We start from the raw sequence: 57,671 nt of genomic DNA on the forward strand, positions 1-57,671 counted from the left end.
TCCAACTGTTGTCCCCCACAACAAGGCAAATTCCCAAGCATTACTCACCCGTCCGCCACTCGTCAGCAAGATAGCAAGCTACCCTCTGTTACCGTTCGACTTGCATGTGTTAAGCCTGCCGCCAGCGTTCAATCTGAGCCATGATCAAACTCTTCAATTTAAAGTTTAATTTGCACCTAAGTGCGGCTCAATATTACTGACTAAAACTAATCACCGAAATGATTGGTTATTCTGAATTAATGAATTAATTCGTGTGTCACTAAGTATTGATGTTGCCTTACAAGTAAGGTCTTTGATTTTTTTGAAATCACATCAACAATAAGTGTCCACACAGATTGTTTGATTAAATTGTTAAAGAGCAAATCCTTTATCAGGATTTTATTACAAACATGTGACTGACGTCCCGTGTCTGTGGGGTCGCATTATAGGGACTGCACGAACATTGGCAAGTGTTTTATTGCATAAAAATGAGTTATTTTTACAATTAATTTTTATACCTCCCTTGCAAACAGCTTACCCACAAAAAAGGATTAGTTATCCACAAAGTTGCTCTTTTTTATAATTGTTCAACAACTGCAGCTAAGTCATCAAATACTGCTGTGGCAAGTTCCCGGCCTTCTGCCGTTATCTCTTTGCCTGTTTTTACTAAATAATTAGTTTTTACCCCGGCTGCAATCCCTGCCTGGATATCTGAAACTTTATCGCCGACTAATAAGGAATTGCTTACATCTATATTAAGCTCTTTAACCGCACTAAGCAGCATGCCTGGTTTAGGTTTACGACAGTCACAATCTACTTTAAATTCACCGATACCTTTTTCAGCATGATGAGGACAGTAATAGATGCCGTCTAAATCAACACCTCTATCCGCTAATGACCAGTCCATCCATTCAGTCAATGTATGAAACTGCTCTTCAGAGAAATAACCTCGAGCAATGCCGGACTGATTAGTAATAACAACTAACAGGTAACCTTTTTCTTTGAGCTTTTGACATGCTTCGATAACGCCTTCAATGAATTCAAAATCATCAACTTCTGCAACATAACCGTTATCGATATTTATTACGCCGTCCCGATCAAGAAAAACTGCACGTTTTCCATTAGTTACTATCATATTATTTCCTTCTTTGTTTCAGGTCTTTTAAAAAATGCTATTATGCCACTCATCTCTATCTCCTACTATTTATAAAGAGTCTCTTATGAAACGTTCTCTTATTGTTCTCTGCACTCCTTTATTATTAAGCGCCTGCAGTAATTTTGAATTTTCTTCTAATTTAGACAAAGAAAATTTCGACGAATATTTTAAACCCTCACAAGTAACAGTTTATGAAAAGTCACAATTAGACAATCTGGATTATGTCTATATAGCAGGAGTTGAAGGGAGCAGCTGTCAGGAAGAAGAGATAGATCGCCCGGCTGATATTAAACAAGCGAGGACCAATGCACGTATAAAAGCCGCGGAGTTAAATGCTAATGGTATTGTGTTTCAATCCTGTATCACTTTTGAGCAGGACGCGGCCTGTGTATCAAACATTATATGTTACGCCAGAGCCCTTGATGTTACTTTACCTGCAGATGAATAATCATGACATTTGAATCTATTGCAGTGCTTCATTCTCCTTATAAGGAAAAATTTGCTGTACCGCGCCAGCCTGGGTTAGTGCCGAGTGCTAAAGCACTGCTTGAGATCCTGCCCCCCTATGATGATATAAATGCTTTCAACGGATTAGAAGAATTCAGCCATCTATGGCTGATGTTTATTTTTCATAAAAATGTACAAACAAATGACTGGAATCCCACTGTCCGCCCGCCTCGCCTTGGCGGCAATAAACGTATGGGAGTATTTGCCACTCGTTCACCCAGCAGGCCGAATCCAATTGGTTTATCCTTAGTCGAATTTCATGGTATCAAGCAGGAAAACGGCAAAATCTATCTGCAGCTGAGTAATATTGATCTGGTCGACGGCACACCTATTGTGGATATCAAGCCTTATATTCCCTATGCAGATGCAAAACCACATGCGTCAGCGGGTTTTGCTCAGCAGACACCTGAATCATTAATGGATGTGCAGTTCTCAGCAGAAGCCCAGCAAAGCATAAAATGCCATAGAGACACCCAGCCAGAATTAAAACAGCTGATTGTCGAAGTGCTGCAGCAGGATCCTCGTCCGGCGTACAAAAAAAATAAACCAGACACTAAAACCTACGCAGTGCACCTGCTCGATTTTAATATCTCCTGGATTAATGAAGGCCTGGTGACAAATGTACTGTCTATCGAGCCTCGGATTTAGCAAAGTAATAACCACTCAGCGCTCCGGCGAGCGCTCCCAGCAGATGACTTTCAAAAGAGACTCCCGGCGTTGTTGGTAATACGCCAAATACCAGCCCGCCGTAAAAAAACAGAGTGACTAATGAAATAAGAATGTGCATAAATTTTCTACGCACTAGGCCGTAGACAATAAGGTATCCCCAGAAAACATAAATAACCCCGCTGATACCGATATGTACACTGTTACTGCGTGCAAATAACCAGACTAACAGACCGGTACTGATGATATGCACTATAAACAGGAGCCAAAATCGTTTTACATTATGTAAACCAATCAGTCCCCCGAATACTACAAATGGGAAAAAATTGCTCAATAGATGCTGCCAGCTGCCGTGCAGAAAAGGAGCAAATACAATACCGGCTAAATGCCCGGTTGAACGCGGTACAATTCCCCACTGATTGAGATTAAAAGGTAAAAAGATATTCAGCACAAAAACTGCGGAGCACAGCAGCATGATGTAAAAGCTGTATTTAGCGGCCAGTAGATTTCGTTTCATTTTTAGTCCTTAAATTCTTTATATAGAGGCACAAAATAACCGATAGCATCAGTAAAATTAAATTATATTTTATAAATAACGTAAGAAACCTTTAGAAGTAACAACTCCGCTGTTAAAATCAGCCCTTATTTTATACTGATGTGATCAATTAAGGATTTCTATGCGTACCACCAACTATTTACTTTCAACTCAAAAAGAAGCACCAAGTGATGCGGTAATTGTCAGCCACCAGCTGATGTTACGTGCAGGTATGATCCGCAAACTCGCATCAGGTTTATATACTTGGCTGCCCACTGGTTTACGTGTTTTACGTAAAGTTGAAAATATCGTTCGTGAAGAGATGGAACGCGCAGGTGTTATTGAAATCTTAATGCCGGTTGTTCAGCCGGCGGATCTTTGGGTTGAAACCGGACGCTGGGATAAATACGGCGGTGAGTTGTTACGTGTAAAAGATCGCCATACCCGTGATTTCGTTTTAGGACCAACCCATGAAGAAGTTGTAACAGAGCTGGTTCGCAAAGAAGTAAACAGCTATAAACAGCTGCCGTTAAACCTTTTCCAGATTCAGACAAAATTCCGTGATGAAACACGCCCGCGTTTTGGTGTTATGCGCGCCCGTGAATTTACTATGAAAGATGCATACTCTTTCCACCTGGAGCAGGAATGTTTAGAAAAAACCTACCAGGGAATGTTTAATGCCTACTGCCGTATTTTTGAACGCCTGGGTCTTGAGTACCGTCCGGTAATTGCCGATACCGGCAGCATAGGCGGCAGCGCTTCACATGAGTTCCACGTGCTTGCACAAAGCGGTGAAGATGCAATCGTATTCTCAAATGAAAGTGACTACGCGGCTAATGTTGAAAAAGCAGAAGCACTGGCTCCGGCATTTGACCGTCCGGCACCAGCTGCAGAGCTGTCTGTTGTTGACACTCCTGATGTACATACCATTGAAGAAGTTTGCGCCTGTTTAAATGTTGAAGCATCTCAGGTAGTTAAAACACTGCTTGTTGAAGGCTGTTGTGAAGAAGGTCAGCAGGCGCCGGTTGTTGCACTTGTATTACGCGGCGATCATAACCTTAACGAAATCAAAGTGGAACATATTGAAGGTATTGCCAGCCCGCTAACTTTTGCTAACGCACAGCAGATTGAAGCAGCCGCTAATTGTGACGCAGGTTCAATCGGCCCTAAGGGTCTGACTATCCGCACTATCGTGGACCGTTCAGCTGAAAAACTAGCTGATTTTGTCTGTGGTGCAAATGAAACCGGCAAACATCTAAGCGGTGTTAACTGGGATCGTGATATCAGCGCTTATGAAGTTGCTGATTTACGTGATGTTGTTGAGGGTGATCCTAGCCCTTGTGGTAAAGGTACGCTTGCTATCGCTCGTGGTATCGAAGTGGGTCATATCTTCCAGCTTGGTGATACATACAGCCAGGCAATGAATGCAGCGGTACTTAACCAGCAGGGTAAAAACCAGACACTGACCATGGGTTGTTACGGTATCGGTATTTCCCGTATTGTTGCGGCGGCGATTGAACAGAATAATGATAAAAACGGCATCATCTGGAATGATACACTTGCACCGTTCTCTGTAGTTATCGTACCGATGAATATGAAGAAATCACACCGCGTTGCTGAACTTGCTGAAAAATACTACGCAGAACTACAACAGGCAGGTATTGAAGTCTTATTTGATGATCGTAAAGAGCGCCCGGGTATTATGTTTGCAGATGCAGAGTTAATCGGTATTCCGCATACTCTGGTTATCGGTGACCGCAGCCTGGATAACGGTGTAATCGAATATAAAGATCGTTTATCCGGCGAGAAACAGGAAGTTAATATTGAAGAAGTTATCGACTTTATCAAAGCTAAACTTGCTTAATTTCAGGTAAACAAACTGACAAAAAAGATAAAGTCGCTGTTTAACAGCGGCTTTTTTTATTGAATATGCACAATCTGCTCGGTATCGGCATTATTAATCTGTCTCTCAAGCTTTTCGATATAGTTTTTTTGAGAATCGAGATTAAAGCTGTTCTCTACACCTTTCCACTGCAGTTTCTGATTCTCTACTGTCAGATCATTAATCTGCGACTGCTGAAAAATCGTTAAACTGATCAAGCCGCAGAATAAGATAACTATCACTAAAACAGCATCAAGATGAATACTAAATTTTTTCTTCACTAATTAGTCCTTTAATTTTATAAACCATGAGATACTTTCATTTCACTAGAATCTCATTAAAATGGCAATCTTTAAATCTAAAAGTAAGAGAACTGGGATTTCATAAATGAGAATACAAAAAATCTCGATACTACTGTTTTTTTCCTGCCTAACCCTCAGCACAGTTACTTTTGCGGCCGCCGATATGCTTAACAACACTTTCCAGCTCAGCAGCGAAAATCAGCTCGACGAAAACTTTAATCCAAACATAAATGATTTTTGGAAAAAAAGTGCCCAGTCAGGCAGCTTTACAGGGACTGATAATAAACAAATTTATACGATCAGCATCAAAACAGGTAATAACCAGGCGATTGTCATTAGTCAGGGACGTAATGAAAGCACCTTAAAATATAAAGAACTTGCTTACGACCTGAACCGACAGGGTTATGATCTATATTTAATTGATCATCGCGGCCAGGGTTTTTCTGAACGTTTAGGCGGCGACAAATATCGCGGTCATGTGAATCAGTTTCAGGATTATGTTGATGATTTTAATGCCTATGTATTATCACTTGATTTACAAAAAAACTACCAGCACAATTATCTGTTGTCGCATTCAATGGGCGGTACAATCAGTGCGTTATATCTAGAACAATACCAGCATCCATTTCAGGCATCCCTGTTTTTCAGCCCGATGTTTTCTATAAATTTAGGCGGCATCCCGGAGAGTATTGCAAAAATAATTGCCTACAGCAGCGATGAAATATGCAGCTGGTTTAGTGATTCGCCCTGTTATATTTTCGGCAGCAGCGGTTATAAAAAGAAATCATTTTATGATAATAACTTAACCTCAAGTAAGTCACGTTTTAACTCTGCATTTAATACCTTTGAGCAGTATCCTGAAACTCAGCTTGGTTCACCGACTATGCGCTGGGTTACAGAAAGCATTAGTGCGGCTCAGCAGGCAAGAGAAAATGCCTCAAATATTACTATCCCGGTATTAGTGATACAGGCCGGTGAAGATTCAGTTGTTACAGCCGAAGGGCAGAAGGAATTTTATCAGAACATAACAGAATGCAGCTCGGCACAGTTTATAAATATCCCCGGTGCGAATCACGAAATATTATTAGAAGCAGACCAGTACCGGGCGCCAACTTTAAACCAGGCTCTACAATTTTTAAACAAATCACAACAAGGTAAACTGACATGTACAAAATAGCAGTCTCAGATCTTGATGGAACATTACTAGGCGCAGATCATCGGATCTCCGCCAATACTAGGGACAGTATTCAGCGTTGGGTTGATAAAGGGCGTAAATTTGTTATCGCCACAGGCCGGCATTACATCGAAGCTAAAAGCCTGCAGCAGTCTATCGACATCCCGATTTATCTAATTACTTCAAACGGTGCTCGAGTACATAACCGCGAAGGTCAGATAATTCATCAACAGAACCTGGACAGTGATATCGCCCAGGGAATTTGCGATACAAAATTTGATGACGCAGTGCAGATAAACCTGTTTACTGATCATAACTGGTATGCAAATTACTGCATACCAGAACTAGACGCAATGGGCCTGGATGCAGGATTTGACTGTGCAGCCGCAGATTTAAGCGCACTGGATAAAAGCAATACGATTAAAATATTCTTCTGGGCTGAGCCGGAACTCCTGCAGCCTATTTATGAACAGTTAAACTCCCGTTACGGGGACCGCATTAACCTTACTTTCTCATTAGAGAAATGTTTAGAGGTGATGCATGCCAGTACCAATAAAGGGGAAGCCGTCAAAGCAGTGTTAAAAGACAAAGGTCTGCAGCTTGCAGAAGCCGTTGCCTTCGGAGACGGCATGAATGACGTGGAGATGCTCAGCGTAGTTGCTAAACCGGTATTGATGGCAAACTCTCAAAAAGCTTTACGCCGGGCATTACCTGATGCAGAGCTGACTCTATCTTCAAAAGAACACGGCGTAGCAGTAATGATGAATCAAATTTTATCAGAGCAGGATACAACTGAATAACCTGCATATTTTTTCATCTATGCGGCGCGCCTGAAATGTGCGCCGCATATTTAACATAGAGACATCATCAAAAAACTCTGACATTCATTTATCTGCAGTATTACCAGATCAACAGCAAGCCCGATTAACTGCCGTCAAAACAAATTAACAACAGCCGCGATTTATCAGGAAAATTCTAAGTAAATCATCAATTACAACTTTATTCCCATAAATAATTCACGGTTAACCGTTCTGATAGTGAAATATAAAAAACCGCTGTTATACTTCAGCTTATCAGCATTATTTGTCAACAGCTTACTGTATTTGAAATAAGGTTTTTTATGCGTATCTCGAACTTATTATTATTAAGTGTCCCGCTTTTTCTTACTGCAGCCTGCAGTACAGCACCGCAAGAGCCTCCTAAGCAGGACCCCGAACCGGATCCGGTTATTAGAGAAGAGTTCGCCAAAATTCTGGAAGGCAACTTTAGAGGGCAGCTGAGTTTAGGTGACGGTAAAGGTTACTTTAAACCCTGTGATACCAATAAAGAATTTCCCGTGGATGCCAGTTTCGCACTTCGAAATATATATGAGCAGATCTCAGCCTCAAAATATACTCCTGTTTATGTCGAGTTTACCGGCGAAATAATCTTTCCAGACAAAAAAGATAAAAAAGCGGATGCGGCAATGCGTATTGACCGCGTACATCATATGGCATTAGCAAAAGCTTCACTGCAGTGTGCCAAACCCGTTGATACATTTCTATTCAAAGCTAACGGCGATAAACCTTACTGGCGCCTGAATATTAATGATCAGCAGCTGTTTTTTGCCACAAAAGCAAGAAATCAGGCTTACAGCGTTAAAAACTCAAACTTTCGCACAACACAGATTAATAATATCAACACAACCAATAAACAGGGCGAGAGGCTTAAACTGATCATCAAACCAGGACATTGTTATGATTTAAAAAACAAAGAGTACTGGGGATATACCACCAACGTAGAGACCGTCTGGGGGGATTTCAACGGCTGCGGAGAACCCGGCTGGCCGAACAGTGATCTGGTATTTACCGGCTTTTATTTAAATAAAACAGCATCAAAAACAACTGACTTAACCTTAAACAGCAATTTTACCGTTGAGTATAAAGAGACAGTCGGCAAGCAGAGCACCATTAAAACAGGCTTCTGGAAAAGCAACTCTCCAGATCGTCTGGTCATCATGCTTACCAGAAAAGGCGATAAACAGATACGTGAAGAGATAAACTTCAGTCGTTCAGGTTTAACTCTGAGCAGTTCTAGAATAAACACCAATAATATCATTACAGAGTTTGCACCACCCGGCCTCATATTCAATAAAATGAATGCACCGGAAGGTGACGAAGAGATTATAGATAAGCGCATAAAACGCACCTTTACTTCACAACGAATCGGCCCGCTGCCGGAGGTTGATCTAGAAATGCAGAAAGCAGTTAATCAATACTTCAAGATTCATCGTACCGATCCTAAGAACACCAAATTCAGTTCAGTAAAATTCGATCTTAACGGAGACGGTATTAAAGATGCAGTTGTACTGCTTGACTGGTGCTCTAAAAACGGTTGTGAAATGCTGATATTTGAAGGCACGGAAAAAGGTTACCGTTTCTCAAGCCGCGTATCGCGCATCCAGGCGCCTATCATAGTTGCACAGAGTCAGCATTATTTATGGCAGAGTCTGCTCACTGAAAAGAACGGCGAATGGTTAAAGCTAGATTTTGACGGTATCAGCTACCCGATTCATACAGGTGAATTAAAAAGTGTCGATAAAGAAACCTACTCCACCGGAGTGGTTCTATTTAACCAGGGCACACCAACAAACTGGTTCCCGATAAAAATGTAAAAGCAGGCAGAAAAAATAACAGCTGATTAATGCCGTTCAAGATAATGAACGGCATTTTTTTAAGGGTTCAGGTTTAGATAATACAGCTGTTACTTTTCGTCCCGGTAAAACACCAGCTCAGTTGCAGTGGACTCACTTTCAACAAAATAATAACCATCTACATCAAATGCCTGTAACTGAGTTAGTTCAGTTAACTGCTGTTCAATAATATAACGCGCCATTAATCCCCGCGCTTTTTTGGCATAAAAACTAATAATTTTATACTGACCGTTTTTTTGATCTTTAAACACAGGTGTAATGATCTGCCCGGCGAACTCTTTTTTCTTTACCGATTTAAAGTACTCATTAGAAGCCAGATTAATCAGTAGATTATCACCTTGTTCCTGCAAAGCGGCATTTAGTGCATCAGTAATAATTGAACCCCAGAACTGATAGAGATCAGCACCACGTTTATTGTCTAATTTAGTGCCCATTTCCAGGCGGTATGCCTGCATTAGATCCAGCGGTTTTAACAGGCCGTATAAACCAGATAATATACGCAGATGATCCTGCGCATAATCTAACGACTGTTCAGTTAAACTCTGTGCCTGCAAGCCGCTGTAAACATCACCTTGAAATGCAAATACCGCCTGTTTAGCATTATCTAAAGAAAACGGGGTATGCCACTGTGCAAAACGCGCAGCATTTAATCCGGCAATTTTATCACTGACTTTCATCAGCGAAGCAATATCCTGCATCGCCAGCTGCACACAACGGCTTACCAGTAACTGACTTTCAGTTAATAACTCAGGTTGAGAAAATGTACAGAAAGGTGCAGGAGTTTCATAATCAAGTGTTTTAGCCGGAGAAAGTACAACTAACATAGTGAGTCCTATCAGAATTAAATAACGGATAATAAAAAAGCGGCTTCTGCCGCTTTTTACTGAAAACTAAACTGCCTGAAAATAACTGAGCAGAAATTAATAATCTAAGGTGACATCATCCAGCATGCCGGAGTTTAATGAGCTCTTGCCTTGAGTTGAATTAAGTTTAATCATCAGGCGAACATCATTTGACGAGTCAGCATGTGCCAGTGCTTCAGTGTAACCGATAATATTTCTTTCATACAAGCTAAACAGTGCCTGGTCAAATGTCTGCATGCCGTGTTCCGTTGAACTTTTTATAATATCTTTAAGGTGATGAAGCTCACCGGTACGAATCGCTTCCGCCATTGTCGGAGTATTATATAAAATTTCAAATGCGGCCCTTCTGCTTTTCCCGTCAACGGTTGGAATTAACTGCTGAGCAACAATCGCCCGTAAATTCACCGACAGGTCAAATAAAAACTGACGATGGCGTTCCTTTGGTACTAGATGCAGAATACGCTCCAGTGCCTGATTGGCATTATTCGCATGCAGTGTTGCCATACACAGATGCCCGGTTTCGGCAAAGGTTAAAGCAAACTCCATTGTTTCCTGCGTTCGAATTTCCCCAAGCAGAATCACATCCGGGGCCTGACGCAGTGAGTTTTTTAAAGCCAGATCAAATGAATCTGTATCAATCCCCACTTCACGCTGGGTGATCACCGAGCGGTCATGCTCATGAACAAACTCGATCGGATCCTCAATGGTTATAATATGACCAGAAGCATTCTGGTTACGGTAACCAATCATAGCGGCTTGTGTGGTTGACTTACCAGTGCCCGTCGCACCAACAAATAAGATCAAACCACGCTGTGCCATGCAGGTTTCTTTTAACTGCTCCGGCAGATATAACTCCTCAAAACTGGGAATCTGACTTTCAATACGGCGCACAACCATACCCGGCTCTTCTTTCTGCATAAATGCGCTGATCCGGAAACGTCCAGCATTAGAAGAGTGCAGCGCATAATTAGCCTCTTTGCTCTCACTAAACTCAGCAAAACGCTTGTCGCCCATTGCATCCTTTAATAACGCGTAAACCTCCGTTGAGGTCAAAGGGACTTTAGTTAACGACTCTAAACGCCCGTTTACTTTCAGCGTAGGAGGCAGACCAACTGAAATATACAAATCAGAAGCTTTTACTTCAACAGCCTTGGCTAACAGCTTATTTAACATTTGCGTTCCCCTTAAAATGTTTTCGGATCAGAGGCTTTTTGAGCCGCATCAGCATGAGAAACAAGCCCCTGGCTTACTAAATTACGTAAACACTGATCAAGAGTCTGCATACCATGTACCATCCCGGTTTGAATAACAGAGTACATCTGCGCAATTTTATCTTCACGGATCAGGTTACGAATAGCGGGAATTCCCATCATGATTTCATGAGCAGCAACACGGCCGCCGCCGTTTTTCTTGAGCAGCGTTTGTGAGATAACGGCACGTAATGACTCCGACAGCATAGAGCGCACCATGCCTTTTTCAGCGGCCGGAAATACATCGATTACACGGTCAATGGTTTTAGCAGCAGAAGTTGTATGCAGAGTACCGAATACCAAATGCCCTGTTTCAGCAGCAGTTAAAGCTAAACGAATAGTTTCCAGGTCACGCATCTCCCCCACTAAAATAACATCGGGATCTTCACGCAGCGCACTTCTTAGTGCGTTATCAAAACTTAAGGTATCTTTATACACTTCACGCTGGTTAATCAGTGATTTTTTAGTTTCATGTACAAACTCGATAGGATCTTCAATAGTTAATATATGCTCATGACGTGAGTCATTAATATAATCAATCATAGCCGCTAAAGTAGTTGATTTACCGGAGCCCGTCGGCCCGGTTACCAGTACTAAACCACGTGGAAATTCAGAGATTTTTTTAAAAATATCCGGAGCACCTAAATCATCCAATGTTAAAACTTTACTTGGAATTGTACGAAATACCGCACCGGCACCGCGTTTCTGGTTAAATGCATTAACACGAAAACGGGCTAAATCAGGAATTTCGAATGAGAAATCGGTTTCTAACTGCTCTTCAAAATCTTTACGCTGCTTGTCATTCATAATGTCATAAATAAGACTATGCACCTCTTTATGCTCCAATGCCGGCACATTTACCTTACGCACCTCACCATCTACCCTGATCATTGGAGGAACTCCTGCAGAAAGGTGTAGATCTGACGCGTTATGCTTTACACTAAAAGCCAATAATTCTGTGATATCCATAATTTAAAATCCTATTTATGATGACTAATATTTTTAAACAAATAACAAGCGTTAAACAAAAAATAGTTCATGCAGCGACGCAAGTACAACGTAATGCTGATGAAATCCAATTACTCGCGGTCAGTAAAACCAAACCTGTCGCCCTGATTAAAGAAGCATACCAGTCCGGTTTGCGCCATTTCGGCGAAAACTATGTACAAGAAAGTGTAGAAAAAATTCAGCAGATCCGCCTCGATAATGATTTCGATGAACCTGTAATCTGGTATTTTATCGGTCCGCTGCAGTCCAATAAAACCCGCCCGGTGGCGGAAAATTTTGACTGGGTGCAGAGTGTTGACCGCTTTAAAATCGCGCAGCGCTTAAATGATCAGCGTCCTGCAGAACTTGCCAAGCTTAATATCTGTTTACAGGTTAATATTAGCGGAGAACAGAGCAAGTCGGGTACTACTTTATCGCAAGTTATTGAACTAGCTTCACAAGTTCATGATCTACCGCATTTAAAACTGCGCGGTATTATGGCAATTCCGGAAAAAACCAGCGATAACGAACGTCTTGAAAATCAATTTAAAGATCTCCATATCATCTATCAGAAACTTCAGCAGCTTTATCCGGATGTTGATACGCTGTCTATGGGCATGAGTGGAGACTTAAACAGTGCCATCCGCTGCGGCAGCACTATGGTTCGAATCGGTACCGATATTTTCGGCTCAAGAAGTTAAAGCAGTGCGCATAAATAGATGCGCTGTAACTGCTAGTAATCAGAGGATACAAAATGCTACATAAAAAAATTACCTTTATCGGGGCCGGTAATATGGCCGGCAGTATTATCAGCGGCTTAATTCAGCACGGCTATCCTGCTGAGCTTATCTGCGCATGTGATCCGGCAGCGGCAAACACGCAGAAACTGAGTGAATCATATGCAGTTAAAGGCAGTCAGAACAATGCTGCATCGGCAGACTGGGCCGAGGTAGTGGTACTGGCGGTTAAGCCGCAGATTATGGCATCGGTCTGCCAGGCACTAGCGGATCAGGGAGTCGATTTCACTAACAAGCTGGTTATCTCTATTGCTGCCGGCATTTCTGTGCAGCGCCTGCAGTCTTTATTAGGTGCAGACAGCGCGGTTATTCGTACCATGCCTAACACCCCGGCTTTATTACAAAAAGGCATGACAGGCTTGTTTGCTTCAGCGCAGGTAAATGCTGAAGATAAAACCTTTGCCGGTGAATTAATGGAAGCGGTCGGCGAAACAGTCTGGGTTGAAGATGAAAACATGATCAATGCAGTGATCGCGGCATCCGGCTCAGCACCCGCTTACTTCTTCCTGTTTATGGAGGCGATGCAGGCAAAAGCCGTAGAGATGGGGTTTAATGAGGAGCAGGCACGTTTATTAGTTTTGCAGTCTGCACTGGGCAGCGCCGAAATGGTCAGGCAGAATCCGGATATCAACCTATCTACCCTGCGTGAGAATGTCACTTCAAAAGGCGGTACTACTGCAGAAGCATTACGCACCTTTTACGAGTTAGATTTAAGTGAAACAGTCGCGAAAGCGATGCAGGCGGCCTCGGATCGCGGTGCCGAGATGGAAAAATTATTTTAACCCAGCGGAAATAACAAAAGAGAGAGTTTTATGAATTCAGTTACTTTTTTAATTAATACCCTGTTTGATCTGTATCTCATGGTCGTTCTGCTGCGCGTCTGGCTGCAGGTCGCACGTGCAGATTTTTATAATCCCTTCAGTCAGTTTATTGTCAAAGCGACGCAGCCCGTGGTTGCCCCTCTACGCAGAATCATTCCAAGTATAGGCGGCTGGGACAGTGCCACGATTGTATTTGCGTTTGCTGTTGCCTGCCTGAAAATTGTCGCATTAAGCCTGATTATGGGCGCTTCATTTAACTTGATGGTGGTCCTTATTTCCGGTCTGGTTATCATGTTAACCGCCGTCTTTAAACTGATTTTCTGGGTATTAATCCTGCGTGCAATTTTAAGCTGGATAAGCCGCGGCCATAATCCGATTGAAGCCGTAATGATCCAGCTGACCGAGCCTTTATTAGCGCCGGTACGCCGCTTTGTTCCACCTATCGGCGGATTAGATCTGTCGATGATTGTAGTTATCGTCGGTCTACAGTTCTTAGAGATTCTAGTAAACGATCTGTTAAGCAAACTGTTTTAATGTCCGCAGTGTACTTACAGCATCAAGGCGAAGATCTTCTGCTTCGCCTTGTTTTACAACCTAAAGCCAGCCGCGATCAGTTTGTCGGCTTATTAGGTGATGAGCTTAAAGTGGCTATTACCGCCCCCCCGGTTGACGGCAAAGCGAATAATCATTTAATAAAGTTTTTAAGTAAACAGTTCAAAGTAGCTAAAGGCGCTGTGATCGTAGAAAAAGGCGCATTAAACCGCCATAAATTAATACGCATTAAAAGTCCCAGACAGATACCTGACTTTTTTGCCGACGAGCTTTAATAACCCAGGAATAATAAGGAGCAGTCATGTGTAAAATTAAACAGCTAGGTCAGATCTTCTGCGCAGCTATTTTACTGACTTTCAGTGCCTCGAGCAGCGCAGAGCAATACCAGGAGTTCTCTAATTTACAGGTTCATTATATCGCCCTGCCGTCAACATTCCTGCCGCCGGCCGTCGCTAAAGAAAACGCTATTAAACGCAGCAGATACAGCGGTCTGGTTAATATTTCAGTACTGGATAAAAAAGACTCATTAAAAGCGCTTAGTGCAGATATTTCCGGCACGGGTAAAAACCTGATAGGTCAGACAGAACAGCTGCAGTTTAAAGAAATTAAAGGCGGAGATTCAGTTTATTACATAGCGGTCTACCCTTTTACTAATGAAGAAATTGTAAATTTTAATATTCAGATCAAAACGCAAGATAAAACCAGCACACTAAAATTTCAACACAAGTTTTATGTAGAATAAGACGATAAAGATAAGTGAAAATACAATGAAAAAGCAATGGGTATTAGCAACCGGCAACAAAGGTAAAGTAAAAGAGATGAGCGAGCTGTTAAACAGCTTCTCAATCGAGGTCTTGCCGCAAAGTCAGTTCAGCGTGTCAGAAATACCGGAAACGGGCACAACTTTTGTCGAAAATGCGATTATTAAAGCACGCCATGCAGCTAAAGTAACAGGCTTACCGGCAATAGCCGATGACTCAGGGTTAGAAGTAGACTTTTTAAGCGGTCAGCCGGGTATTTATTCTTCGCGTTTTTCCGGTGAAAATGCCACTGACCGGGAAAATATCGATCTGCTGTTAAATAAGCTTGAAGGTATCGGCAGCGGACAGCGCAGTGCACGTTTTCAGTGTGTATTAGTTTATATGCGTCATGAGCTGGATCCGACACCAGTCATCTGCCAGGGCACATGGGAAGGCAGCATCACCGAATCCATACAGGGTGAGAACGGTTTTGGTTATGATCCGGTTTTCTGGGTTGAAAGCGAACAGGCAACCTCAGCACAGCTGGACAAGCAGCGTAAAGGTGAGCTGAGCCATCGCGGTAAAGCATTAAAAATGTTAGTTGAACAGCTTAAAGAACAGCTGGCTTAATTAACAAAGTTCCTGCGCAGAGCGTGGGAACTAACAGTAATCCCCTTCTTTTTCCCGACAGTTCAACAGGTTTATCTTATGCTCCAGCTGCCGCCGCTTAGTCTTTATATCCATATTCCCTGGTGCATTGAAAAATGCCCCTACTGCGATTTTAATTCACATAAATTACGCGGTAAAATTCCAGAGCAGGATTACCTGCAGGCCCTTGTTGATGATTTAAGCAGTGATCTGGTTTATGTACAGGGGCGAGTGCTGGAAACAATATTTATCGGAGGCGGCACACCGAGCTTAATATCCGCATCGGGTATCGGCTGGTTATTAACGGAAATTGAAAAGAAGATTCCTTTTAAAGAGGATATAGAGATCACTTTAGAAGCCAATCCGGGCGCCATTGAAAACCAGAAGATTGCTGACTTCAAAAAGTCGGGGATCAGCCGTTTCTCATTCGGTGTGCAGAGTTTTCAGCAGGAAAAGCTGACCCGGCTGGGGCGAATTCACGGTGTCGAGGAAGCGAAAACAGCGGCCGAACAAGCACATGCAGTGAAAATGAAAACCTTTAATCTGGATCTTATGCACGGTTTACCCGATCAGACACTTGACGATGCATTACAAGACCTTCAAACCGCCATTGATCTTAACCCCACGCATCTCTCCTGGTATCAGCTGACTATTGAGCCGAATACCCAGTACTTCTCGCATCCACCGAAACTGCCTGAAGATGAGCTGTTATGGGAGATTCAGGAACAGGGACAAAAACTGCTGGCCGCTAACGGTTATCTGCAGTATGAAATTTCAGGTTACAGCAAAGCCGGATTTGAGTGCCTGCATAACCTTAACTACTGGCGCTTCGGTGACTACATCGGCATAGGCTGCGGCGCACATGGTAAATTTACTCTGCCCCTGGAAAATAAAATAATCCGCACCAGTAAAATAAAACACCCTAAAGGCTACTTGGACAGATCCCGCCCGTTTTTAGATGAATCAAATGTAGTTAATAAAGAAGACCTGGCATTTGAATATATGATGAACCGCCTGCGCTTATTCGAAGATATTCCCTTCAGCGAATTTGAAGCCTATACAGGTTTAGGCCTTGACAGTATTAAACAGCCGCTTCAAAAAGCCGTTACGAAGGGCTTGTTAATCGAAAACGATAATAACTGGCAGATAACCGAGTTAGGCCACCGTTATCTTAACGAGCTGCTGGAAATGTTTATGGATTGATAGAATAGACACATTGAAGATAAAAAAGGGCCCGCTGCAAAACAACGGGCCAGAGGGCACTACTATTAACTACATACAACTAAATACTATATTGCGTAAGCACAAAAACAGCATACATCCTTAACAAAATAAATTCTATTACACTCTATTACACCAGCTGCTGAAACAGGCTGAACTTTCTCTCTGCTGCGGCAAAAAGCAGCCGTCTGTTTGTTTAATAAGCGCCTGTAATTAATTTTATATTTCCATTAAAAACAAAGATATATATATTGAAGATAAGAATATTGAGCTGAGGTCAGCTGCACAAACGCAGCAGAATAAAGATTGAGCAGGTACATGCCCTGCTCATCTAATGCACTCCTTATTTAATGAACTATCTCATTTTAAGGGTTTTATTTTCGTTTATTACGCTTTTATAATACTTCTGCAATGCTTTATCAGCAGCTCTTTTTTCCGCTAAGCTGGCGCCGTTGCGAGCTTGTTCGCGAAGCAGTTTCTGATAATTGTTAAAACGCCTCTCCTGCAGCTCTCCCGATTCAATAGCAGCCTGCACTGCACACTCAGGTTCACTCTGGTGCAGACAATCACCGAATTTACACTGTTCTGCCAGTTCAGTGATCTCTGAAAATGTCTCAGCAACCCCTTCGGCGCAGGCAGTAAGCTGTAGTTCACGCATCCCTGGAGTATCAAGCAGCAGACCGCCGCTCGGCATCACATGAAGTGACCGCCCAGTGGTGGTATGCTTTCCCTTGCTGTCATCTTCACGAATGCCGCCAGTCTGCTGCGTATCATCACCTAACAGAGTATTGATCAGTGTTGATTTACCGACTCCAGATGAGCCAATAAAAGCGATAGTTTTTCCAATTCCGCACCAAGGAGCAAGTGCTTGTACGCTCTCACTATCGAGTGCATTAACCGTTTCGACCATTAACATCGAGTTGATACTGTGAATCTGCTGAATATACTCATCAGGCTCCCGGCACTGATCTGCCTTAGTTAAAACAATAACAGGCTCGACACCTGCTTCATTGGTTAAGGCAAGGAAGCGCTCAATACGGCTTAAATTAAAATCGTGATTAAGTGAGCTGACAATAAATGCCGTATCAACATTAGCAGCAATAAGCTGCGCTTCAAGCCGGCTGCCGGCGGCTTTGCGGCTGAATTCAGACAATCTGTCAAAACAGCGTATAAAGTGATGATCGTTATCAAGCAGTACCCAGTCGCCTACCGTAATTTGCGGCAGAGAAGGAGAGGCGCTCAGTGTGATATCCCCTGTTTCAGATGCAAGCTTAAAACCAGAGCGATGGTGCTCTTTAATTCGGGCAAACACTGTGCCTTCATACTCTTCTAAAGTAAGCTGCTGTTGAAAAAATGGTCGCCAGCCAAGCTGACTAAGTGTTAAATGTGTGGTCATAATTTGTAACCCCGGACGCAATTCTTCTGGAATGAATTACATCAAAAAGATAATTTTATAAGGGGTATTTGAACCATCTGCAGAAAGCAGACAGATATAGCCCCGGTGTCAATACCGGGCAGGAAAGATGTTCGATTTATCGAATTAAGCGTTTCGTGCCCAGTTAACAGTTTTTAATACAATCATCATTTATTCCTTTTTGCTTATTTAAGATACAAAAATAATAGCAGATCTTTTCCTGAAAAAACAGACACAGTTAACACGCTGCCGGGCATATCCTCAGAGTTATTTATCTGCGTATTATAAGAACAGCAGAAGCCCCGTAAACAGGGACGATCAGTATCCATCCATGCTTAGCTATGGACTTGTGCGCCAGTATGCAGTAGCATCCCGGCTCAAACCAGCGGCAGTTTTCGATAACAGCCGCTTGTTTCCCTTCGTATAACCCCGGTGATATGGACCGGGGGTATCTACCAGGAACCAGTAATTCCTGATTACGAAGAGTTTAGTGCTTTGGCGCTTTTCTCTTTGTATTGTCAGTCTTGTTATTCAAAAGAAAAGTGCTTAGTAAAATTTATATTTATTAAGAGCTTAGCCATGAAAAAATTTATCCAGTATTTACCTAAAGTCGAACTGCATCTTCATATTGAAGGCACGCTTGAGCCTGAGCTTATGTTTGAGCTTGCTGTGCGTAACAATATCAATCTTCCTTTTAACTCAATAACTGAAGTGAAACAGGCATATAATTTCCATAACCTGCAGTCATTCCTAGACATTTACTTCCAGGGAGCGAACGTGCTGATCAATGAGCAGGATTTCTTTGATCTCACCTGGGCTTATTTACTGCGCTGTAAAAACGACAATGTAATGCACACGGAGCTTTTTTTTGATCCGCAGACACATACTGACCGAGGTATCGATTTTAGCACCGTGGTTAACGGTATTCATCGCGCACTTGTAAAAGGCACAACAGAACTAGGTATCAGCAGCAGACTGATTATGTGCTTCTTAAGGCATTTAGATGAAGAGTCCGCATTTAAAACACTGGAGCAGGCACAAGCACATAAAGATAAAATTACTGCAGTGGGTTTAGATTCCACCGAAATCGGCCACCCGGCGGGCAAATTTGAGCAAGTATTTAAACAAGCTCTTAAGCAGGGCTTTTTAACTGTTGCTCACGCTGGTGAAGAGGGACCTGCAGGCAATATCCACGACGCATTAAACCTACTGCAGATCACCCGCATTGATCACGGCGTCCGCTGTACGGAAGATCCGGCCCTGATAAAACAATTAGCGGCGGAACGCATTCCCCTTACGGTTTGTCCGTTATCCAATATTAAACTCAAAGTATTTAATTTTATGGAAGAGCACAACATAGTTGATCTTCTTCGCAGGGGCTTGTGTGTAACCATTAACTCTGACGATCCCGCCTATTTCGGCGGTTATATGACCGATAACTTTTTAGCGGTAAGTGATGCACACTCTTTGGATAAAGCTGAAATAGCTCAATTTACTTTTAACGCTATTGAAGCAAGTTTTATTTCTGAAGATGAGAAAAAAGCACTAGAAACAGTAACTCAGAGATATTTAGAAGTGCATCAATAACGATTACTGCAGAAAGTGAAACGTCTTCACTTCTATGCAGGCAGAGCCAGCTAATCAGGCTCTGGCTGCATAAGTATTATAAAACAGCAGTTTTCTGTTTTCTGCGTCTTGCTATTGCCATAACAAGTATACCTGCCGCAAGCAGTATGCTTGTCTGAGGCTCAGGAACTTGCGTCGGTTCCACGGTTAATTTTGCTGACAGATATTCAGCAGTATTCCGGTACCACCCGTGCAGATTGTTATCATAAGAAGTGAATTGAAGGTTTAACCTAAAGTCATCCTCTAAATTTAAACCTGAAATAGTCATTGAAACATTTCGGTTATTATTAGGGATTGGACCACCGAAGGAAACATTAGCTAAAGCTTCAAGCCCCTGCCATGTGGTGTACACAAACTCGTCGACAATATCACCGCCAAGTTCGCCGTTAACGGATTCATTAAAAGCAAGTGTTTCAAAGAAACCTGTTGGTGTATTTATGTCTGCCAGATCCAGATCATCAAACCACAATGTCAGTGATGTGCCCGTCATTCCCGGCGCTATATCAAAATATAGGTACATATCTAAAGTTGCACTGCCGAGAGGCGTGCTGCCGCTGTCAGACGACAGACCATAACCGTCAACTCCGTATACTCCGTCACTCATTGTATTATCTATAGGGATAAAATATTTTACCGCACCAGTCGCCGCGTTGTAGTAAGAGGAGTTAACTACAGCAGTTGTTCCTGTGGATGTAGTGGGAGTTCCAATAATTGGAGATGCATAAGCAACCGCAGGGAGCGTACTCACTATAAAGACAATGCATAAACGTCCTAGCTGTTTGTTCATTAGCTTTCACCTATATCAATGAGAGGTACTTATTATATCATAAATAGCTATACCACAATTAATAACCAGTAAAATCAGCAACTTAAGCAAACAACATGTTCTAAGTGTAAAATATACTGACACTTAGAATATGTATTACTGAATTGAGCTTGAATTGCATTTTTATGCAGCTATTAATGTTAAATAAAATCAGCCAAATACAGTACCTAAGATCAGCAGTGTAAAAAAATGCTGACAGTTTTTATGCGATAATGGGCTCAGCAGATTAGTGATGTAAAAAATTATTAACACTTTGTATGCGGCAGTGAAGCAGCCAGATTAGTAGTGTAAAAAGTATTGACACTTTTTATGAGGCAGTGGGAAGACGTTTGCTTTTTAAAAGAAAAACGGCAGCGGAATTTCCGTTTACATTTTTATAAAGCGAACGCCGAACGACGGCTTTAGCAAATGAAAACATGCTGCGAACTGAGTGCTAGTTCTGCTTTATACGCGGACAGGCTCTGCCGGCCCAATGAACAGTGCGCCGGCAGAGTGTTATAAAAGAAACACTTGTGGTTTTAATTTTACAGTAGTTAAAAATACATAAATCGCTCTAACTGCGTTTCGTTTTCTCATCATCCACAGACCGTTTAAGAGCCCTCAAACTCGATGCGGTTAAAAATTTTTATTTCTGGAACTGATTTACCTGATTCTGCAGACGGATACTGATCTCGGCTAGTTCCTGGCTTGACTGAGCCGTCTGCTTCGCACCTGAAGCTAATTCCTCAGAAGTGCTGAGAATATTAGTAATATTTTGATTAACCTCTTCCGATACCGCGCTCTGCTGTTCTGAAGCACTGGCAATCTGAGTACTCATCTGATTTATCTCATCCATCGCTTTTGCAATCAGTTCTAATGCATCTCCTGAACGACTGGCATAGTCTACCGCGGCTTTTGACTGCTCACGGCTCTTATCCATTACAACTACAGCCTGCTGAGAGCCGTTCTGCAGTTTCTCTATAATGCCGTTGACCTCTTCGGTTGACTGCTGGGTGCGGCTGGCAAGCGTGCGCACTTCATCAGCAACAACAGCAAAACCACGCCCCTGCTCTCCGGCTCGAGCGGCCTCAATAGCCGCATTTAAGGCGAGCAGGTTGGTTTGTTCCGCGATTCCTTTGATAACATCCAGCATTGAGGTAATAGCGCCGCTTTGCTGCTCTACTTCGGAAACAGCTTGTGCCGATGTTTCTAACTGCAGGGCTAATTGATCGATCTGCTCTATCGTCTGCCGCACAACGATTGTGCCGTCATTGGTCTGTTCATTTGCATGGGCGGCAGAACTGGCGGTGACCGCTATATTTGATGCAACATCACGGCTGGTTGCAGTAAATTCATTCATGGCAGTGGCCACCTGATCTGTCTCGCCGCGCTGCACTTCAACTATCCGGCTGGTTTGACCTGCGACAACAGAAACCTCTTCCGCAGCGGCCGACAACTGGGCAGTCATTTCTGAAATTTCCGAGAACAAATTGAGAAGCTTTTCACGCATGCCGTTCATCGCAGTAAGCAGCTCACCTATCTCATCTGAACTTTTTACTTCAATGGTCTGGCTAAGATCGCCTGATGCGGTGACAATCGCCGCCCGGATCCCGTTAATTATGGTACTAGTAGTATACCAGCTCGTAACAATACCAAAAACGATACTTACAGTAGCGATAATAACAAGCATAGAAATCGCGGAGTGTTCATAATCCTCTGCATACCTGGCACTAGCCTCGGTAAACCGGCCTATTTCAGTCAGAAGCTCTTCCAGTTCACTATTAAGCTGCTCTTCCTCATGATGGACCTGTTCAGCCATTTTTTCTGCTTTATGTAAGTCCCCTTTGCTCAGCATAATAAATACGCTGTGAGCATGTTCAACAAAATCTTTATGCTCGCTTTCAATATTTTTTAATGCCTGCTCTACTGACTGAAATTCTTTCAGTGCCTCTCCAGAGGCCCCTTTCATTGCATCTTCAGCCATTGATTCTGCGGTAAGCACTTCTTCATCAATCTTTTCAGTGCCTTCATCAAATTCCCGGACAGCCTCCTGGAAATGTCCGACGGCATCATCCTCCTGCAGTAAAAGAATGCCGTAGTACAGAGCCCGCTCAAACTGAATCGACTGCTCCAGCTGATGAGTAGTGATCGCAGTAATTTTTTCTGTAAGCGGGATATCCTGCTCGGCGACAGCTGTCAGCTCCCGGCCGATATTATTCATCGAATATATAGCGTAACCGGCACTGAACATAAGCAGAGCGATCAGTATAGCGGCACTGCCCATTAGTTTGGCTTTTAGCGAAAGGTTATTCATTTTATTTTCCTTATCAAAACCCTGTTATTCTGAAAGCAGCATAGTCCGCCAGAGTACTTCCTGCAGAGGGCGGGCATTAGCACCAATCAGCTGTGCAAAACGGCTAACCTGCTGATCCGATACCTCCATTGTATTTTTCATTACCAGCCAGTTAACATTTTCACTGCAGGGGGGCGTGGTCAATGAACCTGTGTAATGAAAGTACAGACGGTTATCAGGCAGGAGATCCGAAGCATTAATCGAGCTCCCCGTTACCAGGTTGACCCTGTTGATTGTGCCGGAAACATTATCGAGCACTTTCTGCAGTATCTGGTTCTGCGCACCGCGTTTCAGCAGAACGCCTACCACAGCTAAGTTTCCATCGCCGCTCTGGTGCACCAGATGAACCTCCATGGCGTAGCGTTCGCCCGTAACAGCATGCTCACTAGGCGTATGAAAATGAAACTGCAGCAGTTTATAGGGTACATCGCCCAGCATCAGCTTACTGTTATAAACAGGTTTTGATTTAATCGGGAAAGATTTTCCAGCAATGCTGACCGTCTTTTGCTGTACTGGACTGTCATAATTAACCTGCAGGGTATGCCCGTTATTCACGACTTTCAAAGGAACCTGCTGATATTCAAAACGCAGCGGATATAACTCAGCGGGGTAGTCATACTCAATATCAACTGGAGACTGGCGCATACCGCTGCTGCAGAGAGCAAACTCCTTTGCGATACTGCCCCAATGCTCAGGTCCGGTTGAACCAGAGTAGCTCCAATGTATCGAATGACTGCTTTTATCATTATTTGAACTGGACGCAGAGACCTGCTGTGATGCAGGAAAAAGAGTTACAGCTAAGAGACCAGACAGGATGCCTGCGCGTAGTATGTTTATCGCTTTCATCTGTATTTCCTTTACAATTTTTACTCTGAAGGAATAAGCATACTAATAAATCTAGCCCTTATCTGACTTCTGTCCAGCGAAACTCAAGGGAGACAGAGATTTTGTAAAACAGTCCGTTTATTAATAATTTAAGAGAGCCGAAGCTTTTTGGGCAGGCAATAGTACTAAGGCTTTCTGCAGCTCGGGACGGTGCCTTGCTTTTCCTTTGCTATTTATAAAGTTGTAATGCAGCAGTTAATTACAACTGCATTATGTGCTGAGCAGATAAATTTAAAATTAAACCTGTTAAACAAATAACTAATTGTTGTTCTCTGGATACTGATATTATAACGATACTTAATGTGGCCGGCAGGAAGGTTCAGCTCCCGCATCCCCATAGCAGAAAAGCAATTTACGGCACAGGGTAAAATTGATGCGTACTTAATAATCCCTGCCAACATACGGCTCACTATCCTTAATGTAGTTGTCGACTATTTGCTGATATGAACCGTCCCTTTTAAGCATATCTAAAACATTCTGCATCTCTGCAATCAGATCATCTGATGTATTAATATGAAAGGCAAAATAGAGTTCTCCGGTTGATAACCCGTACTTCATTTCATACTCATCAGGGGCGTAACCATTATTTTCAAGTATCCACCCCGCGCTAACCTCATCATATACCCAGGCATCGCTCCGCCCCCAAATTAATTTCTTTATAGAGAGTAAATTAGCATCAATGCCCCCGGCGGCACGATCTAGACTTTTCAACTCAATACCCGCTTTAACTAAAAGCAGTTCAGACGCATCGCTGCGGGTAGTACTCAATCTATAGTTTTTAAGATCGCCGATTGAATTAATCATAATATGACTATCCTTTCTAGCAATAAGCCCTATGTTTATTGGAATAATCGGCCCCACCCATTTAAATAGATTCTCTCTTTCCTCCAGTCTCATCATAGAAAACAAACAGGTATTACTTTTGGTCAACAGGTACTGATAAGCGCGGGCCCAGGGTAATAAAGCAATATCACTTCTGCTCTGGGTTGAGTCTAACTTTTCTAATATCAATGCCATAAGATCAATAGATATCCCCTTTAACTGACCATTTTCTTCAAAGTTATAGGGAGGATAGTTTTCTGTCATCAGATAAAGCTGATCAACCTCTTTAGAAAAAGAGGCAGAAGAGATAAGAAGCGGAATAAAAAAACATAAAATAGTTTTTACTGCACTCATACAACCTCTCTGTAGTGATGGATTTTTTACAACCAGACCGCACCTGTTAGAAAGTAGTGCGAGTCATAAATTCCTCCTTATATGAGGCATGTACAATTTTAGTTTATCTACTCCTAATAACAATATTCACACAGGTAATGATGAAAATGTGCACTCAGGTCAAACATTTAGTTTACAAGATTAAAGAGCCGGACTGACGGCTTGAAAGCGGCAGAAGAGCCAAGCTGCTTAGCGCTAAAGCTCATTCCTCAGAGGTTTGATTATATTATTCCTTAAGCAAAGCGTCGAAAAATCATCTATCCGTAAAATTCGAACGAAGGCAATGTATACGCACAAAGCCTTATTCTACGGGGGAAAAGCAGTGGTCTGATGAAAACAGCTCGAAGACAAGTGTAATGCTATGAATTTATATTTCCTTAGGATGACTAGGCGGCAGCAGTCCGGCGCAACAATAACGCTTTTACCTTTAACAACTAAAGATAAACAGCCTATTTTTTTGCAGCCATCACTTCTTCTAACCTGAGACCGGTCAGGTCACGAATGGTACGCCACAAATAATAAAAAACACCAAGCATCATCAACATGGACGGCAGTGCAATCATCGGGTAACTATATAACGTCAACTGCCCCAGCTGTTCATTAAATTCAGGAGTTCCCGCAGGGCTGGTCACAAGCCACTTGGCAAGTATGTAATTCATTGCGGCTGAAAAAGCAAAAGAGCACACCACAAGATAGGTGGCCTTCAGCAGACGTTTTTCAAATGCGCCCGTACTATTATGCTCTGCTAACCTTTGCTTTATCTTTTCTACGTCCATCACATCGGGGTTAAACAGCAAAGCTCTTACTAAAGGGTAAGGCGTAAAAGTAGAAACTAAAACAGCCACACCTATCACAGCAGGAATGGCGGCTTCTTTAATTGCTAACCATTTGTTGTCCAGCTCAAACAAGCCAATGCCGCCCGTCAGTAATACACTGAGTAAACCCAACAAAGCGATGAAATTAAACTTTCTATATTTTATTAACTCAAAAATCCCCCAGCCAAGTGGAAAGGCAAGTGCGGCGATCAGGCCGCCAGTCGCTCCTAAATCGTTTTCACCGCTTAATTTCATTAGTATAAATGACGGGATAGCGATGCTGACAATAAGATCAACCATCGGGCGGGGTTTATGTGTCGATGTACTATTCATGATATTTACTTATTTGTTACAGATAATATAAGGATGGTTATAGCTAATTCTCTTCAATAATACAATAGGCCGGCAGCTTGCAATAAAACAGATAACCGAGGAACTTTTTACTGCAAAACAACGGCCAGATTTACTTGAGCACTCAATCCCCACCACCATAAACATAAAATTACTTAAGGTTTTTCTGTAGTGCAGCCAAACGAATAAAATCTATTTTATTTAAATACAAACAGTTAGCTAAAACAGCCAAAATATTGGCTTCGTTTAATTCAAAACGTCTTTATTTTAATTTCAGCAATACAAAATCAAACATCCTGCCCGGGGCTCAACCGCTTGACCATGTCCACTAGAAGCTCCCCCAACCAGCCGGTTACATCTAAAGCTTCACCGATAAAGTATAAACCCTTTACATCGTAACGTTTTTACAGAGATCAGACAGGTACCAGTACCGCCTAAGGTCACTTTCACTGTGCGGCAACCCTTAAACATCAAAAAATACTCAAGAGCATTTGAAAGCAAAAAAACAAACAACACAAAAAACTTTATTTAATAAACAGTTAGATCCTCATTTAAAATGCAAACAAAAAGGCATATCATCATTAAATACTTTACAAATAAAGGAAGTACAACCTTCGAAGTATATGCAAGCTGAATATCTCAACATTATAAATGAGACTTATTCACATAATAAAAATGAATATAAAAAATAAGGATATAAGAATGAAAAAACTATTGAAGCGTTCCGTTTGGCCTATGGCCTTACTTTCGCTTTCCGTAGCGGCTGCAGAACACACTGACAGCAATATTTTTGATAAGAGAATTATACGTTTTGATCAACAGACCGACGTAATGTCAGCGCGCTCAGGCGGCGTAAAAACAGGCCCGATCAGCCTAACAAAAACAACGAACAATGGTGCTGAGCTGCAGGCGAACTTATCCTGGTTAACTCTGGGTAAAGTGAAGCTTAAAGACGGTATCGTTTACGATAGAATATTAATACCAGACGCAGGCGGCCCGCTAGAGCCGGGTGAACCCAATCTGACAGGATATCAGCAGATGATCCGTATACCTGATGGTATGCAGCTTGAGGTAGTGATTGATGAAGTTACATGGTCAGACAGCTTTGAGGAAATGACCATTGATCCCGTGCAGCTACCTTTTCCTGATGTCGTCACCGCTGACGGTGAGCGTCCGGATCAGCATCTTCCTTTTGTTAAAAATAAAGAAGCTTACGCACTTATGCCGGAAACTGAAACCGTGCCTATTAAGATCAGCAAAACGATCCGCGTCAGGGGCAAAAGCTATGCCGTTATCTCTTACCAGCCAATTCAATTTAATCCAATTGAAAAAACCGTAAAATTTGCAAACAAAGTTCGTTTTCACGTGAACTATATTCACAGCGAACAGAAAAACTCAAATGCACGGCGTAAAGATCCTTTAAAGTTTGATGATCCGGCATCAAACTCTGCCATTGATATTCGTTCAGATGATGTTAAAGAGACAGACGACGGTGCTCAAAATATTATGCAGCGGCGAAGTGATACGAAGCTTACTGCATCGCAGCAGGCTGATTACCTGATTATTACAGCAGACCAGTTCAAGGATGCAGTTGAACCTTTAGCAGCCTGGAAACGCAAAATGGGCTATAACGTTTATACTGCTCCACTGTCTGAAACAGGTGCTTCACAGGAAGAGATCAAACAGTATATCAAAGACGCCTATCAGCAGGGCGTAATGACCTCTTATGTTTTGTTTGTTGGTGACCATGAAGATCTGCCCGGCTGGGCAGTTACGGGACACGGCTATCATGGTAAGGATCATGTCTGGCATACGGACTTTGATTATTCACTGATTGATGGTGACGACAAATATCCAGATATCGTTGTCGGCCGTTTTCCGGGAGACACAGCAGAGCAGATCACAACGATGGTGAATCGTACTCTTAACTATGCAAAAACACCTGTAATATCAGATCGATACAAGCACATTCTGGTTGCAGGACAGTTTCAGGACAATGACGGTAATCTAAAAGCCGATCGTATGTTTATGGAAGATCTTCATCGTGTTGCTGATTTTTTAGGTCCAGATTATGACTTTTTTAACACACCCGGCGATCAGTTTAATAAAGGCTACCAGATCCATACAGCACTTCAATGGAGTGCCGATTTAAGCGAAGACCTTACCTATGGCGGCTGGGATTACGGTACAGCACGAATTACTCCGCCAAACAACGTTCCTCAAGTATGGAAAGACCAGGGTAATGGTGACCGCGTACAGATAGCAGAAGCGATCAACGATGGTGTCAGTCTGGTTCTCCATCGCGATCATGGTTACGGCGACGGTTCAGGCTGGGCCGACCCGCACTTCACAGCAGCTGAAGTTAATAACTTAGTAAACGGCAATCTAGCACCGGTAGTACTTAGTTTAAACTGTGCAACCGGCTGGTTTGACAATAAAGACTCATTTGCAGAATCCTGGATGAGAAACACTAACGGTGGTGCAGTCGGATTTACCGGCGCTGTTCGCGTCAGTTACTCCGGATATAACGATAATCTGCACGCCGGCATTATGGATAGTTTTTGGGACGATTACGATGGTACCTGGTCTAGCGACATTTACCCTGTCTCATGGAAACCAGCAATGGCGTTAAACCGCGCTAAAGAACGTATGTTTAATCACTATGGAACACAGGGAACAGCACTCTCTGAAGCACGTTTCTTCAGCTGGTTTGGTGATCCGGAAATGGAGTTACGTACAGATCGCCCGCAGGCGCTTACTGTTACCCATCCGGAAAGTTTACTACCCGGCAGCCAGGCAGAATTTACTGTTGTTGTACGTAAAGGTAATGCTCTGTTAAAAAATGCTCGTGTTGCGCTTGTTTCTCAACAAGGCGAAACTCAGGTTGTATTAACGGATGACAATGGTCGTGCAGACTTTGATTTTTTTGTTAAAGATGCAATGACAGTGACGGTAACCGAACATAATGCAACTCCTTACGAGAACAGCATCAGTGTATCAACGGCTGGACCTGCAGCTAAAATTACAGCCGACAAGCAGGCGGCATTTCGCCAATGGTTAACCTTAAGCGGGGAAAACTCTACCAGCAGCAACAATATTGTCAGTTATTTATGGGAGCAGACCGCAGGCCCGAAAGTAAGAATTGAAGGCGTAAACAGAAGCTATGCTTATGCGGCAACACCTTCCGTTAATACTACTCTGCAGTTTAAATTAACCGTAACAGACGATAAAGGTAAGAGCAGTTCGGCTGTACATACCGTTATTATTAAAGATAAACAAATTCCAAATAATCAGGCTCCTGTCGCAGCGATAAGGGCAGAGAATACGGCTTTATTTAATAAGTGGCTTGTTCTTGACGGCAACAGTTCAAAAGATACTGACGGCAGCATTACATCCTACAAATGGGAGCAGGTTGCAGGTCCTAGTGTAAGAATTGAAGGCACAGCTCGAAGCTATGCTTATGCGGCAACACCTTCATTCAACACAACACTGCAGTTTAAATTAACCGTAACAGACGATAAAGGTAAGAGCAGCTCTGCTGTACATACCGTTATTATTAAAGACAAAGAAATTCCGAAAAATCAGGCACCTGTTGCCACGATAGCAGCAGAGAAAACAGCTTTATTTAATAAATGGCTTGCTCTTGACGGAAGAAATTCAAAAGATACTGACGGTAATATTACATCCTACAAATGGGAGCAGGTTGCAGGTCCTAGTGTAAGAATTGACGGCGCAGATAGAAGTTATGCTTATGCGGCAACACCTTCTGTTAATACGACTCTGAAATTTAAATTAACCGTAACAGACGATAAAGGTAAGAGCAGTTCGGCTGTACATACCGTTATTATTAAAGGTAATAATATTGCGAATAATCTGCCGCCTGTTGCAAAGATAACTGCACAGAATACAGCTTCATTTAATAAATGGGTTCGTCTTGACGGAAAAACTTCAAAAGATCCTGACGGTACGATTACATCTTACAAATGGGAGCAGGTTGAAGGCCCGCAGACAAGAATTGCTTACGCAGATAAAAGTTATGCTTACGCAATGACGCCGAATTTTAATACAACACTAAAATTCCGCTTAACAGTCACAGACAACAAAGGTCTGCAGTCATCAACTGTCACCGAGCTTAGCGTTAAATAAAAAAGACTAAGAGAAAACTAATTAAGCGCATGCCTTGAAACTCACGGCTGCGCTTTTTTATTAAACTTCATTCGTTTGCATTCCGATATGAAATTAACTTTTTCTTCCCTGTTTTTTGTTACCTGCCCGATGCAGAAAATCATAAAAAGCAATAGTGGCAATTAAAGGCCAGATAGAAGCCGTGAACAATGCTCGGCAGCTCTTTCCAGGCTTGTTATGAAAATGACAAATAGATCAAAAACAAGCACACCACAATAATTAAAAACTAACTGTTATTTAATAAATATAAGCAAATAAAGGATTTGTTATGACTATTAAAAAAAGATATTTATGTTTACTAATCAGCTCGCTGCTAACAAGCAGCACGTTAATAGCTAAAGAAGGGAATTTACATCAGCAGGCTCCAGCAGATGGTATTACAGACAGCAGCCGTCTCCAGCCAGTCAAAAAGCTGAAGGCTTCCGCCCCGCTCATCGCTCCGATTACTATTCCAGCTCCAACGGATGAACAGCGCCTGCGATCGTCAATAAATAAAATAACAGACGCGGATGCCATTGAAGCCGGTTGTCACGATTACACTGAGTTTGCTGCTTTAACTGGGAATGCGTTGTTTAACTTCATTCAAAACACCTCTGCGGAGTGTATTAGTGAGTTATACCGCCGTAATGATGACACAGCTGTCACTGTCTATCAGGCAGACAAAGTGATTGATATTGCTCAACGAGCAAAAAATATAGCCGAGACTTATGATTCAGCTTCTAATGACGGCATGTATAAATTATTTTACTTCCTACGCGGTGCATTTTACGTTGAACATAACAGCAGCCAATTAACCTATAAAGATCAACGAGTGAATAAAGCGATGCTTGCTTTACTCGAAACATACAGCCGTAACCCGCATTTTTCTGACATTACGCCGACGCAGGGAGATACCATGACTGAGTATTTTACTGCATGGGACAGCAGTAAAAATTATATGCAAAGCAGCCGAAGTATTACTCGTTATTTAAATGACTTTTCTCCTGAACATCTGGCCGAATGGTCACACCGCGGCGCCCTGACTAAAGCACTTACGACACTTTACCGTGCCGGCTGGGATGCGGCGTACACCAAAGCAGCAGAGGATCATAGCGCTCTGCGGGCGGCCCTGCTTAAAGTAGCTAATTCGGAATATATCTACAACTCTGAATATAACTATCAAGCATCTGATGCTCTTAAAGAATATGCACGCTTTCTTGAATACCAACAATACTGGGGACTATCCGAAGCGTTAAAAACAGAGATCAACAAGGGCATAGTCGATTTTATGTCACGCTTCGAACGTAACACAAAATTATGGATAAAAGCGGCTGGCTCATTAGAAACCTATAACCCAGGGCAATGTGAACAATTTAATATCTGCGGCTGGAAAGAGCAGTTGAAAAAACAGGTATTGAGTATTCACTACACCTGCAGCGATACCATCAAAATAAATGCTCAAGATATGACTCAATCTGAACTTCAACAGTCCTGCGAACAGATTTCTGAGGAGGAATCCTTATTCCACAAACTTCTTAATACTGGTAACCAGCCTGTAAATGATGACCTTAACCGCGATCTTGAAATCAATATTTTCAACTCTGGTGATGACTACAAAAGTTATGCTGGAACACTTTTCGGTATCAGTACTGATAATGGCGGTATGTACCTCGAAGGAGATCCGTCAGTTGAGGGTAATCAGGCGCGTTTTATCGCCCATGAGGCCACTTGGCTCGACGATATTCTGGTTTGGAACCTGCGCCATGAATATATCCATTATCTCGACGCACGTTTTAATATGTATGGTCCATTTAACTACTTCAAAACTAATTTCGACAAAGTGGTCTGGTGGTCTGAAGGCCTTGCTGAGTATATATCGCATCAGAACCGCTATGATGAGGCAGTTGAAATAGGCCAACAGCGGCGCTATAAACTGAGTGAAATATTTAATAATAACTACAGCAGCGGTGAAGAAAGAGTCTATCGCTGGGGTTATCTGGCCGTACGTTTCTTATTTGAAATGTCCCCTGAATCAGTAACAGAGCTAATGCAGTACGGCAGAGAGGGAGACGTGGACGGATGGGTTAATTATATTAATACCTCAATTGGTACTTCTTTAGACTATAGCTGGGATAACTGGCTGCAGACAGTGCAAAGCGATGACTCTAAACTTGGAACTAACAACGGCTCCATACTTGTTCCTGATAGCTGTAAAGTTCAAGGGCCTTTAGCAGACGGACAGATCTACAATAACCGCGCCGTCTGTATCAATAACGATCAGGCATATTATTACTTCTATGTAGATACTGATGTTACCCGTATTGATATCAACAGTGCCCATGGTGACGGTAATGTTGACTTGTTCTACAGCCCGTCCAGCTGGGCCCAAAGCACCCAGTATCTGTTGAAATCTACAGAGCCTGGAAATACAGAGTCAATTACCATTCACAATCCTGCTGCCGGCTGGCAGTACATAACAGCACAAAGCGAACCGTCAAGCAGTGGTGCAAGCCTGAAAATAAACATGAGTAAAGACAAAAGAGGCGAAATCATTCCTGATACCTGTAAAACGAATGAGCCTTCAGTAGACGGGCAGATCTATAATAATCAGACTATCTGTATCAACAACGGCAAGGCGTATTACTACTTCTATGTAGATAATGATATTACTCGTATTAATATCAACAGTGCCCACGGTGACGGTAATGTCGATTTATTCTACAGCCCATCCGGCTGGGCCCAGAGCAGCCAGTATCTATTAAAATCCACCGGCCCCGGAAATACAGAGTCAATTACTATTAGCAATCCAGCCGGCGGCTGGCAGTACATAACAGCAGAGAGTGAAGCATCAAGCAGTGGTGCAAGCTTAAAAGTAGAGATGATTAAGTAATTCATCATCGCTCTGATATATAAAGCCCGCACCTATTTATAGCGGGCTTTATATATTTTTCCCCCGCGAAGTCGCAACGAAGTCAGGAAGAACCAAGCAATTAGGCTGCGTAATCCCTTCTATTTTAAATTGAATAAAATTATTAAGTTAGCTTTATTATAAGATGTATTTATAGTTGTTATGTAACTCTAGATTGAAATTAACGGAGGCATAAATGTATAAATACTCTGAAGAAATTCATAGTAAATCATTACTAAACATGGGATGTATCCGCATTGGAACACTTCAGAACTATAGGGACTCAGAACACAAGCGTGGTATAGCAGATCCTAAAGAAGGAAAAAAACTAGTATATCATCATATTGATGACGCTCTAATTAACCTCAATGATCCAAATGACAGAAACAATCAAATTGCAAAATCATTTGGAGCTATGGGAGGAAAAGCTAAAGTCCATTGTAAAGGTGTTCTTTTCGGAAAAGACATTGAATCGCCTGATTGTTATATTCTTTGCATGTCAAACAAGCTATCTCAATCTGTAATGAGTGAATTGGATGAGGCTGATACGTGTGTTGAAATTGTAAATCACACCCTTTTTTTTGATCAATTAACTTTAGCTATTAGTGATATTACTCCCGTTAATTTTATAGGTGTTTATGAAGTAACTTATCAAAATAAACAAGAAGTTTGGAACGGAAATAATTGGGGACGTAATGCTGCATTAATAAAAGATCTTGAATTTAAAGAACAATATGAAATTAGAGCAATATGGGTCCCCCAAAATAATATACAAATAAAACCAATTATTTTAGGTTCTGCCGAGTTAGGGCTGGCGTGTAAATTATCTAAATTATAAAAAGGTAAATAGAATTATTGACAGGCAAGCTGTCAATAATCGCATAATGTGGTACCTATATTAAATACTACGGTCATAGGAGTCCTATTTTGCTAGCAGCCTATACACCCACGCAAAGCGTGCGTAAACAATCAAACATCCTGCCCTGCAGCCCAGCCGCTTGACCAGGCCCACTGGAAGTTAAACCCGCCTAACCAGCCGGTGACATCTAAAGCTTCACCGATAAAATACAAACCTTTTACGTTTTTGCACTCTAAGGTTTTTGAAGAGATAACATCAGTATCAATGCCGCCTAAGGTCACTTCGGCTGTGCGGTAGCCCTCAGTGCCGTTAATCTGCGGCGCCCAGTTGTGGAACAGTTCTGAGATCTGTTTAAGCTGCTTTTCATTGTATTGTTTCAGCGGCAGGCTTTCAATTTCAGCGGCTGCTAATAAACACTCAACCACACGCTTAGGAAGCTGCTGTGATAATAAGGTTTTTAATGCCAGATCCGGGCGGCTCTGTTGAGTATTAATCAGCTCGGCATATAAATCTAAGTTAGGCAGAAGATCTAAAGTTATTTTTTCTCCCGCCTGCCAGTAATTTGATATCTGCAGAATAACCGGGCCGCTTAAACCTCGATGGGTAAATAACAGTGCTTCGGTAAAGCTGATCTGTTTTACTTTGTTACGCTGATCTTTAATTTCACAAAGTGCTGTTGCCGGAAAGCTGATACCGGATAACGGCGTAAATAACTCTTTCTGCGCCTGATGCAGGGTAAAAGGCACTAAACCTGCGCGGGTTGCTTTAACAGGTAACTGGTATTTTTCTGCAACTTTATACGCAAACGGGGTAGCGCCCATTTTTGGCAGCGATAAACCGCCGGTAGCCACCACTAAAGAATGACACTCAAAACTATCTTGTTTAGTCTGGATATAAAAATGGTGATCTGACATTTGATGATGACTAATGATTTCAGTCTGCAGCTGAATTTTAACACCCGCATCACGCGCTTCATCTAATAACATCTGCACAATCTGTTTAGCACTGTCATCACAAAACAGCTGGCCGTGATCGCGTTCATGCCAGCTGATCTTATGTTTATCCACCAGCGCGATAAAATCCCATTGCGTGTAACGGCTTAGCGCTGATTTAACAAAATGCGGGTTATCACAGAGGTAGTTATTCGGCTCAACGTATAAATTAGTGAAATTACAACGCCCGCCGCCGCTCATAATAATCTTTTGTCCCGCGCGCTTAGCATGATCCAGTACTAATACTTTACGGCCACGTTTAGCCGCTTCTATGGCACACATTAAACCGGATGCGCCCGCACCAATGATTATTACATCTAACATATTCAACCCCTTAAAATTATGCGCGTAAGGATACACTAATTAATGCTAAAATCCGGGAATATTAAAGACAATTAATACAAAACATATGACTGACATTTACTTAATTCGCCATGGTGAAACAACCTGGAATAAACAAGGCAGGCTGCAGGGCCACCTTGACAGTCCGTTAACAGCAAAAGGCAGAGAAGATGCACTGCAGCAGCTCAATTATTTCCAGGATATAAACTTAGATGCGATTTACAGCAGCGATCTCGGACGTGCAGTAACCTCTATTACGCCGCTTGCACAGGCCAAGCAGTTAAAGGTTAGTCATAAAGCAGAACTGCGGGAGTTAAGTTACGATCACCTTGACGGCAAACCTAAGCACAGCTTAACCAGCCACGATAAAGAGCAGTTAGCAGCACTATTTTCAGCACAATTAGGATACCGTATCGGCCGGGGTGAAAGTTTACAGGCTTTGCAGACACGCCTGAGTCGATGTCTGCACGGGATTGCATCTGCTCATACGGGTCAGAAAGTAGCAGTTATGAGTCACGGGCTGGCGATTGTGATGTTTTTAAAAGAGATCTTATATATTCCAGTGGATGAGCCGCGCACTATGGATATTCATAACGGCAGCGTAACACATCTTACTTTTGACGGGCAGAACTGGATGCTGCAGAGCTTATACCATTCTAAGTAAATATCTGATCTTTTATTCTGGTTAAAATTAACCATCTCTGCGTTATAAGCTTTATAAAGGGAACAACCATTTACTGCAGCTCATGCCTTGATATGATTAATTTCTCCTGCGCCTAAATTGACCACTTACTTAATCAATTTGGTATTACAAAGGTAGTTTTATTAAATTACAGGCAAAAAAAAGACCGCACCAGGCGATCTTTTTTATAATAAAGAGAGAATATTACTTAGCAGCTACTTCGTCAGCAGATGCAATCTCTAATAACTCAACTTCGAAAACCAGCGTTGCGCCAGGAGGGATAGAACCCGCGCCCTGTTCGCCGTAACCAAGTTCAGCAGGAATAACGAACTTGTATTTTTCGCCGACACTCATAAGCTGTACACCTTCAGTCCAGCCTGGAATTACACGGTTAAGCGGGAATTTAGCTGGTTCGCCGCGTGCTACAGAACTGTCAAACTCAGTGCCGTCTACTAGTGTTCCAACATAATGTACTGTTACAGTATCTTCAGCTTTTGGTTTAGGACCTTCCGCTTTAGTGATTACTGAGTACTGAAGGCCAGATTCAGTTACTGTTACGCCTTCAACTTTTGCATTTTCAGCTAAGAATGTTTTTGCTTCTTCAGCCGCTTTTGCCGTTTTTTCAGCCATTACTTTTTCAGCTGCAGCTTGTACTTCTGTATCGTAAGCTTTCAGCGTTTCGATCATCTCTTCATCAGTTAACTTAGAGTTACCGCGCAGCGTATCTGTAATACCTTGAAGAATAATTTCTTTATCTAATTCCAAACCAAACTCAGCCTGTTTTTCAAGCGTTGTTTCAACATAACGAGAAAAAGATGAACCAATTGCGTATGCCGCTTTTTCCTGGCTGTTTGCAAATGCTGCAGCTTCTACTACAGTTTCGGTTTCAGTTGCTGGAGCTTCCTGCTCTGCCTTTTCATTACAACCCACAGTAAATGCAACAGCAGCTGCTAATAAAGAAACTTTAAATACGTTTTTCATTGTTACTCCAATATTTTATTCTGATTTATTAAGTGAAACATGTAGCGATACTGTTTTTGTCGCACTAGACGCTCAAAAGCATGTATCAAAATTCGTAACATTATACTAACCTTAAAGCTAATTTTTACCTAAAGTTAATTATATAATGTCATTAAACATCCATTTTAAATCACTTTTTTTATTACTATGTCTCGTTTTTGTAACTGCCTGCGAGCGCTCTGATAAACCTCTGCAGCAGTATGAGCACGCTGTAGAGGGAGCATTTGCGGCCGAGATATCTCAAAATGGTGATTACTCCATCATATCCTCAATTCACCACGGCTTAAGCCTGTGGGATAACCGAAACAATAAATTACTCTTTCAATGGCAGCATCATAATGCGCAGCGAAATGATATTTATATTGTTCGGCTTTCAGCAGACAACACTCATGCACTTTCTGCAAGTCGTGACGAATTTGCAGTCTGGGATATGCAAAGCGGTCTGTCACTGGGGTTTTATCAGGTAACTGATTCACCGATTCGGGACATCCGCATATCCGCAAACGGACGATACGTTGTCTATGGACAAGTAAACGGAAAAATAGTTCATATTGATTTAAAAACAGGCCGCCGTCTGGAGATGCCGATTCATACTGAAAAGGTAAACAGCGTTGATTTATCGGCAAACGGTCTTTATGTCTTGTCCGGCGGCAATGACCACAAAGCTTTTTTATGGAACAGCCAGACTGCTCAAATTATTAAAAAATTTAATTTCAACGAGCGGGTTTCTATGGTGAAACTTGAAGATAACGGCCGTTACGCTTTTGTTGCTGATAATCAGAAAGCATCACAAATATGGGATCTAAAAACCGGTTTACTGCAGAGCACGCTGATTTACACTGCACGCCAGTCAATATTTTCCTCAGTACGTTTTATTAATAACGGTAAACAGCTGTTAACCGGCAACGGTACAAAGATAGTGCAGTTATGGGATGTGGAAACAGGTATTAGCCAGCAAAGATGGACAGTAACACCAAGAAAAGAAACACGACCGAAAACAGCTGTAGTATACTCTGCGACATTATGGGATGGTGATAAAATAGCGAGTGAAAGCTCTGCCGGGTTTTTAGAGATCTGGCCAGTTAATAAATAAGACAGAGAAAATAATGGATCAAGAAACACGTATCGAACAACTTGAAATGAAAGCCGCATTTCAAGAAGACAATATTGAAACTTTAAACGCTGAGATATTCGAGCAGCAGCGTAAATTACAGCTGTTAACCGAACAGGTAGCATTACTTGCCGTAAAATTAAAAGAGGCACAGCCTAACCAGCTGGCATCCGAAAAAGAAGAGATGCCGCCGCCGCACTATTAAAAAGACGGATAAAATTTTATAGCCGCGGACCTTTCCTGTCTATTCACAGTATGGTCAGCGGTTATAAATTTACGCGCTTACATCTGACCTGACTATTACTGTTACCAATAAAATCAAAATAATCAAAGCTGATATTCTGTGCAACACGGATATGACTCAGGCTGACCGTTTGTGCATCGCTGCGCGACATTCTTACCGACAGCTTGCCTTGTGTTTCCTGCGAACGATGATAAGTTAAAAACTGCTGTGTCGTTGGATTTTGTGCATCTACTATTTGTAAATAACGCATTTTTCGCGCTTTATAAACCGTCGGATATTCAACACTTGAAGAAGTAATAGGCAGTGTATTTTCCACCTCAATAAGTTTCTCGCCAGTCCATTGAAAAGTTCTTATTCTATTATTTGTGCGGCACAGATCTTTGGCAAAGATACACAGCAGAAACGCCGGATATAAGCTTAAATCCATTTTTTTTAAAACCTCAATAACATTCTCTGCATCTTTTAATAATGCTAAAATAATCTCTCCGCGGCTTAAAAACGGCCCCTGTGAACTCTGCATCTGCTGCGCCTGATAAAAATTCAATAAGGCTATAGACAAGCCGCTGTTATGCACTGCCAGCCAGGTCCCCTGCCCGACAGGATCAACGGGATAAACTGCGTTGAGCTGAGTATCTGCAGCAGGAGGAAGCGCACATTGACGAGTGCGCTGTTCATCACGATTGAAAAACAGCTCGTAACCTTCGTCGCTCAGCAGATAAGTTAATGTGCACATTTTTCTGAACGTAAAAAAGTTGCTGTGGCAGGCGCAATGCCGAACTGCTCCGGTGTCGATGACTGCTGCGCTTTGGCAATCTGATCAATCATCGCAAAATGATGAATGGCATGACTTCCCGCAAACACTAACTCTCTGGCAAGCGTGGTGGTGACAATTTCAACTTGCTTTTCAGTGACCGATACTTCTGTTGAAAGTGACATCGGCATATTAAGCTGTGAACTGGAGAGAGATAATAGAAACTTTTTTATTTTTGCTATTTCAGCGAGTGCCGCACCGGGGTCAATTTCAATATCTCCGCCGCGGCTGCGTTTATCATAATCAATAAACTGCTCATTCATTCCAGAAATAAGTGCATTATAATGATCTAAAATGTGACGCATATGCGCCCCGGCAGAGCTGATAAACAACGGCTGTACAATTTTCGTATATTGACAAGAAGTTACAGACTGCAGATAAGCTTCTGCCTGCTGTAAAATAGTTACCTGGCTGTTAATCATGAAGCATACAGTCCTTTTTTTTAACAATATGATTACAATAACATATGATAATAAAAACTGTTCTAATTTAGGGCCGTTTATCTCTAATAAGCAGCAGAGGTTCACGTCCGATCACTCAATAAATAAAGTTTGTAAATCTGGATTATTCACCAGTTCAGGATTATCAACTCTTCCATAACTTAACCAGCCGGAGGTATCAGGATCATCGGGTTCAAGCACATCACGCGGATGTCCTCCACCTGCCGAATGCGGCCTGGCAGCTTTAAACAGTTCACTATCATAAATAACAAATGCGCCCTTTTTATAACCCATTTTAGGCTCAAAATAGATAATATCGTTCGTTTCAAGTAAAGAAATAATAATAGCGGCAGTTAATGCAGACTGGCCTCCGCCGCTGTTAAGTAGTAAAACTAAATTAACCTGCTCAGAATAAGTAAAAGTCTGCAGCTCACCCTTAGCATCACTCCAGGATATTTGTAATTCCACATCGCGGATATCAGATCCTGCTTTAAAAGAATCATCCAAAGGAGTAATAAGCCAGTGTAAATCAAATGAATAACCGCCGTAAGACACATTCTCGTCAGTATCATGTAAAGCATCAACAGCGGCTGATGAGTCAAGCAGCAGTACCAGCTCAATTTTTTCAGCCGCAAGTTGAATAACCAGACTATGCGCAACATTATTGCGGTTCTGCTCAATAACCATTTTCTGCAGTCCGGCTACACTGACAGCGGCAAAACTGACCACTAATAACGATACCAGTATTTCAACCAGAGAGAATCCATACTGTTTCATTAGAAATCCCTCCAGCTCCCTTCTACCTGCTGATAACTGCTGCCGACCACCGGCATACCTAACTGAGAATAAAGTAAGTTGAGCACAGTCCGGTCATAACGGACAGAGAAATGCTGTTTAGTGCCCTTATGATCACTTTTATCATAACCGTCAGCCGAACATTTATAATCGCTTAATAATGCCCCGTTTACGCGGACAGCCCCCATATCGACACTGATATCCTCTACCAAGCGTTCATTTCCATATTCATCTACTAGGGAATCGCCGTTTTCATCTACTGCTGCATGTTTACCAGGTAAAAAATACAGCATGCCGATAATAGATACGCCGCTGTTAGGCTGTGTAATAAAGGTTCCCCCTTGCATAAAAACTATTTTGGGGTGTGCGCTGGAGCCGACGGTAAAGCGTTTGTTTTCGGAGGTGACACTCTGCTGGGTATCGTTTTGTTCAATATTGCAGTCTCCCTGTATATAAATAACTTTATCTTCATCACTGATATCTTTTAACTGCTCTGAGCAGCTGACCGCACCTTCAACAGTCATATCTATATCTGCAGCGTAACTTTTAATAATCTGCATATTAGTGTCGTTTTTTTCAATGGCGAATGCCGCTTCAAATAAGCTCTCGGGAGCATCGTTACTCGTGGTTAATGTCCCGAAGATATCTACACCGGCAGGCACCGCGCCCTTCCCCCAGTCACCGCCGTTATCTATCACCCGCTTTTCACTCTCTCCGTAAAAAACATTGTCAGCAAACAAGTTACTGCCGACATTATTCTCGTCACCGGAACATAATTCACTATATTCACTTTCTGCACCGGGGTTGCTCAGCAGCATAACATCGGCAATATTACCTGGAGATAAACATTCATCTAAACTCAGCCCTTCACAACCGTCATTCACTGTTGCCGATGCATCTAAATTGAGCTTGCCGTCACTGGAAAGCGGCGCGCTAGGAATGGGGTAATCAAGGGAGAAATTGACCTGCAGGTGAATTTTACGTTCAGCAGTGTCATCCATAGATAAGCCGGATGAGATGATTTCGAGTGTATTTGCATTCACCTGAGTAACCTGAACAGAGTAATGAGCTGTGGAAGGTAAATAGCTGTAGGGCAGATTTGTGAGCATCTCTTCGGCTATAGACGGGCTGTCTAATTTACTGAGTATTAAATTAATACCCGATTCGGCATTAACAAAAGCTTCATTATTACGGTAATAGTTGCCGATTACCTGATTATCAATTAACTGCGTAGAGACCATGCTGGCTGTAAATACAATGCCGGCAATAGTTAACAGCACAACAGAGGTCAATACTGCGAATCCCTGCAATTTCCGTTTACTTAAAGACATAACTAGATCCTTAAACAGCGCACCAGCATACTCAAAACCTGCGCTGTAGTTTGCATCCTTGCGCCACAAGTCTAGAAAACATCACCCAAAAGTAAAATTAAAAACACAAGATAAAAGTACTACTTTTAGGCTTAAGTTATAGGCCTATGTTTTTATTGACATTGATCCCAAAAACAATTTTACCCGCAAAATGCATTAACATTTATTTAACAACCTTGTGCATCTCACAATTTATTTATTTATGATGTTTTACACTGGGTGTTTATTTATTAGACAATTACAAGCACTTGCTGAATCAGGTGGTTGTTTACTTTACTACGTGGAGCTAAGAATGAGTGAAAAGCACATTTATCCTGTATCAGCTGATCTTGCGCAAAAAAGCCTGCTTACTAATGAAGAATATCTAAGCCAGTATCAGCAGTCCGTTAACGATCCCGAGGCTTTCTGGGGAGAAAAAGGTAAAATACTCGACTGGATTAAGCCTTACTCTAAAGTCAAAAACAGCTCCTACGATCCGGGTCATATCAATATCAAATGGTTTGAAGACGGTCTGCTTAATGTCTCGGCCAACTGTCTGGACCGCCATTTAGCGGAAAAAGGTGATAAAACCGCCATTCTCTGGGAAGGTGACTCCCCCGATCAGCAGCAGAGCATCACCTATAAGCAGCTGCATCGACGTGTCTGTCAGTTTGCCAACGTACTGAAATCACAGAGTGTTAAAAAAGGAGACGTGGTCTGTTTATACATGCCCATGACACCGGAAGCCGCGGTAGCAATGCTTGCATGTACGCGTATTGGTGCCGTTCACTCTATTGTTTTCGGCGGTTTCTCACCGGAAGCGATTGCCGGACGCATTATCGACAGCAGCGCAAAAACAGTAATTACAGCAGATCAGGGACGCCGCGGCGGCCGCTTTGTACCTCTTAAAGCAAACGTAGACGAAGCCTTAGAGAAAGAAGGAACGGACTGCGTTAAAAGCGTTATTGTCTTTAAAAATACTGGTGGTGAGGTGAACTGGGTTGAAGGCCGAGATTTTGACTGGCAGACACTGCTGGAAAAAGAATCAGATGAATGTCCGCCGGAAGTCATGAATGCAGAAGATCCGTTATTCATTCTTTACACATCCGGTTCAACGGGCACGCCTAAGGGTGTACTGCACACCACCGGTGGTTATCTTGTTTATGCAGCCATGACCTTCAAGTATGTATTTGATTACCAGGATCAAGATATTTACTGGTGCACAGCCGATGTGGGCTGGATCACCGGCCATAGTTATCTGGTTTACGGACCGCTGGCTAACGGCGCAACCACCCTGCTTTTTGAAGGTGTACCTAACTACCCGACTCCTGCGCGCATGAGTGAAGTTGTTGATAAACATAATGTTACTCTGCTTTACACCGCACCGACTGCAATCCGGGCATTAATGGCTAAGGGCGACGAAGCTGTTCAGGGTACCAGCCGCTCATCACTGCGAATTTTAGGCTCGGTGGGTGAGCCGATTAATCCCGAAGCCTGGGAATGGTATTACGATAAAATAGGTAATAAAAACTGCCCTATCGTTGATACCTGGTGGCAGACTGAAACTGGCGGGATTTTAATCACGCCGCTGCCGGGAGCGACAGACTTAAAACCGGGATCTGCTACACGCCCTTTCTTCGGTGTTCAGCCTGCCTTAGTTGATAATGACGGTACTATTCTGCAGGGTGCGGTTGACGGTAATTTAGTAATGCTTGACAGCTGGCCGGGTCAGATGCGTACCCTGTATGGTAATCATGAACGCTTTGAGCAGACATATTTCTCAACTTTTAAAGGCATGTACTTTACCGGTGACGGTGCGCGTCGTGATCAGGATGGATATTACTGGATCACCGGCCGTGTTGATGATGTATTAAATGTATCCGGACACCGTATGGGCACAGCAGAAATCGAAAGCGCCTTGGTAGCGCACCCCAAAATTGCCGAAGCTGCGGTTGTCGGCGTACCTCATGAAATCAAAGGTCAGGGGATCTACGCTTATGTCACGCTGAATTCCGGCGAATACTCTTCACCGGAGTTATATGCCGAGGTGAAACAGTGGGTACGTAAAGAGATCGGCGCGATTGCAACGCCGGATATATTACACTGGGCAGAAGGTCTGCCTAAAACCCGCTCGGGTAAAATTATGCGCCGTATTTTACGCAAAATTGCAACCGGAGAAAGTGACTCTTTAGGTGATACATCAACACTTGCGGATCCAAGTGTGGTGGAGCAGTTAATCAAAGAGAATCTGGAAATAAGATAAGCATATATACCCATGATACTTCAAGATGCAAAGTCAGCAAGGCCAATTGTGCCGAGATGCTAGGCATAAAATTGAAGTATAGTTATTCTACATAGAGATTTTATAACAACGCAGATTGGCGTAAGTTGCCTTGCCCTACGGGGCATTAGCTCGCAAACCAGCCCTGCGTTGCAACAATCGAAAAGTGAATAACAATTACCTCATGTTGTGCCTTGCTCTGGTATCCGAGCGAATGCCTGACAAAGCACCTTGAGGTAACATGGGTATAGAAAACTAGCCAGCAGATGCCTGAAGAGATAGACTCTCAAAATCAATATTAATCAAGGTTTCCGGGAGTCTTTTTTTATGGCACAGAAAGTATTAGTTTTAAATGGACCTAACCTCAACTTATTAGGCCAGCGAGAACCAGAAGTTTACGGCAGGCAGACACTTGCAGATATTATTGAAGATCTCAGCGAGCAGGCATCCCAGGCAAATATTGAGCTCAGCCATCTGCAGTCAAATCGTGAATATGAAATCATCGAAAAAATTCATCAGTCATTTCAGGATATCGATTTTATCATTATTAATCCGGCTGCTTTTACCCACACCAGCGTTGCCATTCGTGATGCACTGTTAGGCGTAAATATTCCTTTTATTGAAGTTCACCTTTCTAATGTGCATGCACGTGAAAGCTTCCGTCATCACTCCTACTTATCAGATGCTGCAGTGGGAGTTATCTGCGGCCTGGGTGCGAAAGGCTACTCTTACGCACTTCAGCATGCATCAGATCACATAAACAAAGGTAAGTAGGTCTTTCCACAGATAATTTGCAAAAACTACCCTGACGGGTAGTTAACTAACAGCTATCGTTAAGGCACTCTATAGTGGCCTTAGGGATTAAGGCACAGTAGTAAACCCACTTTTTAGCCGTTTAAATGGACTTTTATTGTTATTAATTAGGTAATAATTCGAGACCTGTTACAGGCAAGCCTAACTTTGTTAGGCTTTTTTTTATCTAAACTCACAGCCGAAATCAGATATGGATAATAAGCAAGCAGTACAAGAATTATTATTGTCGAGATGGCAGAGCCTGCGAATTTATAACATTGCAATTTTAACTGCATTTCTGTTTTTTTATAGCGCCGGTACAGTGCATAGCTATACCTTTTTCGACTCGCCAGCCTCTTTTAATTTACCTTTTCTGATCCCGTTTTCTGCGCTTTTATTAAACGCATATCTGCTCAGCTGCACTACCCGAAAAAAAGACAGACAAGTTATTATACTGCTGCCGCTGCTGACCCTTTTTACCACCCTGTTTATTACCATTAACAGTCACTTTGAAACACAGACAACGCAGAATAGCTTCCTCTATTTTACCCTGCTGCTGCCGCTGTTCTATGCCTACCTGCTGGCCTATAATTTTCAGCTGTTATTAATTAATAATCTGACTGCATTTATAAGTTATACATTTACCGCCGTAGTTGGTGATACAAGCGCCTTAGTGTTTATTTTAAATACCTTTTTTTTAATGACTTTGGCTTTTTTAACTATTTACGGGCATATCAGAAGCACCTCTAAACTGCGCCGGAAAAAACAGGATAATCCCCCGGACAGCCCGCAGCTTAATAACAGCGGCAGTGATTACCTGAACAAAATAATTCATGATATTCGCCAGCCGTTAAGCAGTTTATCTTTGTACAGCGGCCTGTTAGAGAAACAACTGCAGCAGACACAACAACAGGAGCTGATGCAGAATCTGAAAAAATCATCAGATGAACTGGAACGCCGCCTGTCGACATTAAGCGACCTTAACCGCCTCGACGCAGGTAAAGTGATCCCGGAGCTCAGCACTGCAGCAGTAAGAAGCACTTTTCAGCCGCTGATTAAAAAATACCAGTATCAGGCAGAGCAGAAAGGTTTAATTTTAAGGGTACGCTTTATTGACTTAACTATGCTTACCGACACTAAGCTGACTACCGATATCTTAGACAGCCTGCTCAGTAATGCATTAATTCACGGCGATCAGTCGACAGGTTCATCAATACTACTCAGTGCACGTCATTCGCAAGGAGGCATTAACTTACAGGTCTGGAATCAGGGCAAAAGAATAGAAGATTCATCTGTCACCTATCTGTTTAATGAAACCTTTCATACACACAACCCGCTTCATGATAAAAGAAAAGGTTTAGGCCTCGGCCTGGCGATTGCGCAGCGTAAAGCACACCTGTTAAAAACACAAATTACCGTTAAAACCTCTAACCAGGGATCATGCTTTTCCTTGCGCATAAAGAAAGGTCAGCAGGCATCAGCAAAGCTGCACAATAACAGTATAAACCGGGAAAATAATGAGCATATTTTACTCATTGATGATGATCCAAGTATATTAGGAGCGCTGGCAATGCTTCTGGAGGGGTGGGGATATCAGGTATACAGTGCCGAAACAAGCGGACAGGCCTTAACAGCTTTAACTAAAAACAGTTTTGCATTAATTATCTCAGATTTCAGACTGCCGGGCGGACAGAACGGTATTGATTTAATTCACAGCGCACAGCAGCACTCAAACATACCTGCAGTCTTATTAACCGGAGAGGTCGATCCAGAGAAATTAAACGGGGGAAAAACAGCTGACTATAAAGTTTTACACAAACCGATAAAACCCGCGGCATTACGAATTTTATTACGCCGTTTATTAAGTTAATGTGCTTTTAACAAACCGAGCTGCAGTGCTTTCTCTACCGCTTTAGCGCGGCTCGATGCACCCGATACATCTAATATCTGATACAAGCCCCGCTGATGAAATTTTACCGTATCCTGAGAAATACATAATTTATCAGCGATCTCCCTGTTACTCCTGCCGTTATGAATTAACTCAAGAATCTGCGCCTGCCGCGGCGATAAATGATACTGTTCCTTATTCTTTTTATCCTGCAGAACCAGTGAATTTAACTGCACCGCAATTTCCGGCGGGATAAAAATATCTCCGCGCAGCACGCGCTGCAGACCGTCCAGCATGTCCTGCGGTGCATAGGATTTAGGAATAAATCCCATTGCGCCTTTCTCAAAAGCAGTGAGCACATCTTTATAATCTTCACATGCGGAAAGCACAACAACAGGCGATAAAATATTGCGCAGTGCTAACTGCTCCAGCATAGCAATGCCGTCCATCTTCGGCATATACAGATCCATAATAATAATATCAGGGTGGATCTGTTCGATCTCACTAACCGCAGAAACAGGATCATCAAAAACCCAGACTTCATTATTGTCACTTTCTAATGTTAATTTTAAACCATGAAGAAACAGCTGGTGATCATCGATAATCACAATTTTATCCATTAATCATTCCTTTTACTGACCCGGCTATAGTGTTGCTTTATGCTGTTCAATTTGCAATCAAATTTACCAACAAATGTTAACCTCCATTAAAGTTTTAACTTATTATCATAGACTTAAACAAACCTAACTAATGCTTTCCCCGGCGGCAGGCAAACTGTCTGCTGGATAAAACCGTTCAGAACAGTTTTGGGTCTATATTATTGCCTTTATCCCCTGTATTCTTGCGCCATCATACAGACAACCATCCCGACAGAGGGGACAAATCATGCCTTGGATACAATTAAAGTTAAATGCAACTTCAGAAAATGCTGAACTGATCGGCGAATTATTAATGGAAAGCGGCGCCCTTTCAGCCACTTTTACAGACTCACATGACGTGCCGATTTTTGAACCAGCTCCCGGTGAAACACGCCTATGGGGAGATACTGATATAACCGGCCTTTATGATGCGGCAACTGAAATGACGCCAGTGCTTGAACAGCTGAAACAAAGCCCGCTTTTAAGTGATAACTTTGCACTAAAAATAGAACCTCTTGAAGATAAAGACTGGGAACGTGAATGGATGGACAATTTCCACCCGATGAAGTTCGGCGAGCGTTTATGGATCTGCCCGAGCTGGAAGCCGGTTCCAGATGAAAATGCGGTTAATGTCATGCTTGATCCGGGCCTTGCATTCGGCACGGGTACTCACCCGACCACAGCTTTATGTTTAGCCTGGTTAGACGGACAGGATCTGCAGGATAAAGTCGTTATCGACTTCGGCTGCGGTTCAGGAATTTTAGCAATTGCGGCTCTTAAATTAGGTGCAAAACGTGTAATTGGTATCGATATCGACCCGCAGGCAATCACTGCCAGCCGTGATAATGCCCAGCGTAACAATGTTTCTGAACAGCTTGAGCTGTATTTACCTGATGATCTGCCTCAGGGAATTTTAGCTGATGTGCTGGTTGCAAATATTCTTGCCGGACCGCTTCGCGAATTATCAACAAGCATCGAAGCCTTAATTAAAAATAACGGTTCATTAGCATTATCCGGCATTCTAGAACAGCAAGCTGATGAATTAATTGGTGTTTATGGCCAATGGTTCAAAATGGATGAAGCTTCAGTCAAGGAAGAGTGGGCACGCCTTTCCGGTGTAAAAAAGTAATAAAATGAAGTGCGGCAGCACAGTTTTGTTACAGTGCTGTTGCACTTTAAAAAAAGCGAAACTCAAATTCGCCTAGTTTGCAAGCAAAATAATTTTAAAATGGTTAATTATTAACCTTTATTCTGCTTGTAAAAATGCGTACACTACGCCGCCTTAACTTAGAGAATGCTTAGAATATGCGCATTGGGCAACATCAATTAGATAACAATATTATTTTAGCACCAATGGCAGGGGTGACAGACCGCCCCTTCCGCGAACTTTGCCGCTCGCTTGGTGCAGGACTTGCGGTATCAGAAATGCTGTCTTCTAATCCGCGTGTATGGAACAGTAAAAAGTCTAAGTTAAGAATGGACTACCATGATGAATCAGGCATTAGATCCGTGCAGATTGCCGGCTCAGAGCCAGCTGCAATGGCGGCGGCTGCGCAGTTAACCGTGCAGCAGGGCGCTCAGATTGTTGATATTAATATGGGTTGTCCGGCCAAAAAAGTGAATAAGAAAAAAGCAGGCTCTGCACTGCTGCCTCATCCTGAACTTGTGCAAGCAATTCTTGAGAGCGTAGTGAATGCAGTTGATGTTCCTGTTACCTTGAAAATTCGCACAGGCTGGGATCCGGAAAGCAGAAACGGTCTTGAAATCGCACAAATTGCAGAACAATCTGGAATCCAGGCACTTGCAGTGCACGGCCGTACCAGGCAATGTTTATACAATGGACTTGCTGAGTACGACACAATAAAAACAATTAAAGAAAATGTAACGATCCCTGTGATTGCTAATGGTGATATTACTTCAGTAGAAAAAGCAAAGTTTGTGCTTGATTACACTGGAGCAGACGCCATTATGATTGGAAGAGGCGCACAAGGTGCACCTTGGATATTCAATGAAATTAACCACTATCTAAAAACAGGCGAGCAATGTGCTCCTCTGGAAAAAATGGAAATAACCCAGATTCTTCTTGGTCACGTGCAGGCACTGCATGAATTCTATGGAGAGGTAATGGGTCCCAGAATTGCTAGGAAGCATGTAGGGTGGTATTTAAAAGAGCAAGATCAGTCAGGTTACTTTAAACGACAATTTAATGCGATTGACAGCCCTATTGAGCAGTTAAACACATTAGAAACTTATTTAAATCATCAGTAATTAAAGAGTTAATACCCATGTTTGAACAAAATATTTCTTCAGAAGCACTTACAACGACAACCAGTATTCCTGCTACAGGGCAAATAACTCAACGACCACTTCGTGATTCAGTACGTCAGGCTGTTTCAGGATATGTAGCACAGCTTAATGGTCAGGATACAACGGAATTATATGAGCTTGTTTTATCAGAAGTTGAAGCACCGTTGTTAGATATCATCATGCAGTACACGCGTGGTAACCAGACTCGTGCGGCAACTATGCTGGGTATCAACCGCGGTACATTACGCAAAAAATTAAAAAAATACGGCATGGGTTAATTTCCAACCTTATTTAATGAAGAAAGCGGCTTCTTAGCCGCTTTTTTTATGCCTGTAATAAAACCCTGTAGCGGGGATATAACAGCAGCTAAAAGCGTTCTCAGCACTATTCTCCTGCTCAATTAATAAAAATACGGCTGATTTTTCTACATTTATTACAGCAATTAAAAAAAAAACAGGACTTTTCTACAGCTTGCTATAAGCTTCAGGCACTTATCTATTACTGTACCGGGAAATGTATGCTCTTATTACCAATCAACGAACAGCTGAAAAACTTACAGTCATGGCAGCAGAGTGTTTTCTGCATGGCACTAGCGGAACATACGATTTTACATTTCCATCTGTTCTGCGAAGCGGTTGAAAGTGAAAACGGGCAGACTATTCATAATATCCAGCAGTTATTCTGGGAAAAAATGACAGTTAAAGGTGCAAAGATTAATTTCACCATTCAGCAGGAACATTTCGAAGAGATAATTCCGGACTCACGAGACTTTGATTTTTATGGTGTTTATCCTGCAATCGATCACTGCGTTATTATGAGCTGTGCTTTTAATTCTTTTTTAACTAAATCGGCAGATGAAGCACTTAATGCCAGTCAGACGGCATTCGCTACAATCGCAAGTTTTATTGAACTGCAGAGCGGTGATGAGCTTGATGAAAGTACACTAATGGATGAGCCTCTTTTTCAGGAAGAGCTGGCATTTCAGCAGACATTACTGGAAAAACTAGATAATGAACGAAGCCCGGATCTTATAAAATCTATCCGCCAGTTAGTTATAGAGCTCGGTATGACTAACCTCGGCATCGCTTTTAACGATTAAATAAACTACCGCCGGGAAGTACTGATGCTGCCGAGTTGTCCATGATTTTGTGATTATTAACACAATAAGGACAATTAAAAGCAATAAATCATACTTTTCTAAGCGTTAGTCTTTACTTCGCCTGGTGACTTGCAATACATTATTTGCTGTCATTAAAGGCCAACTCTAATAACCTATAACAATGGAAATACTAAGATGAACAAAACTCAACTTGTTGCTGATATTGCTGAAAAAGCAGACTTAACAAAAGTGCAGGCAAAAGCAGCTCTAGAACAAATTCTTGCAAGCGTTACCGACAGCCTTAAAGACGGTGAACCTGTACAGTTAATCGGTTTTGGTACTTTTAAAGTAAATCATCGTGCAGCACGTACCGGCCGTAACCCGCAAACTGGCGAAGATATTCAAATCCAAGCAGCTAACGTTCCTGCTTTTGTAGCTGGTAAAGCACTTAAAGAATCTGTTAATAAATAATTAAAACCTGCTTATTCAGGTCTAATTTAACAGCATAAAAAAACACCTCCGGGTGTTTTTTTGTTTGTACTTTTTGCCAGTCCCCTTTCCATAGCCACTCTTTTTATATCCATTATTCCAATTTTAATAGACCTCCTAACTTAACGAAACAGCTGTTACCTGCACTTTAAATGTAAGTGATTATCACTACAGCGATTAATCTTCAGCAGCCCGTTGAAACATTCTAAAAACCTATCTCAGATCAATAGTTGAGTAAATCACTATGGTATTTTCCATTTTGAATTCGGCGATTTAACATACTGATAACCTTATGTTACATATGGTTATATTGCCATTTAAGTCATTATAATTAATAAGGTTATTTATGTTTTGTATTCAATGTGAACAGACTATTCGAACTCCGGCTGCTGACGGCTGCTCTTATTCTCAAGGTATGTGCGGTAAAACAGCTGAGGTTTCCGATCTTCAGGATGTACTGATTTATGCGCTTCAGGCGGCCTCTTTTTATGCTGAAAAAGCGCGTGAATTTGACATTATCAATGATGAAATTGATGCCTTTATACCAAAAGCATTTTTTGCCACCCTCACCAATGTTAACTTTGAAGCGGATCGTATTGTTGATTATGCCTACCAGGCGCAAAGTTACCGGGATCTGTTAAAAGAAAAATATGAAGTCGCCTGCTTAACTGCCGGTCAGAACCCTGCAGATCCTACTGAAGCAGCTTCATTCACATTAGCAGACAACCGTGCCGGACTGTTATCTCAAGCGGCTGGTGTTGCCGTAAACCGTGGTAAAGAGCTGGTAAGCGAAGATATTATGGGCCTGCGCCTATTATGTCTGTACGGCCTGAAGGGAGCGGCGGCCTATATGGAGCATGCTTATATCTTAGGGCAAACGGATCCGCTGATCTGTGCTGAATTCCATCAGATCTTTGCATGGCTGGCAACGGATTCAGACGATATGGCTAAGCTTCTGGAAACCAGCATGGCAATCGGTGCGCTTAACTATAAAGTAATGGAGATGCTGGACTTAGGTGAAACCACTAAATTCGGCCACCCGCAGCCTAACCAGGTTAATGTTAAATCAGTTGCCGGCAAGGCTATCTTAGTTTCTGGTCACGATCTCTGCGATCTGGAAATGATCCTTAAACAGACTGAAGGAACCGGCATTAATGTTTACACTAATGGTGAGATGCTGCCGGCCCACGGCTACCCTGAACTGAAAAAATACCCGCATCTGGTTGCCAACTACGGCAGCGCCTGGCAGAACCAGCAGAAAGAGTTTGCCAGCTTCCCCGGGGCTATTGTAATGACTTCAAACTGCCTGATAGATCCGAATGTCGGTCAGTATTCAGACCGTATATTCACCCGCAGCATCGTCGGCTGGCCTGGTGTATCACATATCGAAGGTGATGATTTCAGTGAAGTCATTGAATGTGCTCTGGCTCAGGAAGGTTTTAAATACACAGAGATCCCGCACGAGATCACCGTTGGATTCGGACGCAATGCACTGATGAATGCAGCTCCTGCAGTTATTGAACAGGTAAAAGCCGGTAATATTCGTCACTTCTTTTTAGTCGGCGGCTGTGATGGTGATAAAGAAGAACGCAGCTATTACACAGATCTTACTAAAGCGATTCCAGACGACTGCCTGATCCTGACCCTGGCCTGCGGTAAATTTAAATTTAACAAACTCAACTTTGGTGATATTAACGGCATCCCGCGCTTATTAGATGTTGGTCAGTGTAATGACTCTTACTCTGCTATTCAGCTGGCGCTGGCATTAGCAGAAGAGTTTGACTGCGGTGTTAACGACCTTCCTTTGAGTCTGGTTTTAAGCTGGTTTGAACAGAAAGCGATTGTGGTATTATTAACATTATTATCACTTGGTGTTAAAAATATCCGTGTTGGCCCAAGCAAACCTGCCTTTTTAACAGACAACTTATTAAATGTACTTCATGAGCAGTTTGGCCTGACATTGATTACCGATGTCCAGTCTGATTTACAAACCATGTTAGCGAAGTAATTTTTCACAGCCAGCCGCTTAAGCACACTACTCAAGCGGCTTTCCAGTAAGGAAATAATTTTTATGCAGACAGAATCAAGCCCGTTTGAACCGCTAATCTGTATTAATCGAATTGATGAAACAGCGGACGCCACTACTTTTGAATTTAAAAAAATAGATGACAGTTTATTCGAATACAAAGCCGGCCAGTTTTTAACCTTTGAAGTTGATGTGGCAGGTGAGCTGGAATACCGCGCTTATTCTTTATCTTCAACGCCCTCAAAACCTGAAACAGCAGCGGTAACCATTAAACGTGTTGCCGGCGGTAAAGTTTCTAATTATCTTTTAGATAATTTACAGCCCGGCTTTGCACTGCCGGCAATGGCGCCTGCGGGAGAGTTTACTCTGCAAGATAACCAGAGCACCACTGAGCTGTTATTAATGAGCGCAGGAAGCGGAATCACGCCTTGTATGTCCATGGCGCGCTGGTTATTAGACACCCAGCAGCAGGTTAATATTCACTTTATCTACAGCGCACGCAGTGAAGCTGATGTGATTATGGCTGATACATTAGATGCTCTGAATGAGCAGTATGACAACTTCTCGTTAACTCGTATTTTAGAGCAGACAGGCAACCCGAATGATATTCAAGGTATGTTAGATGCGCCGCTTTTTGAAAAGTTAATACCCGATAACCGCGGAAGAACCATCTTCACCTGCGGCCCGGCGCCTTATATGCAGGCTGTTGAGCATCTGGCAGAATCCATGGGATTTGATATGGCTCTGTTCCATAAAGAGAGCTTTGTGCCTGAAGCTGCTGACGAAACGTCAGAATCAGGGGTTAACTATCAGGTTGCAGCACCACAGTACGGTAAAAACTTTGTAGTTGATGAAAATCAAAGCCTGCTTGATGCATTAGAAGCTGTCGGCGTACCTATTATCAGCGCCTGCCGCACCGGTTTTTGTGGTGCCTGCAAATGTAAGGTAACAGGTGAAGTAGAGAGCAGCAGCCAGGAAACATTAACACCGGAGCAGATAGAGCAGGGTTATGTTTTAAGCTGCAGCGCAAAAGCAGGATCTGATTTAGTCATTGAAATTTAACAGGCAGTTTCAACTTTCTGTGCAGACAAAAAAGCCGATGAGATTAATCATCGGCTTTTTTATAACAAAATTAAACTTTATATTTATTTATTTTGTTCACGAGCAATAGCACGGTAGGCAATATCATTACGGTGGAACATACCGTCCCAGCTGATCTGTTTCGCTAACTGATAAGCTTTCTGCTGCGCTTCTGTGACCGTATTACCCAGCGCCGTTGCACAAAGTACACGGCCGCCGTTAGTGACCACTTTGCCGTCTGTTTCAGCAGTACCGGCATGGAATACTTTCAGGCCTTCCATTTCTTCTGTCGGCAGCCCGGAAATCACTAAACCTTTCTGATAATCAGCAGGATAACCGCCGGCAGCTAATACAACACCAATAGCCGCACGTTCATCAAACTCAGCTTTCATATCCGCAAGTTCACCATTCACTCCCGCTAAACACAGAGTCACAATATCAGACTTCATACGCAGCATAATCGGCTGGGTTTCAGGATCGCCAAAACGGCAGTTATATTCAATTACTTTCGGCGTACCGTCAGCCATAATCATCAGACCGGCATACAGGAAACCTGTATAAGTGTTACCTTCAGCCGCCATACCTTTAACAGTCGGCTTGATGACTAAATCCATAACGCGCTGGTGCATTTCCGCTGTGACCACAGGAGCCGGAGAATAAGCTCCCATACCGCCGGTATTCGGGCCGGTATCGCCGTCACCTACACGTTTGTGATCCTGGCTGGTTGCCATCGGCACAATATTTTCACCGTCGACCATTACGATAAATGACGCTTCTTCACCGTCTAAGAACTCTTCAACAACAACACGGTGTCCCGCTTCACCAAATGCATTTCCCGCAAGCATATCCTGAACCGCATCTTCCGCTTCCTGCAGAGTCATCGCGACTATCACACCTTTACCAGCAGCCAGACCATCCGCCTTGATTACAATCGGCGCACCTTTTTCACGCACATAAGCAAGTGCAGGCTCGATTTCAGTAAAGTTCTGGTACCAGGCAGTCGGGATATCATGACGTGCTAAAAAATCTTTAGTGAAGGCTTTAGAGCCTTCCAGCTGTGCTGCACCTTTGGTTGGTCCGAAACACGCAAGTCCGGCATCCATAAAGGCATCAACGACACCGATAACCAGCGGCGCTTCCGGACCGACAATGGTTAATTCAACACTGTTTTCTTTAGCAAATGCTACTAACGCATCGATATCTTCAACGCCGATATTTACATTGGTCACCTTAGCTTCAAGTGCACTGCCGGCATTACCCGGTGCCACAAAAATATTTTTTACCTGTGCATTCTGAGCAGCTTTCCACGCAAGAGCATGTTCACGTCCGCCGTTACCAATGATTAAAACGTTCATAAAATTCCTTAAGGGTTAATACCAAATCCACTAATTTTCTATTCATTTATGCTGGTTAAAATGGATGCTAGGTTCGTTCTTGATTTTGTAATTAGAATAACTAGTTACTGCAATCAACGCCTTGCTTTCATCCATTTTTCCTACGCCTAAATAGAGCATTTAATTAATGGAATTGGTATAATTTATTTTTTAATTAACAAAAAAGGAGCCTCGGCTCCTTTTATTTATTCACTTGTAATTAGTGGCGGAAATGGCGCATGCCGGTAAAGACCATCGCCATGCCGTGTTCGTCGGCGGCGGCGATAACTTCATCATCGCGCATTGAGCCCCCCGGCTGGATAACGCAGCTGATACCGGCTTCGGCAGCCGCATCAATACCGTCACGGAACGGGAAAAATGCATCTGAAGACATCACAGAGCCTTCAACCACCAGGTTTTCATCGGCGGCTTTAATACCCGCTACTTTAGCACTGTAAACCCGGCTCATCTGACCCGCACCAACACCAACTGTTGTACAGTTTTTAACGTAGACAATGGCATTTGATTTAACAAATTTAGCAACTTTCCAGCTGAACAGCAGATCTTTCAGCTCTTCTTCGGTCGGCTGACGTTTAGAAACAACCTTAAGGTCTTCTAAATCCACCATGCCCTGGTCGCGATCCTGTACTAATAAACCGCCGTTAACACGCTTAATATCAAACTGTGTCGTTTTAGCAGCCCACTCGCCGCACTCTAATAAACGTAAGTTTTTCTTAGCGGCAACAATTTGTGCGGCTTCAGAGCTTACTTTAGGGGCAATAATCACTTCCACAAACTGGCGGGAAACAATCGCTTCAGCAGTATCTGCATCAAGTTCACGGTTAAACGCAATAATACCGCCGAATGCCGATGTCGGATCAGTTTTGTAAGCACCTTCATAGGCTTCAAGAATATTTTCGCCTAGTGCCACACCGCATGGGTTTGCATGTTTAACAATCACGCAGGCCGGCTCGGCAAACTCTTTAACACACTCAAGCGCCGCATCGGTATCAGCAATATTGTTGTAAGAAAGCGCCTTGCCCTGAAGCTGTACGGCTGTTGCAACCGATGCTTCCTGTACGTCACCTTCAACATAAAAAGCAGCGGCCTGGTGAGAGTTTTCACCGTAGCGCATATCCTGCTTTTTCTCGAACTGCATGTTGAATGTACGCGGGAATTTAGACTCAGCATCACCTTCTGTGTTTTCACCGTAACTTGGCACCATAGTACCGAAGTAGTTAGCGATCATGCCGTCGTACTGGGCTGTGTGTTCATAAGCGGCAATAGCCAGGTCAAAACGTGTTTTGTATACCAGGCCGCCGTTATTTTCTTTCATTTCATCGAGAATGCGTGAGTAATCACTTGAGTTAACAACGATGGCAACATCTTTATGATTTTTAGCCGCCGCACGTACCATTGTCGGGCCGCCGATATCAATATTTTCAACTGCATCTTCTAAAGAACAATCCGGACGGGCAACTGTTGCAGCAAACGGATAAAGATTAACAACTACCATATCGATAGCTTCAATGCCGTTATCAGACATAACAGTTTCATCTATACCGCGGCGTGCAAGAATACCGCCGTGAATTTTAGGGTGTAAAGTTTTAACACGTCCATCCATCATTTCAGGAAAACCGGTGTAATCAGACACTTCTGTTACTTTAATGCCGTTATCAGCAAGTAACTTACATGTTCCACCGGTAGAAAGGATCTGCACACCTTTCTCAGTCAGCTCTCTGGCA

The 57,671-nt window shown here is 42.6% G+C and carries 51 protein-coding genes, 1 rRNA gene and 1 riboswitch (1 of these 53 running past the window's edge); of the genes, 30 read left to right on the forward strand and 22 right to left on the reverse strand.

Going from position 1 to position 57,671, the window contains the following annotated elements:
• Both G337_RS0108350 and gmhB read right to left on the reverse strand, forming a co-directional pair.
• Positions 1–160, reverse strand: a 16S ribosomal RNA gene (locus G337_RS0108350); the annotation flags it as partial.
• A 396-nt stretch (positions 161–556) separates the two neighbouring features.
• Entirely contained in the window at positions 557–1,114 is a 558-nt protein-coding gene (gene gmhB / locus G337_RS0108355) for a D-glycero-beta-D-manno-heptose 1,7-bisphosphate 7-phosphatase (RefSeq protein ID WP_028863488.1), read from the reverse strand.
• An 85-nt stretch (positions 1,115–1,199) separates the two neighbouring features.
• Between gmhB and rcsF the strand changes: the two genes are divergently transcribed.
• Together rcsF and tsaA are read left to right on the forward strand one after the other, a co-directional pair.
• Complete coding sequence (gene rcsF / locus G337_RS0108360; RefSeq protein WP_028863489.1) at positions 1,200–1,583, forward strand: Rcs stress response system protein RcsF; 384 nt, start codon at positions 1,200–1,202, stop codon at positions 1,581–1,583.
• Positions 1,584–1,585: 2 nt separating this feature from the next.
• Positions 1,586–2,290 (forward strand): tRNA (N6-threonylcarbamoyladenosine(37)-N6)-methyltransferase TrmO, encoded by a 705-nt coding sequence (gene tsaA / locus G337_RS0108365; protein ID WP_028863490.1) that lies wholly within the window; start codon positions 1,586–1,588, stop codon positions 2,288–2,290.
• On the opposite strand, the gene G337_RS0108370 is transcribed toward tsaA, so the two are convergent.
• Positions 2,271–2,825: a rhomboid family intramembrane serine protease gene (locus G337_RS0108370; RefSeq protein WP_028863491.1), complete on the reverse strand. Its 555-nt coding sequence runs from the start codon at positions 2,823–2,825 to the stop codon at positions 2,271–2,273. The genes tsaA and G337_RS0108370 overlap by 20 nt on opposite strands.
• Positions 2,826–2,985: 160 nt before the next feature.
• On the opposite strand from G337_RS0108370, the gene G337_RS0108375 reads away from it, so the two are divergent.
• The gene (locus G337_RS0108375) at positions 2,986–4,707 is read left to right on the forward strand and encodes a proline--tRNA ligase (protein WP_028863492.1); all 1,722 of its coding nucleotides are present in this window, start codon (positions 2,986–2,988) and stop codon (positions 4,705–4,707) included.
• A gap of 56 nt (positions 4,708–4,763) precedes the next feature.
• On the opposite strand, the gene G337_RS0108380 is transcribed toward G337_RS0108375, so the two are convergent.
• The gene (locus tag G337_RS0108380) at positions 4,764–5,006 is read right to left on the reverse strand and encodes a hypothetical protein (RefSeq protein ID WP_028863493.1); all 243 of its coding nucleotides are present in this window, start codon (positions 5,004–5,006) and stop codon (positions 4,764–4,766) included.
• Positions 5,007–5,112: 106 nt separating this feature from the next.
• On the opposite strand from G337_RS0108380, the gene G337_RS0108385 reads away from it, so the two are divergent.
• The 3 genes from G337_RS0108385 to G337_RS0108395 all read left to right on the forward strand — a co-directional run bounded on the left by G337_RS0108385 (position 5,113) and on the right by G337_RS0108395 (position 8,854).
• Positions 5,113–6,204, forward strand: coding sequence for an alpha/beta fold hydrolase (locus G337_RS0108385; RefSeq protein WP_028863494.1), 1,092 nt, complete (start codon positions 5,113–5,115; stop codon positions 6,202–6,204).
• The gene (locus tag G337_RS0108390; RefSeq protein WP_028863495.1) at positions 6,192–7,001 is read left to right on the forward strand and encodes a Cof-type HAD-IIB family hydrolase; all 810 of its coding nucleotides are present in this window, start codon (positions 6,192–6,194) and stop codon (positions 6,999–7,001) included. The genes G337_RS0108385 and G337_RS0108390 overlap by 13 nt, the downstream gene beginning before the upstream one ends.
• Positions 7,002–7,321: 320 nt before the next feature.
• Positions 7,322–8,854, forward strand: coding sequence for a hypothetical protein (locus G337_RS0108395; protein WP_028863496.1), 1,533 nt, complete (start codon positions 7,322–7,324; stop codon positions 8,852–8,854).
• An 89-nt stretch (positions 8,855–8,943) separates the two neighbouring features.
• Here the strand turns inward: G337_RS0108395 and yaaA are convergent, their stop codons facing one another.
• From yaaA to G337_RS0108410, 3 genes are all read right to left on the reverse strand, one after another.
• Complete coding sequence (yaaA, locus tag G337_RS0108400; protein ID WP_028863497.1) at positions 8,944–9,717, reverse strand: peroxide stress protein YaaA; 774 nt, start codon at positions 9,715–9,717, stop codon at positions 8,944–8,946.
• 96 nt (positions 9,718–9,813) lie between these two features.
• The gene (locus G337_RS0108405) at positions 9,814–10,929 is read right to left on the reverse strand and encodes a PilT/PilU family type 4a pilus ATPase (protein WP_028863498.1); all 1,116 of its coding nucleotides are present in this window, start codon (positions 10,927–10,929) and stop codon (positions 9,814–9,816) included.
• An 11-nt stretch (positions 10,930–10,940) separates the two neighbouring features.
• A complete protein-coding gene (locus tag G337_RS0108410) occupies positions 10,941–11,975 on the reverse strand; it encodes a type IV pilus twitching motility protein PilT (RefSeq protein WP_028863499.1) in 1,035 nt (344 codons plus the stop codon).
• Between the two features lie 20 nt (positions 11,976–11,995).
• Between G337_RS0108410 and G337_RS0108415 the strand changes: the two genes are divergently transcribed.
• From G337_RS0108415 to hemW, 7 genes are all read left to right on the forward strand, one after another.
• Positions 11,996–12,694, forward strand: coding sequence for a YggS family pyridoxal phosphate-dependent enzyme (locus tag G337_RS0108415; protein WP_028863500.1), 699 nt, complete (start codon positions 11,996–11,998; stop codon positions 12,692–12,694).
• Between the two features lie 53 nt (positions 12,695–12,747).
• Entirely contained in the window at positions 12,748–13,572 is an 825-nt protein-coding gene (gene proC / locus G337_RS0108420; RefSeq protein ID WP_028863501.1) for a pyrroline-5-carboxylate reductase, read from the forward strand.
• Between the two features lie 30 nt (positions 13,573–13,602).
• Positions 13,603–14,145 (forward strand): YggT family protein, encoded by a 543-nt coding sequence (locus G337_RS0108425; protein WP_028863502.1) that lies wholly within the window; start codon positions 13,603–13,605, stop codon positions 14,143–14,145.
• Positions 14,145–14,438, forward strand: a complete 294-nt coding sequence (yggU, locus tag G337_RS0108430) for a DUF167 family protein YggU (protein WP_028863503.1) — start codon at positions 14,145–14,147, stop codon at positions 14,436–14,438. Before G337_RS0108425 ends, yggU begins: the two co-directional genes overlap by 1 nt.
• 26 nt (positions 14,439–14,464) lie before the next feature.
• Positions 14,465–14,905, forward strand: a complete 441-nt coding sequence (locus G337_RS0108435) for a DUF4426 domain-containing protein (protein WP_037027260.1) — start codon at positions 14,465–14,467, stop codon at positions 14,903–14,905.
• A 25-nt stretch (positions 14,906–14,930) separates the two neighbouring features.
• Complete coding sequence (gene rdgB, locus G337_RS0108440) at positions 14,931–15,533, forward strand: RdgB/HAM1 family non-canonical purine NTP pyrophosphatase (protein WP_028863505.1); 603 nt, start codon at positions 14,931–14,933, stop codon at positions 15,531–15,533.
• 78 nt (positions 15,534–15,611) lie between these two features.
• Positions 15,612–16,754, forward strand: a complete 1,143-nt coding sequence (hemW, locus tag G337_RS0108445) for a radical SAM family heme chaperone HemW (RefSeq protein WP_028863506.1) — start codon at positions 15,612–15,614, stop codon at positions 16,752–16,754.
• Positions 16,755–17,127: 373 nt separating this feature from the next.
• Here the strand turns inward: hemW and rsgA are convergent, their stop codons facing one another.
• Positions 17,128–18,168: a ribosome small subunit-dependent GTPase A gene (rsgA, locus tag G337_RS0108450; RefSeq protein WP_037027261.1), complete on the reverse strand. Its 1,041-nt coding sequence runs from the start codon at positions 18,166–18,168 to the stop codon at positions 17,128–17,130.
• Between the two features lie 417 nt (positions 18,169–18,585).
• A riboswitch (purine riboswitch) is annotated at positions 18,586–18,685 on the forward strand.
• A gap of 80 nt (positions 18,686–18,765) precedes the next feature.
• On the opposite strand from rsgA, the gene G337_RS0108460 reads away from it, so the two are divergent.
• Positions 18,766–19,773, forward strand: coding sequence for an adenosine deaminase (locus tag G337_RS0108460; protein WP_028863508.1), 1,008 nt, complete (start codon positions 18,766–18,768; stop codon positions 19,771–19,773).
• A gap of 76 nt (positions 19,774–19,849) precedes the next feature.
• Here G337_RS0108460 and G337_RS0108465 read toward each other — a convergent pair whose 3' ends face one another.
• From G337_RS0108465 to G337_RS0108490, 5 genes are all read right to left on the reverse strand, one after another.
• Positions 19,850–20,599, reverse strand: a complete 750-nt coding sequence (locus G337_RS0108465) for a PEP-CTERM sorting domain-containing protein (protein WP_028863509.1) — start codon at positions 20,597–20,599, stop codon at positions 19,850–19,852.
• Between the two features lie 664 nt (positions 20,600–21,263).
• On the reverse strand, positions 21,264–22,931 hold the full coding sequence (locus G337_RS0108470) for a methyl-accepting chemotaxis protein (RefSeq protein WP_028863510.1): 1,668 nt from the start codon (positions 22,929–22,931) through the stop codon (positions 21,264–21,266).
• 24 nt (positions 22,932–22,955) lie between these two features.
• Positions 22,956–23,816, reverse strand: coding sequence for a carbonic anhydrase (locus G337_RS25855; protein WP_037027262.1), 861 nt, complete (start codon positions 23,814–23,816; stop codon positions 22,956–22,958).
• 420 nt (positions 23,817–24,236) lie between these two features.
• Complete coding sequence (locus G337_RS0108485) at positions 24,237–25,031, reverse strand: substrate-binding periplasmic protein (protein WP_028863511.1); 795 nt, start codon at positions 25,029–25,031, stop codon at positions 24,237–24,239.
• Positions 25,032–25,519: 488 nt separating this feature from the next.
• Positions 25,520–26,218 carry a VC0807 family protein gene (locus G337_RS0108490; RefSeq protein WP_028863512.1) on the reverse strand — a complete coding sequence of 233 codons (699 nt, stop codon included), beginning with the start codon at positions 26,216–26,218 and terminating at the stop codon, positions 25,520–25,522.
• A gap of 720 nt (positions 26,219–26,938) precedes the next feature.
• On the opposite strand from G337_RS0108490, the gene G337_RS25860 reads away from it, so the two are divergent.
• The 3 genes from G337_RS25860 (at position 26,939) to G337_RS0108510 (ending at position 34,146) form a co-directional block, all read left to right on the forward strand.
• Positions 26,939–30,382: a C25 family cysteine peptidase gene (locus tag G337_RS25860; RefSeq protein ID WP_084605317.1), complete on the forward strand. Its 3,444-nt coding sequence runs from the start codon at positions 26,939–26,941 to the stop codon at positions 30,380–30,382.
• Between the two features lie 307 nt (positions 30,383–30,689).
• Positions 30,690–33,290, forward strand: coding sequence for a M9 family metallopeptidase (locus tag G337_RS25865; RefSeq protein WP_051303080.1), 2,601 nt, complete (start codon positions 30,690–30,692; stop codon positions 33,288–33,290).
• A 214-nt stretch (positions 33,291–33,504) separates the two neighbouring features.
• On the forward strand, positions 33,505–34,146 hold the full coding sequence (locus G337_RS0108510) for a hypothetical protein (protein ID WP_028863514.1): 642 nt from the start codon (positions 33,505–33,507) through the stop codon (positions 34,144–34,146).
• Positions 34,147–34,277: 131 nt separating this feature from the next.
• Here the strand turns inward: G337_RS0108510 and G337_RS0108515 are convergent, their stop codons facing one another.
• Entirely contained in the window at positions 34,278–35,483 is a 1,206-nt protein-coding gene (locus tag G337_RS0108515) for a BaiN/RdsA family NAD(P)/FAD-dependent oxidoreductase (protein ID WP_028863515.1), read from the reverse strand.
• Positions 35,484–35,568: 85 nt separating this feature from the next.
• On the opposite strand from G337_RS0108515, the gene G337_RS27645 reads away from it, so the two are divergent.
• Positions 35,569–36,165 (forward strand): histidine phosphatase family protein, encoded by a 597-nt coding sequence (locus tag G337_RS27645; protein WP_051303082.1) that lies wholly within the window; start codon positions 35,569–35,571, stop codon positions 36,163–36,165.
• Between the two features lie 222 nt (positions 36,166–36,387).
• Here G337_RS27645 and fkpA read toward each other — a convergent pair whose 3' ends face one another.
• On the reverse strand, positions 36,388–37,164 hold the full coding sequence (fkpA, locus tag G337_RS0108525) for an FKBP-type peptidyl-prolyl cis-trans isomerase (protein ID WP_028863516.1): 777 nt from the start codon (positions 37,162–37,164) through the stop codon (positions 36,388–36,390).
• A gap of 145 nt (positions 37,165–37,309) precedes the next feature.
• Between fkpA and G337_RS0108530 the strand changes: the two genes are divergently transcribed.
• Positions 37,310–38,296 carry a WD40 repeat domain-containing protein gene (locus G337_RS0108530; RefSeq protein ID WP_028863517.1) on the forward strand — a complete coding sequence of 329 codons (987 nt, stop codon included), beginning with the start codon at positions 37,310–37,312 and terminating at the stop codon, positions 38,294–38,296.
• Between the two features lie 13 nt (positions 38,297–38,309).
• Entirely contained in the window at positions 38,310–38,519 is a 210-nt protein-coding gene (locus G337_RS0108535) for a SlyX family protein (protein ID WP_028863518.1), read from the forward strand.
• Positions 38,520–38,580: 61 nt separating this feature from the next.
• Here the strand turns inward: G337_RS0108535 and G337_RS25875 are convergent, their stop codons facing one another.
• The 4 genes from G337_RS25875 to G337_RS0108555 form a co-directional block, all read right to left on the reverse strand.
• The gene (locus tag G337_RS25875) at positions 38,581–39,291 is read right to left on the reverse strand and encodes an NRDE family protein (RefSeq protein WP_051303084.1); all 711 of its coding nucleotides are present in this window, start codon (positions 39,289–39,291) and stop codon (positions 38,581–38,583) included.
• The gene (locus tag G337_RS0108545) at positions 39,279–39,791 is read right to left on the reverse strand and encodes a hypothetical protein (protein ID WP_028863519.1); all 513 of its coding nucleotides are present in this window, start codon (positions 39,789–39,791) and stop codon (positions 39,279–39,281) included. The genes G337_RS25875 and G337_RS0108545 overlap by 13 nt, the downstream gene beginning before the upstream one ends.
• 111 nt (positions 39,792–39,902) lie before the next feature.
• Positions 39,903–40,586: a type IV pilus modification PilV family protein gene (locus tag G337_RS0108550; protein ID WP_028863520.1), complete on the reverse strand. Its 684-nt coding sequence runs from the start codon at positions 40,584–40,586 to the stop codon at positions 39,903–39,905.
• Positions 40,586–41,935, reverse strand: coding sequence for a pilus assembly PilX N-terminal domain-containing protein (locus G337_RS0108555; protein ID WP_028863521.1), 1,350 nt, complete (start codon positions 41,933–41,935; stop codon positions 40,586–40,588). The genes G337_RS0108550 and G337_RS0108555 overlap by 1 nt, the downstream gene beginning before the upstream one ends.
• A 331-nt stretch (positions 41,936–42,266) precedes the next feature.
• Between G337_RS0108555 and acs the strand changes: the two genes are divergently transcribed.
• The 3 genes from acs (at position 42,267) to G337_RS0108570 (ending at position 46,896) form a co-directional block, all read left to right on the forward strand.
• Positions 42,267–44,216, forward strand: coding sequence for an acetate--CoA ligase (gene acs, locus G337_RS0108560; RefSeq protein WP_028863522.1), 1,950 nt, complete (start codon positions 42,267–42,269; stop codon positions 44,214–44,216).
• A 345-nt stretch (positions 44,217–44,561) separates the two neighbouring features.
• A complete protein-coding gene (gene aroQ, locus G337_RS0108565) occupies positions 44,562–45,008 on the forward strand; it encodes a type II 3-dehydroquinate dehydratase (RefSeq protein ID WP_028863523.1) in 447 nt (148 codons plus the stop codon).
• Positions 45,009–45,237: 229 nt separating this feature from the next.
• Positions 45,238–46,896: a hybrid sensor histidine kinase/response regulator gene (locus G337_RS0108570; RefSeq protein WP_028863524.1), complete on the forward strand. Its 1,659-nt coding sequence runs from the start codon at positions 45,238–45,240 to the stop codon at positions 46,894–46,896.
• On the opposite strand, the gene G337_RS0108575 is transcribed toward G337_RS0108570, so the two are convergent.
• Positions 46,893–47,534: a response regulator transcription factor gene (locus G337_RS0108575; RefSeq protein WP_028863525.1), complete on the reverse strand. Its 642-nt coding sequence runs from the start codon at positions 47,532–47,534 to the stop codon at positions 46,893–46,895. The genes G337_RS0108570 and G337_RS0108575 overlap by 4 nt on opposite strands.
• 265 nt (positions 47,535–47,799) lie before the next feature.
• On the opposite strand from G337_RS0108575, the gene prmA reads away from it, so the two are divergent.
• The 7 genes from prmA (at position 47,800) to G337_RS0108615 (ending at position 54,535) form a co-directional block, all read left to right on the forward strand.
• Positions 47,800–48,681: a 50S ribosomal protein L11 methyltransferase gene (prmA, locus tag G337_RS0108580; RefSeq protein ID WP_028863526.1), complete on the forward strand. Its 882-nt coding sequence runs from the start codon at positions 47,800–47,802 to the stop codon at positions 48,679–48,681.
• A gap of 176 nt (positions 48,682–48,857) precedes the next feature.
• Positions 48,858–49,820, forward strand: a complete 963-nt coding sequence (gene dusB, locus G337_RS0108585; protein WP_028863527.1) for a tRNA dihydrouridine synthase DusB — start codon at positions 48,858–48,860, stop codon at positions 49,818–49,820.
• 17 nt (positions 49,821–49,837) lie between these two features.
• Positions 49,838–50,137 (forward strand): DNA-binding transcriptional regulator Fis, encoded by a 300-nt coding sequence (gene fis / locus G337_RS0108590; RefSeq protein WP_019616283.1) that lies wholly within the window; start codon positions 49,838–49,840, stop codon positions 50,135–50,137.
• A 239-nt stretch (positions 50,138–50,376) separates the two neighbouring features.
• On the forward strand, positions 50,377–50,958 hold the full coding sequence (locus G337_RS0108600) for a YjaG family protein (protein ID WP_028863528.1): 582 nt from the start codon (positions 50,377–50,379) through the stop codon (positions 50,956–50,958).
• A gap of 195 nt (positions 50,959–51,153) precedes the next feature.
• On the forward strand, positions 51,154–51,429 hold the full coding sequence (locus G337_RS0108605) for an HU family DNA-binding protein (RefSeq protein ID WP_019616490.1): 276 nt from the start codon (positions 51,154–51,156) through the stop codon (positions 51,427–51,429).
• 364 nt (positions 51,430–51,793) lie between these two features.
• Positions 51,794–53,455, forward strand: a complete 1,662-nt coding sequence (hcp, locus tag G337_RS0108610) for a hydroxylamine reductase (protein ID WP_028863529.1) — start codon at positions 51,794–51,796, stop codon at positions 53,453–53,455.
• A gap of 63 nt (positions 53,456–53,518) precedes the next feature.
• On the forward strand, positions 53,519–54,535 hold the full coding sequence (locus G337_RS0108615) for an FAD-binding oxidoreductase (protein ID WP_051303086.1): 1,017 nt from the start codon (positions 53,519–53,521) through the stop codon (positions 54,533–54,535).
• Between the two features lie 83 nt (positions 54,536–54,618).
• Here G337_RS0108615 and purD read toward each other — a convergent pair whose 3' ends face one another.
• A complete protein-coding gene (purD, locus tag G337_RS0108620; RefSeq protein ID WP_028863531.1) occupies positions 54,619–55,908 on the reverse strand; it encodes a phosphoribosylamine--glycine ligase in 1,290 nt (429 codons plus the stop codon).
• 238 nt (positions 55,909–56,146) lie between these two features.
• A protein-coding gene (gene purH, locus G337_RS0108625) for a bifunctional phosphoribosylaminoimidazolecarboxamide formyltransferase/IMP cyclohydrolase (RefSeq protein ID WP_028863532.1) crosses the window boundary here: on the reverse strand, positions 56,147–57,671 show its 3' portion. It continues 68 nt past the right edge of the window; only the last 1,525 of its 1,593 coding nucleotides appear in the window; its start codon lies beyond the right edge, outside the window — the gene reads right to left on this strand; its stop codon occupies positions 56,147–56,149.

It is taken from the genome of Psychromonas aquimarina ATCC BAA-1526 (genome assembly GCF_000428725.1).
GTDB lineage: Bacteria > Pseudomonadota > Gammaproteobacteria > Enterobacterales > Psychromonadaceae > Psychromonas > Psychromonas aquimarina.

What these genes read in the sequence shown, in the direction of transcription:
- gmhB (WP_028863488.1), bottom strand. Translation starts at nt 1,114, where the DNA reads ATGATAGTAACTAATGGAAAACGTGCAGTTTTTCTTGATCGGGACGGC.
- rcsF (WP_028863489.1), top strand. Translation starts at nt 1,200, where the DNA reads ATGAAACGTTCTCTTATTGTTCTCTGCACTCCTTTATTATTAAGCGCC.
- tsaA (WP_028863490.1), top strand. Translation starts at nt 1,586, where the DNA reads ATGACATTTGAATCTATTGCAGTGCTTCATTCTCCTTATAAGGAAAAA.
- G337_RS0108370 (WP_028863491.1), bottom strand. Translation starts at nt 2,825, where the DNA reads ATGAAACGAAATCTACTGGCCGCTAAATACAGCTTTTACATCATGCTG.
- G337_RS0108375 (WP_028863492.1), top strand. Translation starts at nt 2,986, where the DNA reads ATGCGTACCACCAACTATTTACTTTCAACTCAAAAAGAAGCACCAAGT.
- G337_RS0108385 (WP_028863494.1), top strand. Translation starts at nt 5,113, where the DNA reads ATGAGAATACAAAAAATCTCGATACTACTGTTTTTTTCCTGCCTAACC.
- G337_RS0108390 (WP_028863495.1), top strand. Translation starts at nt 6,192, where the DNA reads ATGTACAAAATAGCAGTCTCAGATCTTGATGGAACATTACTAGGCGCA.
- G337_RS0108395 (WP_028863496.1), top strand. Translation starts at nt 7,322, where the DNA reads ATGCGTATCTCGAACTTATTATTATTAAGTGTCCCGCTTTTTCTTACT.
- yaaA (WP_028863497.1), bottom strand. Translation starts at nt 9,717, where the DNA reads ATGTTAGTTGTACTTTCTCCGGCTAAAACACTTGATTATGAAACTCCT.
- G337_RS0108405 (WP_028863498.1), bottom strand. Translation starts at nt 10,929, where the DNA reads ATGTTAAATAAGCTGTTAGCCAAGGCTGTTGAAGTAAAAGCTTCTGAT.
- G337_RS0108410 (WP_028863499.1), bottom strand. Translation starts at nt 11,975, where the DNA reads ATGGATATCACAGAATTATTGGCTTTTAGTGTAAAGCATAACGCGTCA.
- G337_RS0108415 (WP_028863500.1), top strand. Translation starts at nt 11,996, where the DNA reads ATGACTAATATTTTTAAACAAATAACAAGCGTTAAACAAAAAATAGTT.
- proC (WP_028863501.1), top strand. Translation starts at nt 12,748, where the DNA reads ATGCTACATAAAAAAATTACCTTTATCGGGGCCGGTAATATGGCCGGC.
- G337_RS0108425 (WP_028863502.1), top strand. Translation starts at nt 13,603, where the DNA reads ATGAATTCAGTTACTTTTTTAATTAATACCCTGTTTGATCTGTATCTC.
- yggU (WP_028863503.1), top strand. Translation starts at nt 14,145, where the DNA reads ATGTCCGCAGTGTACTTACAGCATCAAGGCGAAGATCTTCTGCTTCGC.
- G337_RS0108435 (WP_037027260.1), top strand. Translation starts at nt 14,465, where the DNA reads ATGTGTAAAATTAAACAGCTAGGTCAGATCTTCTGCGCAGCTATTTTA.
- rdgB (WP_028863505.1), top strand. Translation starts at nt 14,931, where the DNA reads ATGAAAAAGCAATGGGTATTAGCAACCGGCAACAAAGGTAAAGTAAAA.
- hemW (WP_028863506.1), top strand. Translation starts at nt 15,612, where the DNA reads ATGCTCCAGCTGCCGCCGCTTAGTCTTTATATCCATATTCCCTGGTGC.
- rsgA (WP_037027261.1), bottom strand. Translation starts at nt 18,168, where the DNA reads ATGACCACACATTTAACACTTAGTCAGCTTGGCTGGCGACCATTTTTT.
- G337_RS0108460 (WP_028863508.1), top strand. Translation starts at nt 18,766, where the DNA reads ATGAAAAAATTTATCCAGTATTTACCTAAAGTCGAACTGCATCTTCAT.
- G337_RS0108465 (WP_028863509.1), bottom strand. Translation starts at nt 20,599, where the DNA reads ATGAACAAACAGCTAGGACGTTTATGCATTGTCTTTATAGTGAGTACG.
- G337_RS0108470 (WP_028863510.1), bottom strand. Translation starts at nt 22,931, where the DNA reads ATGAATAACCTTTCGCTAAAAGCCAAACTAATGGGCAGTGCCGCTATA.
- G337_RS25855 (WP_037027262.1), bottom strand. Translation starts at nt 23,816, where the DNA reads ATGAAAGCGATAAACATACTACGCGCAGGCATCCTGTCTGGTCTCTTA.
- G337_RS0108485 (WP_028863511.1), bottom strand. Translation starts at nt 25,031, where the DNA reads ATGAGTGCAGTAAAAACTATTTTATGTTTTTTTATTCCGCTTCTTATC.
- G337_RS0108490 (WP_028863512.1), bottom strand. Translation starts at nt 26,218, where the DNA reads ATGAATAGTACATCGACACATAAACCCCGCCCGATGGTTGATCTTATT.
- G337_RS25860 (WP_084605317.1), top strand. Translation starts at nt 26,939, where the DNA reads ATGAAAAAACTATTGAAGCGTTCCGTTTGGCCTATGGCCTTACTTTCG.
- G337_RS25865 (WP_051303080.1), top strand. Translation starts at nt 30,690, where the DNA reads ATGACTATTAAAAAAAGATATTTATGTTTACTAATCAGCTCGCTGCTA.
- G337_RS0108510 (WP_028863514.1), top strand. Translation starts at nt 33,505, where the DNA reads ATGTATAAATACTCTGAAGAAATTCATAGTAAATCATTACTAAACATG.
- G337_RS0108515 (WP_028863515.1), bottom strand. Translation starts at nt 35,483, where the DNA reads ATGTTAGATGTAATAATCATTGGTGCGGGCGCATCCGGTTTAATGTGT.
- G337_RS27645 (WP_051303082.1), top strand. Translation starts at nt 35,569, where the DNA reads ATGACTGACATTTACTTAATTCGCCATGGTGAAACAACCTGGAATAAA.
- fkpA (WP_028863516.1), bottom strand. Translation starts at nt 37,164, where the DNA reads ATGAAAAACGTATTTAAAGTTTCTTTATTAGCAGCTGCTGTTGCATTT.
- G337_RS0108530 (WP_028863517.1), top strand. Translation starts at nt 37,310, where the DNA reads ATGTCATTAAACATCCATTTTAAATCACTTTTTTTATTACTATGTCTC.
- G337_RS0108535 (WP_028863518.1), top strand. Translation starts at nt 38,310, where the DNA reads ATGGATCAAGAAACACGTATCGAACAACTTGAAATGAAAGCCGCATTT.
- G337_RS25875 (WP_051303084.1), bottom strand. Translation starts at nt 39,291, where the DNA reads ATGTGCACATTAACTTATCTGCTGAGCGACGAAGGTTACGAGCTGTTT.
- G337_RS0108545 (WP_028863519.1), bottom strand. Translation starts at nt 39,791, where the DNA reads ATGATTAACAGCCAGGTAACTATTTTACAGCAGGCAGAAGCTTATCTG.
- G337_RS0108550 (WP_028863520.1), bottom strand. Translation starts at nt 40,586, where the DNA reads ATGAAACAGTATGGATTCTCTCTGGTTGAAATACTGGTATCGTTATTA.
- G337_RS0108555 (WP_028863521.1), bottom strand. Translation starts at nt 41,935, where the DNA reads ATGTCTTTAAGTAAACGGAAATTGCAGGGATTCGCAGTATTGACCTCT.
- acs (WP_028863522.1), top strand. Translation starts at nt 42,267, where the DNA reads ATGAGTGAAAAGCACATTTATCCTGTATCAGCTGATCTTGCGCAAAAA.
- aroQ (WP_028863523.1), top strand. Translation starts at nt 44,562, where the DNA reads ATGGCACAGAAAGTATTAGTTTTAAATGGACCTAACCTCAACTTATTA.
- G337_RS0108570 (WP_028863524.1), top strand. Translation starts at nt 45,238, where the DNA reads ATGGATAATAAGCAAGCAGTACAAGAATTATTATTGTCGAGATGGCAG.
- G337_RS0108575 (WP_028863525.1), bottom strand. Translation starts at nt 47,534, where the DNA reads ATGGATAAAATTGTGATTATCGATGATCACCAGCTGTTTCTTCATGGT.
- prmA (WP_028863526.1), top strand. Translation starts at nt 47,800, where the DNA reads ATGCCTTGGATACAATTAAAGTTAAATGCAACTTCAGAAAATGCTGAA.
- dusB (WP_028863527.1), top strand. Translation starts at nt 48,858, where the DNA reads ATGCGCATTGGGCAACATCAATTAGATAACAATATTATTTTAGCACCA.
- fis (WP_019616283.1), top strand. Translation starts at nt 49,838, where the DNA reads ATGTTTGAACAAAATATTTCTTCAGAAGCACTTACAACGACAACCAGT.
- G337_RS0108600 (WP_028863528.1), top strand. Translation starts at nt 50,377, where the DNA reads ATGCTCTTATTACCAATCAACGAACAGCTGAAAAACTTACAGTCATGG.
- G337_RS0108605 (WP_019616490.1), top strand. Translation starts at nt 51,154, where the DNA reads ATGAACAAAACTCAACTTGTTGCTGATATTGCTGAAAAAGCAGACTTA.
- hcp (WP_028863529.1), top strand. Translation starts at nt 51,794, where the DNA reads ATGTTTTGTATTCAATGTGAACAGACTATTCGAACTCCGGCTGCTGAC.
- G337_RS0108615 (WP_051303086.1), top strand. Translation starts at nt 53,519, where the DNA reads ATGCAGACAGAATCAAGCCCGTTTGAACCGCTAATCTGTATTAATCGA.
- purD (WP_028863531.1), bottom strand. Translation starts at nt 55,908, where the DNA reads ATGAACGTTTTAATCATTGGTAACGGCGGACGTGAACATGCTCTTGCG.